A 56775-nucleotide genomic window follows, 5' to 3' on the forward strand; every position below is an offset into this window, starting at 1 on the left:
GACCATCAGTGAAGAAGTTGTCGTCGACAGACTCCACCGGCAGATTGAAATGCTGCATCACACCGGGCAGGTCACAGAAACGTACGTCGACGAACTTCACGTCCTCGTTCTTGAGGTAACGCAGGAGTTCCTCGGGATTGGCGAACACTCGTCCTCCTGGCACGTCCACGGGGTAGCTAGGCTCCTGGCGACGCTATGGCCGTGCGGTTGCCCGGCCATGTCTCCAGTGTTTCTGCCGTGTTACGTCCCTCGCGTTGTGTCATGTTCCCTGGTGGGACGGACCCGATACGCGACGGACTGGTCCGGCTGTGCCAGTGTAGTGAAAATTGCTGCTATTGACCCTTTTCGGTATCACGTGCCGGACCTGCGCCGGGCCCGCACCAGCGTGCTGGCTACTCTTGTCCGCTGTGACGACCGAGCCACACCACGCGCCGCCGCCCGCCACCGACCCCACCTTCGTCCCGGCCGACCTGGGCCGCCGGTTCGGGGCACTGGTCATCGACTGGGTGCTCTGCCTGCTCGCGTCGGGCCTGTTCGCCAGCCCCACCGGCGACCCGTGGGCACCTGTCGTCGTGCTGATCGTGATGTACGGCTTCTTCCTCGGCCTGTTCGCGCAGACCCCCGGCATGTACATCACCAGGATCCGCTGCGTCGCCTGGACCGACGGCGGACGGATCGGCCTGGTCCGGGCGCTGCTGCGCGGCGTACTGCTGGCGCTTGTCGTCCCGGCGCTGCTGATGGACCAGCACCGTCGGGGCCTGCACGACCGCCTGAGCGGTGCCGTCGTCGTCCCTGCCGTACGCGCCGGGCGCTGACCGCCCGACCCGACCTCAGCGGCCCCGGCTCTGCCGGAAGGCACCGCGCGGCGGGCGCAGGTTCTTCGGGATCGCGCCCTTGGGCATCTGCGGCCGGGCGGTGAGCGCCTTGAGTCGCTTGTCCAGCGAGTTGACGTCCTTGCCGCTGAGGTTGCGCGGCAGCCGCATCAGCGTCATCCGCAGCTTGCGGATCGGCAGCTCGCCCTCGTCCTGGCCGATGACGTAGTCGTAGAGCGGTGCGTTGCCGATCACCTTGGCCAGCCGGCGCTTCTCCTGGCCGAGCAGCCCGCGTACCCGCTGCGGGTTGCCCTCGGCCAGCAGGATCACGCCCGGCTTGCCGATCACCAGGTGGACCATGTCCATCTGGGTGGTCGAGCTGACCGCGGGGGAGACCCGCCAGTCGCCCCGCATGCTCTCCATGATCTGCGCGGCGGCGCCCGGCTGCCCCTCGGCGGCGTTCATCATCGCCCGGTTCGACCGCAGGTTGAGCACGATCAGCAGGGCGAGCAGGGCGAAGAGGATGCCCAGCGGCAACCAGAGCCAGCCCCAGATCATGACCGCGACCACGGTCAGCGCGAGCGGGATCAGCACCGCGCCGGCCGCCAGTGGCGCGAACCACTTGTCCTGCTTGGCGGTGAACCGGAACACCAACCCGATCTGCTTCAGCCGCTGGCCGAACGAGACCTTCTCCTGGGGCTTTGCCATGCGGGCAAGTCTAGTGGTCGCCCGCCGTGCGGTTGATCCCCGTCCGGTCCTGCCCGTCGAGCGCTGCTCGCCGACCCGTCCTGACCTCGGTCCGTGCGGTCGGCCGCCGGCAAGCCGGCGACTTCCTGGGACCGGCCGCAGGCTCAGCCGGCGACTTCCTGGGTTCGGCCGGAGGCTCAGCCGGCGACTCGGCTGAGGCCGGCCGCCGGCTCAGCTCGCGACGGCGACGCTTTCCCGGGCGGCCAGGGCCTGCTGGTAGAGGCGGCCGGCGCGGTAGGACGAGCGCACCAGCGGCCCGCTCATCACCCCGGCGAAGCCGATCTCCTCGGCCTCCTCGCGCAGCTCGACGAACTCCTCCGGCTTGACCCAGCGCTCCACCGGGTGGTGCCGGGGGGAGGGGCGAAGGTACTGCGTGATGGTGATCAGCTCGCAGCCGGCGGAGTGCAGGTCGCGCAGCGCCTGGGAGACCTCGGCGCGTTCCTCGCCCATCCCCAGGATCAGGTTGCTCTTGGTGACCAGCCCGGCGGCGCGGGCCTGGGTGATGACGTCCAGCGAGCGCTCGTAGCGGAACGCCGGCCGGATCCGCTTGAAGATCCGTGGCACCGTCTCGACGTTGTGCGCCAGCACCTCGGGCCGGGCACCGAACACCTCGGCGAGCTGCTCGGGGACCGCGTTGAAGTCGGGGATCAACAGCTCGACGCCGCAGCCCGGTTGCAGGGCGTGGATCTGCCGGACGGTCTCCGCGTACAGCCAGGCACCGCCGTCGGGCAGGTCGTCACGGGCGACGCCGGTGATGGTCGCGTACCGCAGACCCATCGAGACCACCGACTCGGCGACCCGGCGCGGCTCGTCGGCGTCGAACTCGGCCGGCTTGCCGGTGTCGATCTGGCAGAAGTCACAGCGGCGGGTGCACTGGTCACCGCCGATGAGGAAGGTGGCCTCCCGGTCCTCCCAGCATTCGTAGATGTTGGGGCACCCGGCCTCCTGGCACACGGTGTGCAGCCCCTCGCGCGAGACCAGCCCGCGCAACTGGGTGTACTCCGGGCCCATCTTGGCCTTGACCTTGATCCACGGGGGTTTGCGCTCGATCGGCGTCTCGGCGTTGCGGGCCTCGATCCGCAGCAGTCGCCGCCCCTCGGGGGCGGGCGTCGCGGTACGCGCGGCCTGGCCGGTCGTCGGCGCGGAGTGCTCGATCGTCACAAAACGAGCCTACGCCGGATGGTGGCCGTCGATGAACTGCGGGCGACCGCCGTCACCTGGGAAATCCTGTGACGCCGGACACCGAGGGCGGAAATCACGCGTCACAGGACGGCCTCGTCGAGTGCTAGCGTTGCCGTTCGAGAGCGACGACGGAGCCGAGTAGCGCTCCGATCCGCCAGTTGAAGAGAGCCGCCGGTTGCTGCGAGGCGGTCTGGCGTCGGGCCGTGAAGACCCTCCCGAGCTGCGGGAAGAACAGCGTGCGATGTGTAAGGAAGGGCCCCCTGCTAACGCCTGCGGTAGAGCAGGGGACCCCGCCTAACATCCGCGTTCAGTAGAGCCCGCCCGGCTGGCCCCGGTGAAAAGGCGACGAATGAGGCTCCCGTCTCGACGGGGGCGAAGGTGTGGTGGCACCGCGAGGTTCCCGCTCGCCCACACCTCCCGGGGATCGCGTTGCGATTGACGAGGAGGTAACCGTGCAACGCATCCTGTCCGACCGACTCACCCCGCACACCGGCCGTACCGTCCGGATCGCCGGCTGGGTCCACCGCCGCCGACTGCTCAAGTCGGTGGCCTTCCTGATCGTCCGGGACGCCGCCGGTCTCACCCAGGTGGTGGTCACCGACCCGGCGGTCCGCGCCGAGATCGAGGCGCTGCCCGAAGAGAGCGTCGTCTCCGTCGACGGCACGGTGGTCGCCAACGCCACCGCGCCCGCCGGGGTCGAGCTGACCGACCCGGTGGTACGCCCGCTCGGGCCGCCCGCCGTGCCGCCGCCCTTCGACCTGTACCGGCCGACGCTCACCGCCAGCCTGCCCACCCAGCTCGACCACGCACCCGTCGCGCTGCGCCACCCGAGCCGCTCGGCCGCGCTGCGCGTCTCGGCGGCGGCGGTGGCCGGTTTCCGGGCCACGCTGGACGCCCAGCGGTTCGTCGAGATCCACACCCCGAAGGTCGTCGGCTCGTCCACCGAGAGTGGGGCGAACGTCTTCACCCTCGACTGGTTCGGCCGCCCGGCGTACCTGGCCCAGTCACCGCAGTTCTACAAGCAGCTCATGGTCGGTGTCTTCGAGCGGGTCTACGAGGTCGGGCCGGTGTTCCGCGCCGAGCCGCACGACACCGTACGGCACCTGGCGCAGTACACCTCCCTCGACGCCGAACTGGGCTTCGTCACCGACCACCGGGACGTGATGGCGGTGCTGCGGGACACCCTGGCCGGGATGATGGCGACGGTCGACGACCGGGCCGGGGCGGCGCTGGCCACCCTCGGCGTGCAGGTGCCCGCCGTGCCGACGCAGATCCCGGACGTGCACTTCACCGAGGCGCTGCGGATCGCCGGGGCACCCGCCGACGAACCGGACCTGGCGCCCGCGCACGAACGGGCGCTGGGCGAGTGGGCACGGCGGGAGCACGGGTCGGACTTCGTCTTCGTCACCGGGTACCCGATGGCGAAGCGGCCCTTCTACACCCACCCTGACCCGGACCGGCCGGACTACTCGAACGGCTTCGACCTGCTCTTCCGTGGCCTGGAACTGGTGACCGGCGGGCAGCGGCTGCACCGGCACGCCGACTATCTGGCCGCACTCGCCGACCGGGGCGAGCCGGTCGAGCCGTACGCCGGATACGTCGACGCCTTCCGGCACGGCATGCCGCCGCACGGTGGCTTCGCCATCGGTCTGGAACGCTTCGTCGCCCGGCTGACCGGAGCGGCCAACGTCCGCGAGGTCACCGCCTTCCCCCGCGACCTCCACCGCCTAACCCCCTGACCCCCCGCCGCCCGCCGCCCGCCGCCCGCCGCCCGCCGCCCGCCGCCCGCCGCCCGCCGCCCGCCGCCCCGATCGCGTCGATCATGGAGTTGTGGCAGTGGAATCGCGGACGAATATCCGTTTCGTCACAGCCACAACTCCATGATCACCGCACGGGCAGTGGGCGGGTGGATGGACGGCGGACGGGCGGGCGGCGGGTGGGACGCTCAGGTGAGGTGGCGGAGTTTGGCGCGGGCGGCGCGGCGGGCGAGGGGGCCGAGGTCGTCGATCACCTCGACCAGTACGGCGAGCCGTTCCAGGGCGTCGAAGGCGGCGCTGGCGCCCTCCGGGTCGACGCCGTCATAGAGTTCCAGGCCGATGAAGGCGGCGCTGACGGCCCGGGCCAGCCCGGCGGGGTCGACGACCGGGGCGATCGGCGAGCCGTCGAGCAGCCGGTGCAGCACCGACTCGATCTCCACCGTCCAGATCCGCAGGGCCGCTGCGGTGGACTCGGCGAGCGTGGGGTCGTTCTGTGCGCCGGCCAGCAGTTGGGCCAGCACCGCCAGGTTGCCCTCGGCCTGTTCCTGGCGGTGCAGGGTACGTCCGATGTCGAGCAGTTCGCGCAGGGACGACACGTCGGCGAGGCGGGCCCGGTACACGGCCACCCGGGCGGCGGTGACGCTCCGGCACGCCTCGGCCAGCAGGTCGTCCACGCTGCCGAAGTGATAGAAGACCAGGGCCTGGTTGACCCCGGCCGTGGCCGCGATCGTACGCGCCGACACGCCGGCGATGCCGTGCTCACGGATCGCGGCGATGGCACCGTCGATCAGTTTGTCCCGGGTGGCCATGATGTCCTCTCGTCTACTCCCGGGGATTCTCGCGCAGCGGTCGTACGGCGGCGGGCACCGGTGCCCGGTGCGACGGGACGTGGTCGACGGTGAAGCTGCCCTCGTAACCGAAGAGCGGGCCGAACCGGCGGTTGGTGACCCTGACCTCGATGCGGAACCGGTCCGCTCGGTCGTCGTACCACTCGCGTACGCGTGCCTCGCCGGTCAGCGCGGCGGGGCAGGTCAGCCCGTTCGGGAACCGCTGGACTCCGCTGCGGATGGTCAGCCCACCGGCGGCGTCGACGGAGAGGTGCAGGTCGACCGCGAGGTGCTGGTGCGTACCCAGATAGTCGACCAGGACCCCGCGACGGGCGCTCCACACCATGGTGGCGTCGAAGCGTCGCCGCCGGTGCGGGGTGACCTGGAAGGTGCGGACGAAGGTCAGCGTGGGGCGGCCGTACGTGTCGGTGTAGGCGTAGTTCTCGATGGTGAAGGGGATCTGCCGGCCGGTCTCCGGGAACAGGATGTGCCGCACAGCACCGAGGCGCAGGAACGGCCACGTGAAGGCGCCGCCGCGCCAGACCCGGTCCATCGTCCCGGTGCCGACGCAGCCGAGGTCGGTTTCGCCGTCGACCGCGAAGCGGCGGCGCAGGCGCGGGTGCAGGCGGTCGAAGTCGGCACCGAGGGCGTGCTGGAAGACGGAGGTCACAGGCGCTCCAGGAGACGGGGTGGCCGGGCGGCGAGGCGGTCCGGCGGGCGGCGCCAGCAGCGTCGGGCCGCCGGGGTGTGCGGATGTGGGGGCACCAGGCAGGCGACCGCTGCGGCGACGACCAACGCCAGCGCGGCCGGTGTTCGGCCTGCGGCCCCGGCCGCCACGGTGACCGCGACCACCGCGAGCAGCCGGAGGGCGACGTCGCGCATCGCGTTGGCCCGGGCGCGTTCCGGTGGTACGCCCGCCGTCAGCCAGAGCCGCAGCCGGTCGAACGACCACGCGGTGGCCCAGCCGAACAGCGGCCGGAAGGCGAGGTCGGCGAGCCGACCCGGGAGACCCCAGCGAGGGGTGTACGAGTAGCCGGTCAGGAACCGGACGCCGTGCGGCCCGGGCAGGTATCGCCAGTGGCCGGAGCCGGAGGCGACGAGTGACCGCGGATCGTCGGAGCCGAACCGCAGCGCCGAGGTGCGGGTGCCGTCGGGCCGCTGGCGCTCACCGACGTGGACGCCCCAGCCGCGCACGGTGAGCCCGGGGAGCACGGTGGTGGCGTACCGGAATCGGGCGGGCCGGCTGCCCGGCACCGGGTCGATCCGGCTGAACCGCAGATCCCACCGACGGTGCTCCCCGGGCTCCTGGGTCGCCCACCAGACCTGCTCCATCGGTGCGTCGATGAGCGTCTCGACATAGATGGATCGCATGCCCACCCCCGTTTTGAGCGACTGCTTAAAGGTAGCCGAATTTAAGCACTCGCTCAAGAGGGGGTACGGGGAGGCCGCCGGTATGCGACGGTCCCGGCGGTCAGGTGGTGACGATGGTCGGCAGGTGGCGCTCGACGACGGGAAGCACCTCGGCCACGGTGACCGGGCGGCCCAACTCGGCCGAGAGCGAGGTGACTCCGGCATCCCGGATGCCGCACGGCACGATCCGGTCGAAGTAGGTCAGGTCACAGTCGCAGTTGATCGAGAATCCGTGCAGGGTGACGCCCCGGGCGACCCGGATGCCGATGGCGGCCACCTTGCGGTCCGGCCCCCGCTCGTCGGCCGGCACCCAGACGCCGCTGCGTCCGTCGACCCGGGTGGCGGTCAGGCCGAGCTCGGCGCACACGTCGATCAGCAACTGCTCGACCCGCCGGACGTACGCGACCACGTCGACCGGGTCGGGCAGGCGCAGGATCGGGTAGCCGACCAGTTGCCCCGGACCGTGCCAGGTGATCTTGCCGCCGCGATCCACGTCCACCACGGGGGTGCCGTCCATCGGCCGGTCCCACGGCTCCGTGCGCTTGCCGGCGGTATAGACGCTGGGGTGCTCCAGCAGCAGCACCGTGTCGCCCTGCTCTCCGGAGACCACGGCCTCGTGCAGGCGGCGCTGCTCGTCCCAGGCGGCGGTGTAGTCGAGGACGCCGGCACGTACGGCCGTCAGGCCGGAGGTCGTCGCGGTCACGCTCACCAGCCTAGACCCGTACTCGCTGGTCACCTCCGGTGAGCCGGCTCACGGGCCGGGCGGCTCAGCGCTGCCCGACCCGCCAGAGCCAGACGTCCTCGACCCGTTCCGGCTCGCCGAAGAGCAGGGTCAACGTCCGGCGTAGCGCCTCCTCGTCGACCGGCCACTTGGCGCCGTGCACCTCGTCGGGGAGCACCACCGTCTCGATCCGCCAGTGCTCCAGGTCGGCGCGTACCTCCTCGCGGGTGCCCTCGGTGACGATCGGCGGCAGGCCGCTGCGCGCGGCCTGGTCGAGCAGCGCGCCGAACGGACGCGGCACCGGCCCGATCCGGCCGCGGCCGTCGGGCCCGCCGGGGCCGAGGAAGAAGCCGGACGGGATGGCGAACTCGCCCTGTCGGTTCGCCAGCGCGTACGCCTGCCAGCGCTGGCCGTCCGGATAGACGTCGAGGGCCAGCGGCGCCGGGGTCAGCACCCCGCCCGGGGAGACGTAGTCGCGCCACGCGCCGGAGGTGATGAAGCGGGGGATCGGTTCCCGTTCGATGGTGAGCAGCGGCGTCGGGACCAGCGGCACCAGCGCGACCGCGAAGGCGGCCGTCCAGGCCACCGCCGCCGCCCGACCCGGCCGATGGTGGCGGAGCCGGTCCACCGCGAACGCCAGCAGCAGCCCGATCACCGGCGTCACCACCAGCGCGAGCCGCGCGGGCAGCGCCGCGTTCACCACCGGTAGGTGCCCGAGCAGGTCGAACGGCATGGGCAGGTCGGTGCGGTGGCCGTTGACCTTCGCCACCGGACCGAAGGAGAGGGCGGTGAAGACCACCGCGAGTACGCCCAGCCCCCACAGCGTGGCCCGGCGTCGTGGCGTGGCCGACCGCCACAGCAGGACGAAGCAGGCGACGGTGAGCAGCAGCAGGGGCAGCCCGAAGAAGGAGTTCTCCTCGGTCGGGTTCGGCGCCAGTGAGGTGCCCAGTCCGGCCTCGCCGGCCAGCGAGCGGCGCGGGTAGGCGGCGTACGCGGCGATGTCCTCGGAGTGGATCACCGAGTCGAATCCGGTGCCGTGGAAGCGTTGCGGTCCGGCGAAGTGCAGCCAGAGCGGGTACGCCAGCAGCACCCCGGCGACCACGGCGGTCACCGCGAGACCACGGAGGAACGACGGCAGGACGGATCGGGCCTCGACCCGGTTGGCCGGGTGCAGCGCCCAGACGGCGACGAAGAGGCCGAGCGCCAGCGCGGTGAAGAACAGCCCCTCGGCGGCGATGGAGAAGGCGATCGCGACGAGTACGCCGAGGATCGCGCCGTCACGCAGCGGGTGCGCCGACCGACGCAGCACGAACAGCCGCCACACCAGCAGCGGCACCAGCCAGCCGGCGGTCCAGTTCAGGTGGGCGTTGGCGTGCGAGACCATGCCGGGGGAGAAGCCGATGAACAGTCCGCCGACGGCAGCGGCGAGTCGGCTGCCGACGAGGTGCCGGGAGAGCAGCCAGTACCAGGCGACGGCGGTGGCGGCGAGGTTCAGCGTGAGGATCACCAGGAAGGTGGCCGGCGGCCCGATCAGGTACGTCAGCGGGGCGAAGACCACCGCGTACACGGTGATCGAGGTGTTGACCGCGAGGTTGACGCCGTCCGGGACGTTGATCAGGTACGTGAAGAACGGGTTCTCCCCGTGGCTGACCGTGTGCCCGCCGAAGGCCAGCAGCCACTCGAACAGCGCCTGGTCGCTGGAGTTGACCGTGATCGCGCGACCGTTCGGGTCCCGCCACAGCCCGCTGGTCACCCAGACGGCGAGCGCCAGCGCGATCAACGCCACGATCAGGTCGGCGCGGCGGTCACGGGTGACGCGCGGCGGCGAGGTGGTCAGGGACGCCGAGGACGGGGAGCTGGGCACCTAGCGGACGTTACCAACCTCACCGGACACCTCAGGTCAGACCCGTCGTTTGCAAGGAAGGGTCCCCTGCTAACGCCTGGTGCATATAAAGGGACCCTTCCTAACATCTGCGCGCCGCGGACCGCACGGGTCAGTCGTGCAGGGCGGCGTGCAGGGCGGTGGGCAGGTCGGGGTGACGGAAGGTGAAGGCGGCCCGGTTGAGTACGCCGGGCAGGACCCGCGTACTGGTCAGCGCCTCCTGGGCGAAGCCGCCGAGGACCGCCTTCAGAGCCAACGCCGGGATCGGGATGATCGCCGGACGGCGCAACTGGCGCGCCAGTTCCCGGGTGAACTCGGCGTTGGTGACCGGTGCCGGGCCGACCACGTTCACCGGGCCGCTCAGGTCGGCGCGGGCCAGCAGGAACGTGACCGCGTGCAGCCAGTCGGTCATCGAGATCCACGGGATCCACTGGCGTCCGCTGCCGAGTCGACCGGCGATGCCCAGCTTGAACGGCAGCAGTTGCGGCTTGAGTAGTCCACCGTCGCGGTGCAGCGGCAGCCCGGTACGCAGCCGCACCACCCGTACCCCGGCGTCCTCGGCCGGGCGCGTGGCCGCCTCCCAGACCCGGGCCACGTCGGCCAGGAAGCCCTCACCGGCCGGCGCGTCCTCCTCGACCACGCGGTCCCCGGTGTTGCCGTACCAGCCGATCGCCGAGCCGTTCAGCAGCACCTCGGGCCGGTCGGCCTCCGGCAGGCCGGCGATGGTGATGGCCAGGGTGCTGGTGGTGTCCACCCGGCTGGAGCGGATGAGCTGCTTGTACTGGTCGTTCCAGCGGCGGTCGCCCACCCCGGCGCCGGCCAGGTTGACCACCGCGTCCGCCTCCGCGACCAGCGCGGGGTCGAGCTGCGCCGCCGACGGGGTCCACTGCCGCTCGTCCGGCCCGCGCGGTGGTCGCCGGACCAGCCGCGTGACCTGGTGCCCGTCGGCCACGAGCAGGTCGACCAGCCGGGTGCCGAGGAAGCCGGACGCGCCGGCCATCAGGATCCGCATACAGACATCTTCGGGTACGCGCACCCGTCCGGCTGGGTCGAGTCGGTCACGCCGATGTCTCGGCTGACCTGACAGGGGCCTTCGGAGGGCGAAGTCAGGGGCGGCGCACGTGCCGGACGTCGACCAGTTCCGTCAGACCGGCGAAGGCGTTCGGGTTGGTCGTGTAGAGCGGTAGTCGGTTGGCATGGGCCACCGAGGCGATCATGAGATCCGCGAACCGACGGCGGGTGGTGCGGCCGGTGGCGAGGACGGCGCTGGAGATCATCCCGAACGCTCGGGCCGCCTCGGCGTCGAACGGTAGCGGGTCGAAGGTGGCCTCGGTGTGTTGGAGCACGCTGGTCCGGCGGGCTCGTTCAGCGTGATCGTCGGCACTGTGCGGGCCGGCGGACAGTTCCGCGAGCGTCACGGCGCTGATGACCATCTCCTCCGGCAGCTCGTCGGGGTCCAGCGTGCCGAGGAGGATCACGATGTTCGTGTCGATCAGGCCCCGGGCCGCGGTCTCACCACTCACGATCGAATGGGTCCTGATCGACGGCGGAGTCGAGGTCGCAGCGGAATCGCTCCGCGTCGAGCGGGGGCGCGGTGGCGAATGCGGCCATCACTTCGGCGCGCGGAACGAAGGTGCGCCGCCGAAGCGGGATCAGCTTACCGATGGGGGTGCCGTTGCGGGTGATGACGTAGGAGTCTCCGCGCTCCACCCCGCGCATGATCGCGCCGGAGTCGTTGCGCAGCTCTCGCTGTGTGATCTCCCGATGGGCGTCAGCCACCCGCCCATTCTGGCCATGGGTGCTACAGAGTGCTACGCATGTCACGGGTGCGGGTCGGGTGGGTTGTCGTGCCAGCGGGCACGGTAGGCGGCCTCGGCCGCCTCGTGGGCGGTGCGTTCCTCGAAGACCGCCGCGCGCAACGCGTGCCGGCCCTCGGACATCACCACCACCTCGATGACGATCATGCCGACCAGGATCACGGCGAGCACGCCGAGCGCGAGCAGTCCGGGCAGCGGCATGGCGATCGGGATGCCGAGCGCGAGCAGGACCACGGTGCCCAGCCGCAGCCAGGACAGCGTGCGCAGGGTGCGCCACTGGAACAGCATGTTCCCGGCCAGGTAGCAGAGCACCCCGGAGAAGAGCAGCGGTATGTCCGGCCAGTGCGCCGGCTGACCGATCGGGACGCCGGGCTCGGCGATGTCGTGCACGATGCCCTCCGCGCCGAGCGCGAACAGCAGGATGCCGACGATCATCGGCAGGTAGAGGTAGGCGTACGCGTCCCGGGCCATCAGCACCCGGGGGCGGCCCTCGCTGGCGTGCAGCGCGATCCGCGCGGCCGGGCCGATCACGTCGTAGTGGATCCACCACATGGCGGCGCTGAAGACGATCCCGAGGACGGCGGCGGTCACCCCCGGCAGGGTGGGCGGCTGGCCGATCAGGTTGCTGCCCAGGCCGATGGAGATCACCGACTCGCCGAGCGCGATGATCAGGATCAGGTCGTACCGTTCGGTCCAGTGTTCGGCGGAGGTCACCTCCCAGCCCCAGGTGCGGGCCAGCAGCCCGGTGCCGTACTGGAGCAGGACCACGCTGATCCACAACCCGTCCCGGACCAGCGCCGCCGCGTCCGCGTCGGGCACGTGGTCGGGCAGCAGGGCGGCGACGAGCAGTAGGGCGGTGCTCAGGGTCAGTTCGGGGGCGTACCGGAGCAACTGGCGGCGTTCCACCGGGTCGTCGCGGACGGCGTGCAGGAACAGCGCCAGGTGTACGGCCCGGATGACCACGTAGCTGACCGCCACCACGATCGGCCCGGCCTCGGTGCCGCCGGAGTCCATGAACGCCTGGGGCAGCGCGAGCGCGAAGCAGAACAGCGCGGCCATCCCGGCGATCATCAGGACGGGTACGAAGCCCTCGCCGATGCGTACCCGGGTGGCCACCACCGTGTGCACCACCCAGCACCACCACAGCACGGCGAGGACCAGCAGGGCGTGCAGCAGTTGCCGGTCGCTGATGTTGGCGGCGGTGGCCCGGGCGATGTTGAAGAAGGAGAAGACGAAGACCAGGTCGAAGAAGATCTCGAACTTGTCGACCCGGGCGCCCGGTGCGATCCCGACCGCCGGTCCCAGTCGTTGCCGCCGGCGCCTGTCGTCCACGGCCTGAGTTTCGCAGTGGCGCAGGTGGCGAGGGGTGCGTTTCGGATCAGCCCGCCGGGCGGTGACGCAATCCGTCCATCAGCAGGTCCAGCAGCCGTCGTGCCTGGTCACGCTGGTCTCGGCCGCCGGAGGCGAGACTGACGCTACTTCGAGGACTGCCGGCAGGCCGGGCCGCACGAGCCGGCGCCCGCACCGGCGTCGCCGCGTACGCGTCGACCCGGAGGCCGCTCGTCGGCCTACGGGTCAGCGAGCAGACCTTGGCGGGCTCAGACCCGTAGGCCGACGAGCGAGGGCGCCCCGGTCGACGACCGGGGCGCCCTCTCGTGCTGCTGACGGCGGTTACAGGCCCAGCTCGGCCTCGAAGTTGCCGCCCTCCAGCCGCTCCTTGACCGCGACCAGGAAGCGGGCCGCGTCGGCACCGTCGATCAGCCGGTGGTCGTAGGAGAGGGCCAGGTAGATCATCGACCGGACCGCGACGACCTCGCCCAGCTCCGCGTCGTTGACCACGACCGGACGCTTGACCACGGCACCCGTGCCGAGCATCGCCGACTGCGGCGACGGCACGATCGGGGTGTCGAACAGCGCGCCCCGGCTGCCGGTGTTGGTCAGCGTGAACGTCGCACCGGCGATCTCGTCCGGGCTGATCTTGTTGGTCCGGGTGCGCTCGGCCAGGTCGGCCACCCGCTTGGCGATGCCGCCCAGGTTGAGGTCACCGGCGTTGTGGATGACCGGCACCAGCAGGCCGCGCTCGGTGTCCACGGCGATGCCGAGGTTCTCGGCGTCCGGGTACGTGATCGTCCCGCCGTCGAGGTCCATCCGGGCGTTGACGATCGGGTACGTCTGGAGCGCCTCGATCGCGGCGAGGGCGAAGAACGGCAGGAACGACAGCTTGACGCCGTGCCGGGCCAGGAACGAGTCCTTGGCCTGCGCCCTCAGCTTGGCGATCTTGGTGACGTCCACCTCGATCACGGTGGTGAGCTGCGCCATCTCGTGCAGCGACTGCTGCATCCGCTTGGCGATCGCCGAACGGATCCGGGGCAGCTTCTCGGTCGTGCCGCGCTTGGCGCTCGGCTGCGGCTTGGCGGCCGGCTTGGCCGGGGCCGTGGCGGCGGCCGGCTGCGCCGGGGCGGGCGCGGCCTGGGCGGCCTTGGCCTTCTCGGCCGCGTCCAGCACATCCTGCTTGCGGATCCGCCCGCCGACACCGGTGCCGTTCACCGAGGCGAGGTCGACGCCGTGCTCACCGGCCAGCTTGCGGACCAGCGGCGTCACGTACCCGGCCGCCTGCTCGCCGCCGTTCGACGGAGCCGCCGCGCGCTGCGGGGCGGGAGCGGCCGGCTGGGCGGCCTGCTCGGCCTTTGCCGGCTCCTTGGCCTGCTCGGCCTCGGGCGCGGGCTCGTTGTACGAGGCACCCGGCGTCGGCTCGGAGACCTCCGGCTTCGGCTCGGGCTTGGCCTCGGCCTTCGGCTCCGCCTTGGGCTCGGGCTTCGGCTCCGGCTTGGCCTCGGCCGGGGCGGCACCGGCCGCACCGACGACGGCCAGCGTGGCGCCGACCTCGGCGGTCTCGTCCTCGGGGACCTTGATCTCCAGGACGGTGCCGGCGACCGGAGAGGGGATCTCGGTGTCGACCTTGTCGGTGGAGACCTCCAGCAGCGGCTCGTCCACCTCGACGCTGTCGCCGACCTGCTTGAGCCAGCGGGTGACCGTACCCTCGGTGACGCTCTCGCCCAGGGCCGGCATCTGCACCGGGGTGCCCTCGCCCGACGGCGCCGCGGCCTGGGCCGGCTGCTCGGCCGGCTCCTCGACGGCCGGCTGCTCCGCCTCGGCCTGCGGCTCCTCGGCCGCCTCGGCGGCCTGCTCGGCGGGGGCCTCCTGCTGCTGCGGGGCGGCCTCGCCGCCGGCCGACTCGCCCTCGCCGGAGATCACCGCCAGCTCGCTGCCGACCTCGGCCGTCTCGTCCTCGCCCACCACGATCCGGGTCAGCACGCCGGCCGCGGGCGACGGGATCTCGGTGTCGACCTTGTCGGTGGAAACCTCGAGCAGGGGCTCGTCGACCTCGACGGTCTCACCCTCCTGCTTGAGCCAGCGCGTGACGGTGCCCTCGGTGACGCTCTCGCCGAGCCGGGGCATGGTGACCGATACCGGCATGTTCTCCAGACTCCTTCATTTCCCTGGTGGGGGGATCATCGCCCGTCGCCGGACGCCGCGGGTTGTCGTGGTCAGGCGTGCGCGTGCAGCGGCTTGCCGGCGAGGGCCAGGTGCGCCTCGCCCAGGGCTTCGTTCTGCGTCGGGTGGGCGTGCACGAGCTGCGCCACCTCGCCCGGGTACGCCTCCCAGTTGTAGATCAGCTGCGCCTCGCCGACCAGCTCACCGACCCGAGCACCGACCATGTGCACGCCGACCACCGGGCCGTCGTCGACCCGGACGAGCTTCACGAAGCCGGCCGTCTTGAGGATCTGGCTCTTGCCGTTGCCGCCGAGGTTGTAGTTGTAGGTCTTGATCTTGTCGGCGCCGTACTGCTCCTTGGCCTTGGCCTCGGTGAGGCCGACCGAGGCCAGCTCCGGCTCGGAGTAGGTGACCCGGGGGATGCCCGCCTCGTCGATCACGGCCGGGTTCTGGCCGGCGATCTCCTCGGCGACGAAGATGCCCTGCTGGAAGCCACGGTGGGCGAGCTGGAGGCCGGGCACGATGTCGCCGACCGCGTACACGTTCGGCACGCTGGTGCGCAGCCGCTCGTCGGTCAGCACGTACCCACGGTCGGTCTTGACGCCCTGCTCCTCGTAGCCGAGGTCGGCGGTGTTCGGGCCCCGGCCGACGGCGACCAGCAGCAGCTCGGCCTCGACCGTGTCGCCGCCGGCGATGGTCACCTTGACGCCGTTGTCGGTCTTCTCGACCTTCTCGAACGGCTTGCCGACCTTGAAGTTGATCTTCCGCTTGCGGAACGCCCGCTCCAGCGCCTTCGACGACTCCTCGTCCTCGGCGGCGACCAGGCGGGGCAGCGCCTCGATGATGGTCACGTCCACCCCGAAGGACTTCCACACGCTGGCGAACTCGACGCCGATCACACCGCCGCCGAGCACGATCGCCGAGCTCGGGACCCGGTCCAGGGTCAGGGCGTGGTCGCTGGTGATGACCCGCTCGCCGTCGACCTCCAGGCCCGGCAGGCTCTTGGCGTACGAGCCGGAGGCCAGCACCACGTTGCGGCCGGTGTACCGCTTGCCGTCCACCTCGACCGCGTTCGGGGCGACCAGCTTGCCGGCCCCGGCCACGAAGGTGATGTTCTTGGAGCCGCCGACCAGGCCCTGCAGGCCCTTGTAGAGGCGGGAGATCACGCCGTCCTTGTACGCGTTCACCCCGGCCATGTCGACGCCGACCAGCTCGGCCTTGATGCCGAACTGCTCCGACTCGCGGGTCTGGTCGGCGATCTCGGCCGCGTGCAGCAGCGCCTTGGTCGGGATGCAGCCGTTGTGCAGGCAGGTGCCGCCCAGCTTGCCCTTCTCGACCAGCGCGACGTTCAGGCCCAGCTGGGCGGCGCGCAGGGCGGTCGCGTAGCCGCCACTGCCACCTCCGAGGATGACGATGTCGAAGGTTGCGTCGTTCGGCTCGCTCACGTCCAACTCCCAGGTCGCGTCGCTGCATCGGGGGTCACGGCGGGGTAACAGGGACACACCCCACCTCGGCCATCTTGTCACCACCGTGCGGAAGCCGCGTACCGAGGTGCCCAACGACACGTTGCCGCCACGTACCCTTGGCACTGCCTTCGACGACGGACGCGTGGGGAGACGGCTCGGTGGGACTGTTCCGGCGACGCAAGCAGGCACGCGCGGTTGACTCCGACCGTACGGCCAATCGCGCCGATCTGGAGCACTTGGAGAACTTTGTCCGGACCCGCAAGGGTGTCGAGGCGTTCATCGAACCCCGCACCACGGTGACCGAGACCACCGTCATCCTGATCGCCGACGACGGCGAGTGGACCCGGCGCCGCATCGACGGGCCGGACGGGGCGCGCCGCTTCGCGTACCGGGTCAGCATCCCCGTCTACGACATCGCCCTGATGGGCTACCCGCAGCGGATGCGCGACTACAACGAGCGCCGCAAGCGCCGCCCCGAGCAGTACTGACCCGTCCCACCGCGCGCGGACGCCGGCCGCACCCCCGGCGTGCCCGTGCGGCTCAGCTCGGATGTTAGGAAGGGTCCCCTGCTATGCACCAGGCGTTAGCAGGGGACCCTTCCTTGCACGAGGCCTTACAAGCAGATCAGCCGTTCGCGGTGACGTCGTCGATCAGGTGCAGCAGGGTGCGGACCGGGACCCCGGTGCCGCCCTTGGTCCAGTAACCGGTCGCCTCGCCCGCGTGGTACGACGGACCGGCGATGTCGATGTGCGCCCAGGCGACGTCGTCGGTGACGAACTCGCGCAGGAACACACCGCCCTGGAGCATGTGACCGGCCCGGTCCATGCCGGCGTTGACCTGTGAGATGTCGGCGACGTCCGAGTCCATGCCCTTGCGCACGTCGTCCGGCAGCGGCATCGGCCAGGCCGGCTCGCCGACCGCGTCACCGGCGTCGCGGACCCGCTCGCACAGCTCGGCGGTGCCCATCAGACCGGAGATCCGCTTGCCCAACGCGACCACCTGCCCGCCGGTGAGGGTGGAGGTCTCGAAGAGGTAGTCGCAGCCGTCCGTGCAGGCCCGGGCCATCGCGTCACCGAGGATCATCCGGCCCTCGGCGTCGGTGTTGAGCACCTCGACCCGCTTGCCGTTGAACATGGTGATCACGTCACCCGGCCGGTAGGACGTCCCGGACGGCATGTTCTCCGCCATCGGCACGTACGCGGTCACCGTCACCGCCGGCTTCAGCTCCGCGACGGCCAGCATGGTGGCGGCCACCGCCGCCGCCCCGGCCATGTCGGACTTCATCTCCCACATGCCCTGCGCTGGCTTGATCGAGATGCCGCCGGTGTCGAAGGTGATGCCCTTGCCGACCAGCGCCACCCGCTTACCGGTGCCGCCGCCCTCGGGGGTCCAGGTCAGCTTGACCAGGCGCGGCGGAGCCTCCGAGCCCTGACCGACCGCGATGATGCCGCCGTAGCCGCCCTCACGCAGGGCGACCTCGTCGAGCACCTCGACCTCCAGGCCCGCCGCCCGGCCGGCCTCGGCGACCGCTTCGGCGAAGACCGGCGGGCGCAACTCGTTCGGCGCGACGTTGACCCAGTCGCGGGTCTGCCGGACCGCGGCGGCCACCGTCCGGGCCCGGGTCACCTCGGCCTGCGCTCCGGCGTCCGCGGCGTCCGGCACCGCGACCAGCACCTCGGCCACCGGCTCGCGCCGGGTCGGCTGCGGGCGGGTCTTGTAGCCGGCGAAGCGGTAGCCGCCGAGCAGTGCTCCCTCGCCGACCGCGCGCAGCGCGGCGGGGCCGTCGGCGTCGTCCGGCAGCGGCAGGGCGAGCGCCACCCGGGACGCACCGGCCAGCGCCCGTACGGCGGCCCCCGCCGCCCGCCGCAGGGTCTCCGGGGCGGGTGCCGCGCCGGTGGGCTCCGGGCCGAGGCCGACGGCGGCGACCAGCGGGGCGGTGACGGTGCCCAGGGTGGCCAGTTTGATCACCTCGCCCGGTCCGCCGGTCGCGCCGAGCAGTGCCAGTGTCTCGGTCAGCTTGCCGTCGAAGGCGGCGGCGATGCTCTCGGCGCCGCTGGCGAGCAGCAGGGTGCCGGCGAGGCCGCTGGTGGCGTCCTGCTCACCGGTCGTGCTGTGCACGCCGATCACGATGGCGTCGACGGCGAGTTCGGCGGGGTCGGTGTCGACCAGGCTCAGGGTGGTGCTGGGCGATGTCACGGAAGCTGCTCCCGGGCGGGCCGGGCCGGCCGCGTGTGGCGTACCGGCGGTTCGGTTGGTGCCGGCGGATGAGGTACCCGTCGGACGTCGGTGCTGCCCCGCCGGTTCCTCCGGTGGGTCCCGCCGATGCTAACCAGACCGGTCCGCCCCGGTAAGTTCCCACCCATGACCGACGTGACCACCGACGCCGCCGAGACCCGGCTGCGTCGTTCTCCGCTGGCCGAGCGACACTCCGCACTCGGTGCCAAGTTCGCCCCGTTCGGCGGCTGGGAGATGCCGCTGGAGTACGCCGGTGGCGGGGTGCTGCGGGAACACACCGCGGTGCGGACCGACGTCGGCGTGTTCGACGTCTCGCACCTGGGCAAGGTGCGGGTGACCGGGCCTGGTGCGGCGGAGTTCGTGAACTCCTGCCTCAGCAACGACCTGGGGCGGATCGGGCCCGGCCGGGCGCAGTACACCCTCTGCTGCGACGAGGTCACCGGCGGCGTGGTGGACGACATCATCGCCTACCTGTACGCCGACGACCACGTCTTCCTGATCCCGAACGCCGCGAACACCGCCGAGGTGGTACGCCGGCTGCGCGCCGCCGCGCCGGAGCAGGTCACGGTCACCGACGAGCACGAGGCGTACGCGGTGCTGGCGGTCCAGGGACCGCGTTCGGCGGCGCTGCTGGCCGGGCTGGGCCTGCCCACCGACCACGGCTACATGAGCTTCTCGCCGGCCACCCTCGACGGCGTCGCGCTGACCGTGTGCCGCACCGGCTACACCGGTGAGCTGGGCTTCGAGCTGGTGGTCCCGGCGGCCGACGCGGTGACCGTCTGGGACGCGCTGTTCGCCGCCGAGCCCGCGCCGCGCGCCTGCGGGCTGGCCGCCCGGGACACCCTGCGCACCGAGATGGGGTACCCGCTGCACGGGCAGGACCTGTCGCTTCAGATCAGCCCGGTGCAGGCCCGTTCGGGCTGGGCGGTGGGCTGGGACAAGCCGGCCTTCTGGGGCCGGGACGCGCTGCTCGCGGAGAAGGCCGCCGGTCCGGCGCGTACGCTGCGCGGCCTGGAGGCCGTCGACCGGGCCATCCCGCGCCCCGGCATGGCGGTGTACGACGGTGACACCCGGGTCGGCACCGTCACCAGCGGCACGTTCAGCCCGACCCGGAAGCAGGGCATCGCCCTCGCGTTGGTCGACACCGCCCCGGCCCTGACCGACGGCACCGAACTCCAGGTGGACGTGCGCGGTCGTCGCCTGCCGGTCCGGCTGACCCGGCCGCCCTTCGTCGACCCCTCGGTGAAGTGACGCGGATCGGTGGCGTGACGCAGGCCTGACTCAGGCGCGGGGCGGCTCCCCGGCGTCCAGCACGGCCTGGGTCCAGCCGCCCTCGACGACGCCGGAGGTGTCCAGGACGGCCCAGTCGACGACGTCGGCGGTCTCGACCTGCACCGGCGAGCCGATCCGGACCGAGGGGTCGGTGTTGGCGTCGCTGGCGCTGGCACCGGCGATCCGTTCCGGCGTGTCCCAGGCGGTCACCCCGGCCCAGACGTACTCCGGGCCGTCGTCGCCGGGCAGCCCGTACTTCACCACGAGCTGGGTCTGCGGCGGGAGCTGGCCGGCGCGGAAACGGGCCCGGATGTCGCCCAGCCCGGCGCGGGCGGTGGCCACCGCCCGGCTCATCGCGTCGCCGGAGCGCGCGTACCGCACGTCGGGCTGGATACCGGCGAACAGGGTGCCGCAGGCGGCGGCGAAGTAGCGCCCGTCCGGGCCGGGGTGCCCAGCCGGTGGGCGCAGGCTCAGGAACGAGTCGGCGTCCGGGTCGGTGGCCGGGTCCAGCTCCAGCCGGAGCAGCACCGGCGCGGTCGCGCCGTGCTGCTCCGGATTGCCGTACGCGACCGCGATGTCGTGCCCGGTGACCGTGGCCAGCACCGGCAGCGGCACGAACGCCGGCACCTCCTCGCCGGCCAGCCCGTCGGTCCAGTCCCGCAGCAGTCGACGGGCGGCGCCGGTCATCACCGCCCCCCAGGCCCGGGTGAGGTGGTCCGGCACGCCCTGGGTCTGCAACTCCAGCAGACCGAAGCGGCGCAGTCCCTTGGTGGTGAACCAGAGCCCCTCGGCGTCCGAGGAGTACGGCACCAGCACCCAGTCGACCAGCCGGACCCGGCCCTCGGCGTCGGGCAGCGAGCGCAGGGCCGCCGCCGGGTCCAGGAACTGCAACCCGAACACGTCGACCACGTCACCGCCGACCTCCTCGGCCACGGCGGCGGCCACCGCCCGGGCCGCCCACTCGTGGGCCGGCGGCCAGCCCGGCCGGTACTCGGCCTGCACCACCACCAGGTGGCTCGCGGCGGCCAGCCGGCCGAGCTGTTCCTCGGTGGCCCCGAACGCGGTGAGCAGGTCCGGCGGCAGCTCGGGGAACTCGCCGATCGGGCGGATGTCGACGCTCATCAGCGGGCTGTCCAGCATCTGCACGGCCAGCCCGTGCACCGGCTCGGCCAGTCGACCGGCCAGCCCACGGACCGCCGTGCGGGCGGTCACCGACGGCAGCCCCACCGTCGGCACCAGATAGGTCGCGGTGAGCGACTCCGGGACCGGTACGGGCAGGAAGTCGTCGGTGATGAGCATGTCGTCCCCAGGGTGGCCGCGCCGGTGCTGTCGACAAGGAACGCTACCCGCCGGCGACCGCACTGCTCAGCCGGACAGCACCAGACCCAGGTAGACCAGCGTGGTGACCAGCTCCACGGTGGCGCCGAGCACGTCGCCGGTGATGCCGCCGAGACGGCGTACCACGTGTCGCAGCAGCCCGGCCGCGACGGCCAGCGCGGCGAGCACGACCAGCGGCCCCTGCCAGGGGCGATCCGGCACGGCCGGGACCGCCGCCAGCGCCACGGCGACCGTCGCCACGGCCAGCGTGACCGGCCCGACGGTGCCGGCGACCAGCGCGCCGAGCCCGTCCGGTCGGGCCGCCGGGACACCCCGTCGGCAGGCCAGCGAGACCCCGAGCCGACCGGCCGCCACGGCCGCCAGCACCGCCGCGAACGCCGCCGGCCAGGACCGGCCGGCCAGCTCCGCCAGCGCCGCGGCCTGCACCAACAGGACGAGCACCAGGGCGACCACGCCGAACGGCCCGACGTCCGGCTTCTTCATGATCTCCAGCGCGGCCGGCCCCCGCCGGTACGACCCGAGCGCGTCCACCGTGTCGGCCAGCCCGTCCAGGTGCAGACCCCGGGTGAGCAGGGCGCCCGCCGCGACGGTCACCCCGGCGGCGACCAGCGGCGCGGTGACCGCGTCGAGCAGCAGCAGGAGAGCGCCGAGCGGCACGGCCAGCAGGGCGCCGACCAGCGGGGCGAGCGCCATCGCCGTACCGGCCGTGGCCCGGTCGATCCGGCCGGCGCGTACCGGCAGGATCGTGAACGTGGTCAGGGCCAGCCGCGCCCCGTCGCCGAGCCGGGGCTCAGCCGGCACGCGTGCCCTGCTCCGCCGGTTCGGTGCCGGCCGGTCCTGTCGGTTCGGTGCTGGTCGGTCCCGGGCCCGCCGGCTCGGGCTCGCGGAAGTCCGGCTCGTCCGGCTCCGGCTCCTCGGCCTCGTCCACACCGTCGGCCGCGTCGGGCGACGGGCGGGGCGGCAGCGCGGCGGCCAGCGCCAGCACCGAGCGCAGCAGCGGCAGCACGGTCAACGCGTTGGCGCCCTCGCCGAGGTCCAGCCGTAGCTGCGCGAGCGGGCTCAGGCCGAGCACGTCGGAGGCCAGCTTGACGGCCGGGTGCCCGCCGTGGTCGGCCAGCATGCACCAGTGCCGCGCCTGCCCGGCCAGGTCCCGGCTGACCAGGCCGGCGGCCACGCCGACCGGTCCGTCCAGCAGCACCGGCGTGCGTCGCGCGGTCGCACCCAGCAGGAGACCGGTGGCCACGGCGATGTCCCCACCACCGAGCTGGGCCAGCACGTCCTTGGCGTCCCGGGAGGCCCGCCGGGTGCGGTGCAGGGCGTCCCGGACGGCCGCGCAGCGGGCCATCCAGGCCACGTCGTCGATCTCGCCGTTGGAGGTGACCACCCGGCCGAGCACGGCGGGCGCCTCGGCACCGGCCGTCGCGGCCAGCACCGCCGCCGCCGCGGCCTCGGTGCCGGCGCCGCACGCCGCCACCACCAGCAGTTGTACGCCGGAGTCCACGGCCTCCTCGGCCAGCCGCCAGCCGTACCGCAGCGCGGCGTCGACCTGCTCGGCGGTGAGCGCCGGGCCGTGCTCGATGGCGGCGGCGGTGGGCGCCTGCACCACCTGCAGGCTCGCCCCGCTCTCGGCGGCCAGCCGGGCGAGCACACCCTGACCGGCGCGGGCCGCCTCGGCACGTCGGGCCGACTCCCCGGTCCGGGTGCCGGCGGAGCTCCCGCCGTCGTGGTCGCCGTGCAGCAGCAGCACCCGGACCGACTGCCAGGGTGCCGGGGTCGGGGTGCCCTGGGTGGCGGCGGCGAACGAGACCACCTGTTCCAGGACGCCGAGCCCGGTGCCGGGCACGTCGAGCGTGGCCAGCCGGTCCACCGCCTGCGGACCGGCGTAGTCGTCGGGCATCGGAAGGTCCATGCCCGGCTGGATGACCAGGCCGGTGTCGGCCACCGGCAGCGTCATGGTGGGCGCGGTCCACCCGGTGTCGTCGGCGGCCGGGACCGGCGCCGGTGCGGCCGGTACCTCCGGGGTGGTCACCGGAGGCGACGCGGGCAGCGCCACGGCACCGTCGGCCGGCCGCGGGTCGCTCGGGCCGGCCTGTGCGGGCACCGCCGTGCCGTTGACGGCGGCGGACGGGCCCGGCGAGGTCTCGACGGCCGGCACCGGTTCGGGCGTGGCCGGCTTCAGCCGGACCGGCTGGCCGGCGACCACCAGCACCACGGTGTCGCAGGCGTCGGCGACGGCCCGGTTGACCGCGCCCAGCGCGTCGGTGAAGGCGCGACCCAGCGGCGTGGTCGGCACCAGGGAGAGCCCGACCTCGGGGCTGACCAGCACCAGCCGTGCCGGGCAGTCCCGGACGGCGGCGGCCAGCTCGGCGACGGTCGCGGTGTCGTCGGCCGGCTGGTGGGCCGGGTCGAGCAGCACCGTGACCCAGCCGCCGAGGTCGTCGACGAGCAACGTCTCGTCCGGCCGGGCGGCGGCGATCACGTCGGCCAGCCGGCGCGGGTCGTCCGCCGTCTCCTCGGTGCTCCAGGTCGCCGGCCGGCGCTCCCGGTGCGCGGCGATCCGGGCCGCCCACTCCGCGTCGTCGTCGCCTCCGCCGGCGGCGGTGGCCACGTACCGGACCGTGACCGCGTCGGCCACCAGGGACTCGGCGAACTCCGACTTGCCGGAGCGGATGCCGCCGAGCACCAGGAGCGTGTTCCACCCGTCTAGGGACATGGCTCGTACCTTAACGGCCGGCCGGGCGGGAGCGGCATCGCAGGGCCACGCTCCCGCACCAGCTCACCGAGGCTCGGGGGACTGGTACATGTAGTCGTTGGGGTTGACGTCCGCCGGCTTCGGGTCCTCCTGCCAGGCACCTTCGCCGGGACGGGCGACCAGGGCGTCGACCAGTTCCTCCCGGTCCATCTCCCGTGCGCCCTGGATACCGCCGCGTACCGCGATGTCGCGAAGCTGTGCCGTGTCCATCTCCGGGATGGGTGTCGTCATCGTCGCCTCCGTGAAGATCCGGTTCCCCCGGAGATACCCGGCCCGGCGACGGTCAACCACCGACCGCGCACCGGTACGCCCTCGATCGACGCCCGTGGCCGGGCGGTCGGCGGTGCGGTGCGACTACGCTGGCGGGGGTCCGTCCCAGCGGGACATCAGCGGCGAGGGGAGACGCGCACATGGCGTGGAGCTGGCGGTACGAGGGCGCGAACGGCGAGTCGGTCGACGGGCCGGGGGAGTCGTTCGGCAGCCAGGCCGACGCCGAGTCCTGGATCGGTCAGACCTGGCGGGAGCTCGCGGCGTCCGGCGTCACCTCGGTCACGCTGCTGGAGGACGACCGGGTGGACTACCGGATGAGCCTCCAACCTCCGGCCCAGTGATGCCACCCCGGGACTCCGAGCCGCTGGTGCTGGGGGTACCCCGGGCCGCGTTCCGGCCCAGCCCGGTGTTCCTCGCCCTGGTCGCGTTGCTGGTCACCAGCGCGCTGCTGACCTGGCACGGGGTGGGCAACGTCCGACTCGCCGTGTTCGGCTTCGTGGTCACCGGCTGGCTGGTCTCGCTCTGCCTGCACGAGTACGCCCACGCCGTGGTCGCGTACCGATTCGGTGACCGGGGGGTGGCCCACCGCGGCTACCTGACGCTCAACCCGCTCAAGTACAGCCACCCGCTGCTGTCCATCGCGTTGCCGGTGGCGGTGGTGCTGCTCGGCGGCATCGGACTGCCCGGCGGCGCGGTCTGGGTGGACCGGCACGTGATCGCCGGACGACTGCGACACACCCTGGTCAGCCTCGCCGGCCCGGCCACCAACGTGGCGTTCGCGCTGGTGCTGGTGGCGGTGCTGCGCCTCGGCGCGTCCGGCGGCGGGCCGGTGGAGTTCTGGGCCGCCGTCGCCCTGCTCGCCTTCCTCCAGATCACCGCCAGCCTGCTCAACCTGCTCCCGGTGCCGGGACTCGACGGCGGCAACATGATCCAGCCGTGGCTGAGCCCGCCGTACCGGCGGATGTACGACCTCTTCGCGCCGTACGGCTTCATCCTGCTGTTCGCGCTGCTGTGGAACCCGACGATCGGCGGCTGGTTCTTCGGCGCGGTCTTCGCCATCGGTGACGTCCTGGGCCTGCCGCCCTGGCTCTACGCCACCGGCCTGGACCTGGTCCGCTTCTGGCAGAGCTGAACCGCCGTCCCCGGCCGGGGCACGTGCCTGCCTTGGCCGGGGACGGACCGGATCAGGGCCGCTCAGCCGGCGACTCGGTACGCGCCGGGTCCCGCTCGGTGACCGGCTCGACGATCTCGTCGATCGCCTTGAGCAGACCGGCGTCGAGCTTGACCCCGGCCGCCTTGACGTTGTCGTGCACCTGCTCGGGGCGGGACGCGCCGATGATCGCCGAGGAGACGTTCGGGTTCTGCAGCACCCAGGCGACGGCGAGCTGGGCCATGGTCAGCCCAGCCTGGTCGGCCAGCGGCCGTAGCTGCTGCACCCGGGTCAGCACGTCGTCGGTGAGCCACTTGGCGATGAAGCCGGCGCCGGACTTCTCGTCGGTGGCCCGGGAACCGGCGGGCGGCGGCTGGCCGGGAAGGTACTTGCCGGTGAGGACGCCCTGCGCCATCGGGGACCAGACGATCTGACCGATGCCCAGTTCCTCACTGGTCGGTACGACCTCGCTCTCGATGACCCGCCAGAGCATCGAGTACTGCGGCTGGCTGGAGACCAGCGGGATGCGCAGCTCCCGGGCGAGGGCGTGGGCCTCGCGGATCTGCGACGCCTTCCACTCGGAGACCCCGATGTAGTGCGCCTTGCCGGAGTGCACGACGTCGGCGAACGCCTCCATCGTCTCTTCCAGCGGCGTGCTGTAGTCGTACCGGTGGGCCTGGTACAGGTCGACGTAGTCGGTCCGCAGCCGGCGCAGCGACCCGTTGATCGACTCCATGATGTGCTTGCGGGACAGGCCCCGGTCGTTGCGGCCCGGACCGGTGGGCCAGTACACCTTGGTGAAGATCTCCAGGCCCTCGCGGCGCTCCTGCTCCAGCGCCCGGCCGAGGACGTCCTCGGCGCGGGTGCCGGCGTACACGTCGGCGGTGTCGAAGGTGGTGATGCCGGCGTCCAGTGCGGCTCGGACGCAGGCGAACGCCGCATCCTCCTCGACCTGCGAGCCATGGGTGATCCAGTTTCCGTACGAGATCTCGCTGACCATCAGGCCGGAGCGGCCCAGGTGTCGGAATTCCATGCCACGACCCTAGCCCCACCGGGGGTACGAACGGCCAGGGCGATTTCCGACGCACCGGCCCACGTGGCCACCGTCGTCGGTGGCGTGCCGGTTGCGGACGACCGCCGCACCCTCGGTGGCGACGAGCCGTCCGTCCAGGTCAGAGCATCGGGCTGGCGTCGCTGAGCAGTCCCTCGATCTCGGCGACGACCTCGTCCGGGTTGCGGAACACCGGGGCGATCAGCGACCCGCCGCGCCGGTCCAGCGCGCCCCACTGCCCGACGCCGTTGGTGGCCAGGAACGCCACCGGATGGATCAGCAGCACCGGGTGGGCCGGGGCGACCAGCACCTGACCGGTCCGGTCCACCACACCCTTGCGTCCGGCCAGGTCGACCACGGCCAGCCCCTCGTCGGTGAAACCGTCGACGTACCGGCCGTCGGCGAGGGTGGTGTGGAAACCGTGGTAGCGGGTCGGCACCACGATCTGCCCGGTGCGGTCGACGGCACCCCACCCGTCCCGCCGGACCGCTGCCACGCCCCGGCGGAACGGCCGTACCTCGGCGAAGCCGGGCGGCACCACCACCGCACCGGCGGTGTCCACCGCCAGCCAGCCGCTGTCGTCGCGCACCACCCAGGCCAGCCCGTCGGAGAAGGGCCGGGCCGCGAGGTAGGTGGGCTCGACCACTGTCTCGCCGGTCAGGTCGATCAACGACCACCGGTCGCTCTGCGTGCCGCGTACCCAGGCCAGACCCTCCCGGAACGGCTGGGCCTCGGCGTACCGGGCCGGCACGACCAGGTCACCCTCGCCGTCCGCGTACCCCCACAGGCCCTCGTCGCCGTCGCGGGCCGGCACCGGCGGCCGCTCCCGCTCCAACACCTCGTCCCAACTCCGTGGGTACGGCCCGAAGCCGCCCTCCTCGGCGCGCGCGGCGATCGCGTCCAGCCCGACGCGTACCCGGGCCAGCAACTCGGCGTCCCCCTCGCCGCGCAGGTCGAGGGCGCGCTCGAAGTGGTGGCACGCCTCCATCAGGCGGCCCTGGTCGTAGCAGGAGCGCGCGGCGTGTTCGTGCAACGCGGCGCGCAACCGGTCCGGCAGCTCTACCGAGTTGGCCTCCGCGAACAACCGGTCGGCCTCGGCGAACTCGCCCCGCCAGCGCAGCACGTGCGCCAACCGGGCCTGCGCCAGCGCGGACCGCCGCAGCTCGCCGGTCGCCTCCGCGTAGGTCAGCGCCATCCGGCCGTCGTCCACCGCGTCGTCGAGATCTCCGAGTACGCGCGACGCCACCGCCCGCAGGCTCAGCAACCGGGCCCGGGAACGGTTGTCCAGGGCGGAGGCGAGCTTGTCGGTGAGCCCCTGCCGAAGCTCCCGCAGTTCCTCGGGATCGTCGACCAGTTCACGCAGCGTCGTCGGGTCGAGCCGCCAGGGGTAGTGCGCCAGCACCTGCTCCGGGTCGGCCGGTGCCTCGGGCTCGTCCTCCGGCTCCTCCGGCTCCGGCTCGTCCTCTGGCGCTGCCGAGTCGGCGTCCGCTGCCGGGCGGTCGGTCCCGGAGAGCATGTCGTCGGTGTCCGACGGCGTGGTCGGATCGTGCGGCGGTGCGGACACCGGCGCGGCGGGCGTCGACGAGTCGTCGAGGTCCGGGAACCTCTCCGTCTCCGGCGAGATGCCCGTGACGCTCGTCCGATCCGACGGGGTGGCGGGCACGGCGGAGACCGGGGCGACGGGCGGTGCGGAGACCGTTGCCAGCACGTCCCGCTCCGCCGGGCGCGGTCCGGGTGGTGCGGAGACCGGCGTCGAGGTGTCGAGGACCGGCGGTGCGGAGACCGGGATGGCGAGCTGCGGTATCGGGTCCGTCGAGTGAGGATCGGAGGGCCCGGCGGCGGACGCCACGGACGTCTCCGGGAACACGGGCGCGGACACCGGCCGGGCCGGCGGCCCCGAGATCGGCCGGTCCGGGATTCCGGAGACGGGTCGGTCCGGCGGTGCGGAGATCGGCCGTGCGGGTGGTCCGGAGACCGGTGCCGCTGGTGGCCCGGAGGCCGGGCGTGCCGACATGTCGCCATCGGAGCGGAAGGACGGCGTCGAAAGGGACGGCGTCGGCGGTGCCGAGACCGGCCGGTCCGTCTCGGCCGGCCCGGCGCTGAACCACGACGGCTCAGGTGCCTCGGGGGAACCGTGACGGGCGGGCCGGTCGGGGGTGACCGCCGGACCGGCATCGGCTGCCCCGAACCATCCGGCTCCGCTCTCCGCCGGTGCCGGGGACGGCGAGTGCGCGGCCGGCTCGGCCGGCGGCGGGAGGAACCGGGTCGCCTTCCGGGCGGCGGGCCGTGGCTCCGACGTCTCCGACACGGACCGCTCGACCGGTGGCCGCTCGCCCGACGTGCGGTCGAGCGGCGTGCGGTCGGCTGGCGGCTGCTCGATCGGCCTGCGGTCGAGCGGCGTGCGGTCGATGGGCGGGCGTGTCGGCCCGGCGGCCGCAGGCGCGTGCGTGGGCGGTGCGGAGACCGGGCGGTGACTCGGCGGTGTCGAGGTCGCTGGCGGTGCGGTGACTGGACGCTGACTCGGTGGCGCGGAGAAGGGCGGCGCGGAGACCGGCGGCGGGACCACGGCGGGTCGGTGGCTCGGTGGTCCGCTGACCGGTCGGTGGCTGGGTGGTGCGGAGGTCGGTGGCGGTGTCGCGACCGGTCGGTGGCTCGGCGGGGCGCTGACCGGTCGGTGGCTGGGTGGTGCGGAGACCGGCGGCGTGGCGGGGGCCGGTGGCGGCGGAACGGCGCGCTGCGTGGGCGGCGCGGAGACCGGGCGGACCGGTGACGGACCGGCGGCGGGTGGTGCCGCCGCGACCGACGGTGCCGGGGTCGGCGGCGGGGTGGCGACGACCGGCTGGTCGTGCAGGGGAGCGGGACGAACCTGGTGCTCGTGCAGCGGAGCCGGGCGTACCTCGTGCTGGTGCAGTGGTGCCGGCCGGACGGTGTCCCCGGCCGGCGTGCGGTTCCCGGCGGCTGCGGCGGGCCGGTCCCGATTCGGGTCCGGACGGTCGAGACCTTCCCGATCTGGGCGACCACCGGTGGCCCGGTCGCGATCGGTGTCGTCGGGCCGGTCCGGGACCACGGTGAGCGGCCGGTCCCGGTGCGTGACGTCGGGTCGACCACGCTCCGGTGCGGGCGAGACGGGCCGGGCGCGACCGGCGGCGGGCGACACCGGGCGGTCCGAGTCCGGCGCGGGGGAGACCGGTCGGTCGGGGACCACCGACAGATGGGGGCGGCCAGTCCGCAGGAGGTCGTCGTCGGGAGCCGGGGAGACGGGCCGGTCGAGGTCGGGCCGTCGGGCGGCCGGGCGGTCCGAGTCGAACCGCTCGGGCCCCGCCGGGTCCGGGAAGTCGTCGGCGCGGCGACGCTCGTCCGGTCGGTGCCGGTCGGTACCGGGCTCGGGAACCGCCGGTCGCTGGTACTCGCGGTGGTCCCGTCCGGTGCTTGGGCGCAGCGGCCCGGGGGCGGGCCATGGCAGGTCCCCGCCCGTGGGCGCCGCATCCCGTTCCGATGGTTCGGGACGCTCCCACTCGTCGCGGGTGCGGATCGGCTCCTCGTCGACGTAGCCGTCCGGGTACGGGGCGCTGTCCGGGTCGCCCACGCTGAAGTCGTCGCGGTAGTCGTACCGCTCCACCGACGGCCGGTCGTCGACCGACGGCTCACCGGGGTGGCTGCTCCACTGGTAGCGGGGCCGTGACGAGGGTTCACCGGTCGGCCGCCGGTCGGCGTCCTCGGCCGGTCGACGCGCGGCGGAGGGCCGACGCCGGTCGTCGTCCGGCTCCGAGGCCCAACCGGGCTCCGCACGTCCGGCCGGGGAGATCGGCGCATCCCGGTCCCAGCGGCCGTCGCGCCCGACGGGTTCGGACCGACGTGGGCGCTGGGGGTAGCGGTCGGGGTCGCGCTCGTCCCACCGGTCCGGGCCACGCCGGGCATAGCGGTCGGGATCCCGGTCGTCGCGCCGGTCCGGATCGCGCCGGTCCGGATCGCGCCGGTCCGGATCGCGTCGGGCATAGCGGTCCGGGTCTCGGTCGTCGCGTCGGTCCGGATCGCGTCGGGCGAAGCGGTCCGGGTCGCGTGGGTCGGTCCCACGGCGGGCGTACCGGTCGGGGTCTCGGTCGTCGCGTCGGTCCGGATCGCGTCGGGCGAAGCGGTCCGGGTCACGGCCGTCCGGGTCGCGTCGGTCCGGGGCGCGCCGGTCCGGGGCGCGCCGGTCTGCGTCGCGTCGGTCTGGGTCGCGTCGGTCTGGGTCGCGTCGGTCTGCGTCGCGTCGGTTGGCGTCGCGTCGGTCCGGATCGCGGTCGTACCAGTCGGCGTCACCGCGCTCGGGGGCGTCCCAGCCGAAACGGTCCGGGTCGCGTCGGTCCGGGTCCCGTCGGTCCGGGTCACGGCGGGCGTAGCGGTCGGCGTCGCGGCGGTCGGCGTCGCGTCGGGCGTACCGGTCGGGTTCCCGTGGGTCGCGTCGGTCCGGGTCGCGTCGGGCGTAGCGGTCGGGTTCCCGCTGGTCGCGGCGGTCCTGGTCGGGTGGGGCGTACCGGTCGCGGCGGTCCGGTTCCCTCGGCGGGTACCGGTCGGGGTCGCGCTGGTCGTGGCGAGTCGGTGTACCGGCGGCACCCTGGGCGCCCATCTCGGACCAGGTGATCCCGTCCCGTTCGCGCTCGGACCATCGGCCCTCGGGGCCGGGTCGCTCCGGACGCGCACCGGTGAGCGACCGGTCGTACGGTGGCGCGCTGGTGGGCCCGTCGTGGCGTCGGGGCTCCGGGATATCCTGCCGTCCCGGCCGGCCGTCCGGCTCGTCGTCCCAGGACCGGCCCACGTACGTGCCGTCCGGCCGCGTCGGGGCGAGTGGCGGCACCTCGGCGCGGCCGACGGCGCTGGACCGGCTGCGGCCGGGTGGCGGCTGGTGGTCGAGGCCGATGTCACCCGGGTATCGCTGGCCCGGGAACTGGGGTTGCCACTCGGCCGTCGGTTCGACGACCCAGGACGGATCGGCGGGGCCCGGCCACCGGTCGGCGTAGCCGCGACTCATCCGCGGGGCCTGTCGCTGCGGCCGGGACGTCGCCGGGTGGCGGTGCAGGCTGCGGCATGGTGGTTTCGGGCCGGCCCGGCGGACGGCGCGACACCGGAGGGCAAGGTCACGGCAGACCACGGGACCGACGTCCGCCCGTTCACGGGCGCGCCCCGGTGGTCGGCTCGCGTCCGCTCGCTCACGCCGATGTCACCTCGTCGGAAATGGTCGCGCTGGGCACCCCTGCGGGCCGGTGAAGTCGCTCGTCCCGGCACCGAATGGCTGCGCATGGAGGGTAGCGGCGTGGGCTCGTTCACCGCCACTGCGGCACCCTCGTCGAACTCAAACGTTATCCTATTGATCAGGACATTTAGGGCTTTGATCGGGTCGGACTTCCAGCGATCCGCAACCCTTGGTCAACTCGCCGTCGCGGCACCCGTCGCGAGTCAGGGATGCTCCATCACCAGCACCGCGAACGTACCCGGTGCGAGGGCCTCGTAGCGGTGCGGGGCGTCGCCCGGAAAGGTCGCGTAGTCTCCCGGGCCGAGTTCCACCTGGTCCCGTTCGGGGCCGCAGCGCAGTCGGCCGGCACCCACCACCACGTGCTCCACGCTGCGCGGGGTGTGCGGGTCGGCGGTACGCACCCGGCCCGGCTCCAGCTCGATCAGGTACACGTCCCGGCGAGCGTGCGCGGCTCCGGCGGTCAGCAGTGTGCCGACGAAGTCGGCGTGCTCGGAGCGGATGCGGGGACCGTCCCCGGCCCGGACCACCCGGACCGTGGTGGCCGGTGGCTCGACCAGCCGGCTGAACGGCACGTCGAGCGCCACTCCCAGCGCCCACAGTGTCTCCACACTGGGGTTCCCGACGCCGGACTCCAGTTGCGACAGCGTCGACTTGGCGATGCCGGCCCGCCGGGCGAGCTCGGTGAGGGAGATGCCCACCCGTTGCCGCTCGTAGCGGAGAGCGGCGGCGATGGTGGCCAACGGGGGAGTGGGTTCGGGGGCCATGGTTCGCTCCGTCGGTCATGCTGTTCTATTTGACGAACATCAGCGGCGTGTTCATCATGATGAACCATGCGTACGTCAGAACGAACACCGGGGGCCGGCGTCCTCCGGGACGTCGCCGCCATCGCCGCGGCGATGGTCGCCGTGGGCGCCTCGTTCGGCGCGGTCGCCGTGGCGGCCGGAATTCCCGGCTGGGCCGCCGTGACGATGTCGGTCCTGGTGTACGCCGGAGGCGCGCAGTTCATGGCGGTCGGGTTGCTGGCCGCCGGCAGTCCGGTCGCCGCCGTCCTCGCCGGGCTGCTGCTCAACGCCCGGCATCTGCCGTTCGGGCTGACCCTCGGTGACACGATCGGCCGCCGGCTGCGGCACCGCCTGCTCGGCAGTCACCTGATGACCGACGAGGCGACCGCGTTCACCCTGGCCCGGCCGCCCGGTGCCGACCGCCGCCGGGCGTTCTGGCTCGCCGGGGTGCTGCTCTTCCTGGCCTGGAACGCCGGCACCGTGCTCGGCGTGCTGGCCGGCGGGATAGCCGGTGACCCGGCCGCACTCGGGCTGGACGCGGCCTTCCCGGCGGGCCTGATCGCCCTGCTGCTGCCCAGCCTGCGTGATCCCGAGATCCGGCGGATGGCGCTGGCCGGTGCCGTGGTGGCGGTGCTCACCACGCCGCTGCTCCCCGCCGGCCTGCCGGTGCTGCTCGCCCTGGCCGGCCCGGGGCTGCTGGCCGTCCAGCGGATCCGGACCGGTCGGACGCGGGTCGACGTGGCGCAGACCGCCGCGCCGGGCGGTACGCCGCAGGACTCCATCCCGGTCGACGCGCTGGCGGCTCCCGCGCCGGGCAATCCGCCGCAGATCGCTGCGCAGCCGGTCGACGCACCGACGGTCGACGTGCCGGGGGCCGATCCGGTGCCGGCCGGGCGAGGGGAGAAGGAGCCGTGCTGATCGCGGCGATCGTGGCGCTGGCCGTCGGGACGTACGCCTTCCGGGTCGCCGGGGTGCTGCTGCGGGACCGGCTCGACCTGCCGGCGTGGGCGCGGCAGTTGCTGCCGGTCGGCGCGGCGGCCCTGCTGGCGGCGCTGGCGGCCACCGCGGCGCTGACCGAGGCGGGCGGGTTCGCCGGCTGGGCCCGCCCGACGGGGGTGCTGGTCGGGGTGGCGCTGGCCTGGCGGCGCGCGCCGTTCGTGGTGGTGGTCCTCGCCGCCGCCGGCACCGCTGCGGTGCTGCGCCTGCTCGGCGTGCCGTGACCGGTGCCGGTCGCCGGCAGGAGAGGGTCGCCGGCCGCGCGGCGGCGACCGAAGGGTCAGACCGGGTCGCCGAGGGCGACCCGAGGCTCCGGGGTACGCAGCTTGCGGAAGGTGATCGACCGCATGATCGCGTAGAAGTAGAGCGAGCCCATCCGCTGGTCGGTGCGGGGGAAACGTTCCCGGACCAGCTTCTTGATCTTGCGCGAGATGAGCACCGAGTCGATCACCACACCCAGCGCCAGCGCGCCCCAGAGCAGGTTCGAGGCGAGCCGGATCACCGGGGGCATTGCCTGGTTGGAGCCGATCAGCACGACCAGCGCGCCGCCGAAGAACCAGGTGCCGACGGTACGCCGGGAGTCCACCACGTTGCGGGCGAGCAGCCGCTCCGGCCCCCGGTCGCGGGGACCGCCCTCGCGCCGGAACTCCGCCGACGCCTCGGCCCGCCGCTGACGACGCAGCGCCTTGGCCTCGTCCTTGCTCAGTGGCTTGGTCGCGCCGGCCGGCCGACGGCCGGTGACGGGCCGCTTGGGCGTCTCCCGTCCCTTGCCCGGCGTGTAACCACGCGCACGAGTGGACTCCGACTCCTCCTCGGCCGGGGTCTCCGGCTCGGTGACGGGATCGGCGAGGTCGGCGGACTTACGACGAAACAGCGACGGCACGCGGCAAGGGTAGCCAACGCCGCGAGCCCGGTGCACATCGGTGCACCGGACCCGTCCGGGAGGGGCCGGAGTGCCCGGCCGAGATCAGGGTCGCTCGACGTGCGCGCCGAGGTCGGCGAGCTTCGCCTCGAAGTCCTCGTAGCCCCGGTTGATCAGGTCGACGCCGTACACCCGGGAGGTGCCCTCGGCGGCCAGCGCGGCGATCAGGTGGCTGAAACCGGCCCGCAGGTCGGGGATGACCAGGTCGGCGGCGTGCAGTTTGCTCGGCCCGGCGATCACCGCCGAGTGCTTGAAGTTGCGCCGGCCGAAGCGGCACGGGGTGCCGCCCAGGCAGTCCCGGTAGACCTGGATGTTCGCGCCCATCGTGTTGAGCGCCTCGGTGTAGCCCAGCCGCTGCTCGTAGACCGTCTCGTGGACGATCGACAGGCCCCGCGCCTGAGTCAGCGCCACCACCAGGGGCTGCTGCCAGTCGGTCATGAAGCCCGGGTGCACGTCGGTCTCCAGGGCCACCGCGTTCAGCTCGCCGCCCGGGTGCCAGAACCGGATGCCGCCCTCCTGGCCCGGGTGCCCCAGCTTCGGCGGGCGGGCGTCGGTCACCTCGTACTCGCCGCCGACCGAGCGGAAGACGTTCAGGAAGGTCATCATGTCGGCCTGCTCGGCACCGAGCACCTCGACGTGACCCCGGGTGGCCAGGGCCGCCGCGGCCCAGCTCGCCGCCTCGATCCGGTCCGGGATCGGCCGGTGCGTGTAGCCGTGCAGTCGGGGCACGCCCTGGATCTCGATGACCCGGTCGGTGTGCACCTTGATGATCGCGCCCATCTTCTGCAGGATGCAGATCAGGTCGATGATCTCCGGCTCCACGGCGGCGTTGCGCAGCTCGGTGACGCCCTCGGCCATCACGGCGGTGAGCAGCACCTGCTCGGTCGCTCCCACACTCGGGTACGGCAGCGAGAACTTGGTGCCGTGCAGGCCGTTCGGGGCGGACAGGTGCAGTCCCTCGGGCGTCTTCTCGACCGTGGCGCCGAACTCCCGCAGCGCCTGGAGGTGGAAGTCGATCGGCCGGGGGCCGATGTGGCAGCCGCCCAGGTCCGGGATGAAGGCGTGCCCGAGGCGGTGCAGCAGCGGTCCGCAGAACAGGATCGGGATCCGGCTGGAACCGGCGTGCACGTTGATCTGGTCGGTGCTGGCGCTCTCCACGTTGGCCGGGTCGAAGACCAGCTCGCCGTCCTCGAGGCCGTCGGTCACCTTGACGCCGTGCAGCCCGAGCAGGCCCCGGACCACCTCCACGTCGCGAATCTTGGGTACGTCGAACAACCGGCTCGGGCTGTCGCCCAGCAGAGCGGCGACCATCGCCTTGGAAACCAGGTTCTTCGCACCGCGCACGCGGATCCGCCCTTCGAGCGGGGTGCCTCCGTGTACGACCAGGACGTCGTCGGTCAACGCAACCTCCAGCGCGTGCGTGCTGCCGTGTCGATGTGGGTCACCGCGGGTCGCTACCCACGGTGCGGTCGCGGCCAAACGCACGCGCCCGCGTTCTCGTCCGCCCGGCAGCATAGCCCTCTGTGATGAGAATGGATCCGGTCACACTACCCCTGGGGGCATTTATCGGTGATCCGGCACTTTTGTGTACGGCAATGGTTGCCGAGAGTGATCAGGCGCCCGGTAGCGCGAGCATCTGGTCCAGCGCCACCCGCGCGTGGTGCGCGGTGTCCGCGTCGACGGTGATCCGGTTGACCACCCGGCCGGCGACCAGCTCTTCCAGCGCCCACACCAGGTGCGGCAGATCGATGCGGTTCATCGTCGAGCAGTAGCAGACGGCCTTGTCCAAGAACATGATCTGCTTGTCCGGGTGCGCCAGCGCGAGCCGGCGAACCAGATTCAGCTCGGTGCCGACCGCCCATGCCGAACCGGCCGGAGCCGCCTCGATCGTACGGATGATGTACTCCGTCGAACCGACCAGGTCGGCGGCGTTGACCACCTCGTGCCGGCACTCGGGGTGCACCAGCACGTTCACGCCCGGCACCCGCTCGCGTACGTCGTTGACGCTGTCGAGGGTGAACCGGCCGTGCACCGAACAGTGCCCCCGCCACAGGATCATCCGCGCGTCGCGAAGCTGCTCGGGCGTCAGCCCACCACCCGGCTTGTGCGGGTCGTAGAGCACACAGTCGTCCAGCGAGAAGCCCATCTCCAACACCGCCGTGTTACGGCCCAGGTGCTGGTCGGGCAGGAAGAGCACCTTCTCGCCCTGCTGGTACGCCCACTCCAGGGCCCGCTTGGCGTTCGACGAGGTGCAGACCACCCCGCCGTTGCGACCGACGAAGCCCTTGATGTCGGCCGACGAGTTCATGTAGGTCACCGGGACGGTCTGCGCCGCGATGCCCAGCTCGGTCAGGACGTCCCACGCGCTCTCGACCTGCGGCAGCGCGGCCATGTCCGCCATCGAGCAGCCGGCGGCCAGGTCCGGCAGGATCACCTGCTGGGCGTCCGAGGTGAGGATGTCGGCGCTCTCGGCCATGAAGTGCACACCGCAGAAGACGATGTACTCCGCGTCCGGCCGTGCGGCGGCCTCGCGGGCCAGCTTGAACGAGTCACCGGTCACGTCGGCGAACTGGATCACCTCGTCGCGCTGGTAGTGGTGGCCCAGCACGAAGACCCGGTCGCCGAGCGCGGCCTTGGCCGCCGCCGCCCGGGACACCAGATCGGGGTCGCTCGGTGCCGGCAGGTCACCCGGACACTCCACGCCACGCTCGGTGGCGGGGTCGCTGCCACGGCCGAGAAGCAGCAGCGCAGTCGCGGTGTTGGAGGGCTCAACCCAGGTCGACGTCACGCCCACCATGGTCCCACAGCATGACCAGCGTGCCGCCCGAGCCGGTGTGGGCTGCCACACTGCCAGGCATGCGCGTACTGCTCTGTCCGGACAAGTTCGCCGGCACGCTGCCGGCTCCCGAGGTCGCCGCCGCGGTGGCCGACGGCTGGCGGGAGATCGCGCCCGGCGACGATCTGCTGGTCAGGCCGCTGGCCGACGGCGGGCCGGGCTTCCTCGACGTGCTCGCCGGCGCGCTGTCCGGCCGGCGGGTGCCGGTGCCGACGACCGATCCGCTGGGCCGTGCTGTCACCGGTGAGATCCTGCTCACCGACGACGGCGCGACCGCCTGGCTGGAGAGCGCCCAGGCGTGCGGACTGCACCTGCTCGACCCCGCCGAACGGGACCCCAAGGCCACCACGTCGTACGGGCTGGGCCAGTTGATCGCCGCCGCGGTCGAGGCGGGCGCCCGGACGGTGGTCGTCGGGCTGGGCGGCTCCGGCACCAACGACGGCGGCGCCGGGATGATCACCGCCTTGGGCGCCGTCCCGCTGGACGACACCGGAGCCGCCCTGCCGTACGGCGGTGCCGCGCTGGCCGCCGCCGCCACGCTCGACGGGGCGCCCCGGCTGCGCGACGCCCGCCTGATCGCCGCCACCGACGTCGACAACCCCCTGCTCGGGCTGCACGGCGCGAGCAACGTCTTCGGGCCGCAGAAGGGCGCCGACCGCGCTGACGTGCTGCTGCTCGACGCCGCGCTCGGGCGCTGGGCCGAGGTGCTCGAACGCGACCTGCCGGGCTGCCCCAGCGGGCTCGGCGCGCTGCCCGGCGCAGGCGCGGCCGGCGGCATCGGTGCCGCACTGCTGGCCCTCGGCGGCCGGTGCGAATCCGGCATCGGACTGGTCAGCCGCGCGATCGGGCTGGATACCGTGCTCGACGAGGTCGACCTGGTGGTGACCGGCGAGGGCAAGTTCGACCACCAGTCGCTACGCGGCAAGGTGGTGGCCGGGGTGGCGGGCGCGGCCCGGGACCGGGGCGTACCCTGCGTCGTGCTCGCCGGCCAGGTCAGCACCGGGCGGCGCGAGGCGGCGTCGGTCGGCGTGACCGACGCGTACAGCCTGGTGGAGCACTTCGGCGGCGAGGAGCGCGGCGGGCTGGCGGCGGCGATGGAACGTCCGGCCCAGGGGCTGCGGGAGCTCGGCTCCCGACTGGCCCGGCAGTGGAGCCGCTGACCGCAGCTCGTCCCCGGCGCACCCCGGTGTCCGGCCTGCGCCGGAGGGGCCCGTCACGCTGCCGGGTCACCGGGCGCTCGGCGGCCTACAATCAGAAGCTGGACCGCTGTGGGAATCGCTGACCGGCGAACGACGTTGGCCAGGGGAAGACCACTTCTTCGAACGCGCGCAGGGAGAATTCCACGTGACCACGCCAGCGCAGACCGAGTCGACCGAGGCCAAGGCCCCCACGTCCGTCGTCCTCACCGACGTCGCGGCGCAGAAGGTCAAGGCCCTGATCGAGCAGGAGGGCCGCGACGACCTGCGGCTCCGCGTCGCCGTGCAGCCGGGTGGCTGCTCCGGCCTGCGGTATCAGCTCTTCTTCGACGAGCGTTCGCTCGACGGTGACGTCGTCACCGACTACGACGGTGTCGAGGTGGTCGTCGACCGGATGAGCGCCCCCTACCTGACCGGCGCCACCATCGACTTCGCCGACCGGATCGACGCCCAGGGCTTCACCATCGACAACCCCAACGCAGGCAACTCCTGCGCCTGCGGCGACTCCTTCAGCTGAGTCTCCAACCTCCGACGACGGCGGAACGGCCCCCGGGGGGCCGTTCCGCCGTCGCGCGTCCCCACCCCCACCCACCCCCACCCGCGCTCCGCGCTCCCCCCGCCTGCCGGCGGTGATCAAGAGGTTTTGGTCACGTGAGGGTGGCCGGGAGGGCGAAAACTCCTTGATCAACCTTGCCGGCCGGGCGGTCGGACAGGGTGGTTGGTGGGTTGGTCGGGGGCGGGATGGTTTGGGGTGGTGGGTGGGTAAGTGGTCGGTGGGGGAGGTTGGGCGGGCTGGTCGCTCGGCGGGCGTGGTGCCGGTAGGCTGACCGCGCCCTGATCCCGACCCCGAGGGTTGCCATGAAGATCGCCGTGACCGGCTCGATCGCCACCGACCACCTGATGAGCTTCCCGGGCCGGTTCGCCGACCAGCTCATCGCCGACCAGCTGCACAAGGTCTCGCTCTCCTTCCTGGTGGACGATCTGGTGCTGCGCCGGGGCGGGGTGGCGGCGAACATCGCGTTCGGCATGGGACAGCTCGGCCTGCGTCCGGTGCTGCTCGGGGCCGTCGGCGCCGACTTCGCCGACTACCGCTCCTGGCTGGAGCGGCACGGGGTGGACTGCGACTCGGTGCACATCAGCGAGGTGGCGCACACCGCCCGCTTCGTCTGCACCACCGACACCGACATGTGCCAGATCGCCTCCTTCTATGCCGGCGCGATGAGCGAGGCGCGCAACATCGAGCTGCACCCCGTCGCGCAGCGGCTCGGCGGGCTGGACCTGGTCCTGGTCGGCGCCAACGACCCGGAGGCGATGCTGCGCCACTCCGCCGAGTGCCGCGAGCGCGGTTACCGGTTCGCCGCCGACCCGTCCCAGCAGCTCGCCCGGATGGAGGGCGAGGACGTGGTGTCGCTGATCGACGGCGCCGAGTACCTGATGACCAACGACTACGAGAAGTCGCTGCTGCAGAGCAAGGCCGGGCTGAGCGACGCGCAGTTGCTGGACCGGGTCCGGATCCGGGTCACCACGCTGGGCAAGCACGGCGTGGAGATCGCCGGGCGGGACTTCGCCCCGATCCACGTGCCGATCGCCCGCGAGGCCCAGGCCATCGACCCCACCGGCGTCGGCGACGGCTTCCGCGCCGGTTTCTTCACCGCGCTCTCCTGGGGCGTCGGGCTGGAGCGCGCCGCGCAGGTCGGCTCGCTGCTGGCCGCCCTGGTTCTGGAGACCGTCGGCACCCAGGAGTACCAGGTCCGCCGCGACCTGTTCGTCAAGCGCCTCGCCGAGTCGTACGGCGACGAGGCCGCCGACGAGGTCCGCCCGCACCTGCTGCCCTGACCACTGCACCATCGGTACGGCGTCCCGGCTCTCGATCCTGCGCGGTTCCGCTACGGCGGAGGGGATCGAGAGCCGACCGCTGTCGACACGAGGTCCGGCCTTCCTCCGGCCATCGATGACGCGATCGGGTCAGAGGTGAGAGTCGATGGTCGTCCTGTCGACTACCCGAGATCAGTCGGCCGACGATGCGTGGTGAGGTCGGTGACGAAGACCGACCATTGGCTGTGCGAGAAGACGAGCACCGGGCCGGAGCGATCCTTGCTGTCCCGTACCGCGATCGCATCGGGCAGGATCGCGCACTCGACGCAGTCGCCGTTGTTGGCGCTGCGGCTGCTGGTGAACCACCGGGCGGCGGAGAGGTCGGGGGTGGACACGGTGGCCTCCGGGGCTAGGCCGCGCCGGCCAACTCCCTGATCAATGCGCGCGACTCGGCGGGCGAGAGGGCGACCTGGCGCAGGTTGTCGGCCACCATTTTATAGGTCCGTACGCCGTCCGGGTCCTGCACGTACATCGCCCCGTCGAGGACCTCGGTGTAGGCGATCGGCCGGACGTGGGCGAAGTCCAGCAGGACGAACTTGCCCAACGGAGTTGCGGCATGCGGGCCGTCCTCGGGGCGCAGCACCTGCACCGTCACGTTCGGCAGCTCCGACATGGCCGCCAGGTGGGCGAGCTGGGCCCGCCGCGTCTCGTCCCCGTTGCCCGCAGCCGCAGCGCGGCCTCGCCGACGACCGCGTGCAGGGTCAGCGGATCGTCGTCGGTCAACCGCTGCGCCCGCGTCTGCCGGAACGACACGAAGCGCTCGGCGTGATCGGGACGGACGAAGCCGGTGCCGAGAGTCAGGGCCTGGGCGTAGCTCTCGGTCTGAAGCAGGCCGGGGATCACCATCGACTCGAAGACGAACGCGCCGTCGGCGAGACCTTCCAGGCCGACGTACGTCTTGAACCAGTCCGGCATCACGTTGGCCCACGGTGCCCACCAGGTCTTGGCGTCCGACCGGGTGGCGAGCGCGGTGAGTCGGTCGATCGCGGGCTGGTCCCCGCCGCAGGCGCTCAACACGGCCGCGATGTCGTCGGGGAACTGCTGGTAGCGCCCGGTCTCCATGTGGCCCAGCTTCGGCTTGCCGATGCCGGTGCGGTCGGCCAGCTCGGTGAGCCTCATCGCCGCCTCGCGCCGATATCGGCCCAGCTCCGCGCCGATCAACCACCGCAGCGCGGAGGGGTCATTAGCGAGTCGCCACCGCCACCGCTCGGCTCGCCCGAGGAGTTTCACCTGATGCTGGTCTAACTGGTCGACGAGTTCGCGCCACGACGGTTCGCGATCTGCGAGGAGTACGGCGACCGCACCGACGGCGGCATCTTCGCCTGGGGCCTGGCGTTCCCTGACGGCCGTGCCCTGGTCTGTGGCGAGGACCGTGCCTTCACCGGGCGCTTCCGGAGCCCGGACACCGCCGTACGCATCTTTTCGCGCACCGGTCGTCGGCTGCGACTGCTCTGGGTCGACGCGCCGTCGCGGTGTTAGGTCGCGTTGTTAGTAGGGGACCCCGGCTATGCACGAGGCGTTAATAAGGTGCCCTTCCTTTCACGTCGACCGGCGGACGTCGTAGCCGGAGCCGGGTGCGGCGCCCAGGAACTCCTGCTGGCGCATCCGGCACCAGGCCGGGATGTCCACCGCTGCCGCCGGGTCGTCGGCGAGCACCCGGATCACCGCGCCGACGGGCAGGGACGGCAGCCGGCGGGCCAGCGCGATCACCGGCAGCGGGCACCGCTGACCGAGACAGTCGAGCACCTCGTCGGGGGTCGTCACAGCCCCACCACCCCCGCCTCGGCCCGCAGGTCGGCCACGATCTGCGGCAACTCGGCGAGGAAGCGGTCCACGTCCGCCTCGGTGGTGCCCCGGTGCAGCGAGACCCGCACGTTGCCGTGGGACAGCACCCCCATCGCCTCCAGCACGTGCGACGGGCGCAACGTCGACGAGGTGCAGGAGGAGCCCGACGACACCGCGAAGCCCCGCCGGTCCAACGCGTGCAGCAGCGCCTCGCCGTCGACATAGAGGCAGGAGAAGGTGACCAGGTGCGGCAGCCGTCGCTCGGGGTCGCCGACCACCTCCACGTCCGGCACGTCGGCCGCCACCCGGGCCCGGATCCGGTCCACCAGCGGCGCCAGCCGGGCCGCCTCGGCGTCGGCGTCGGCCGCCACCGCGCGCAGGCTCGCCGCCGCCGCGACCACCGCCGGCAGATTGACCGTGCCGGGCGTACGCCCCGACTCGTGCTCGTCCGACGGCCACGGCGACTCCCAGCGGGTGCCCTTGCGGACCACAAGCAGCCCGACGCCCGGGGGACCGCCCCACTTGCGGGCGCTCGCGGTCAACACCGACCAGCCGGCTGGCACCGGTACCCGCCCCACGACCTGGGCGGCGTCGACGTGCAGCGGCACCCCCGCCTCGGCGCAGGCCGCCGCCGCGTCCTCGACCGGCTGCACGGTGCCCACCTCGTGGCTGGCGGCGATCAGCGCGGCCAGCGCCACCCCGGGCCCCGCCACCGCCGCCGACCAGGCGTCCAGGTCCAGCCGGCCGGACCGGTCGACCGGCACCTCGGTGGTGGTGCCGCCCCGCGCCACGTGCTGCTCGGCGGCGTGCAACACCGCCGAGTGCTCGATCGCCGAGTGCACCAGCCTTGCTCCGACACGCCGACGGCCGACCAGGCCACCCAGCACGGCCGCGTGCGCCGCGCTCGTACCGCTGGGGGTGAAGGAGAGCTCGTCGGGGCGTACGCCGAGGGTGTCCGCCGCCGCCTCGCGGGCGGCGTCGAGCAGCTGGCGGGCGCGGCGGGCCTGGGTGTAGAGCCGATCCGGGTCGGCCCAACCGTCGTCGAGGGCGACCAGCAGCGCCTGCCGGGCGACCGGATGCAGCGGCGCGGCGGTGGCCGCGTCCAGGTAGACCGGGGAAGGAATCACGTCTGCCCACGCTATCGCCTCGGTCCGCGCAAGATCCCCCGTCCAGGGCCGAGACTGACCCCAACCGGGTCGAGCCCGTCATGGTCGAGTAATCTGCGACCGTCGGTGACGCCTTTGCCGCTGGTGTGGTGGCTCCGCTCGGCGGAGCCGGCCGGACCGAGGAAGCACCGCGGCGCGCTAGGGAGGCAGGACCAGGTGGTCGCAAGGAGTTCGGAGGTACGGCCGACGGCCGTGCGGAGCAGCGCATCCCCAGGAGCCGTCGGGCGTCGGGGGCGTCGCGCCGGGCGTCTTGCCGGGCTCGGCTTCGGCGGGGCGGCGCTGCTGGTCCTGCTCACGGGCTGTGACGTCGGCGCGGCGTTCGGCGGCTTCGGCTGGCCCCAGGGCGGCATCACGCCGGAATCCCGGCGGATGTACGACCTGTGGATCGCCTCGTGCATCGCCGCGCTGGTGGTCGGCGTCTTCGTCTGGGGCCTGATCTTCTGGTGCGTGGTGCGTTACCGCAAGCGCGGCAACGAGCTGCCGGTGCAGACCCGATACAACCTGCCGATGGAGTTCCTCTACACCATCGCGCCGGTGCTGGTCGTGGCCGTGCTCTTCTACTACACCGCGGTCGTGCAGACCGACGTGGTGAAGACCACCAACAACCCCGACGTGACCGTCGAGGTGGTCGCCTTCAAGTGGAACTGGCAGTTCAACTACCGCGACGGCCAGGGTGTGGACGCCAACACCACCGCCTCCGTGCTGGGCACCAGCGAGGTCATCCCGATCCTGGTGCTGCCGAGCAACCGGTCCATCCGGTTCGAGGAGACCAGCCGCGACGTCATCCACTCCTTCTGGGTGCCGGAGATGCTGTTCAAGCGGGACGTGATGCCGGGCAGCATCCGCAACGTCTTCGAGGTCTCCTCGCTGGAGTCCGAGGGCGCGTACGTGGGCCGCTGCGCCGAGCTGTGCGGCAGCTACCACGCCTTCATGAACTTCGAGCTGCGGGTCGTCTCGCCGGAGAACTTCGACCGGTTCCTCGCGGCCAAGCAGGACGGGGCGTCGACCCAGGACGCGCTGACCGCGATCGGCGAGGAGCCGTACGCGATCACCACCAAGCCGTTCGAGACGCGCCGTACCCAGGACAACTTCAACCAGGCCAGCACCACGGCCGGCGCGGGAAACTGAGGTAACCCCGGATGAAGACCGAGTGGCGCATCTTCCTCATCATCGCCGCGTTCCTGCTGTTCGCCACCGCCCTCTATGGCGGCTGGACCTACGCCGACTCGGGCGGTCGGGTCGAGTGGATCGGCACCGTGGCCCTGCTGCTGTCGTTCCTGCTCTGCTCCATGTGCGGCGGCTTCTTCTGGTTCGTCTCCCGCCGGATCGACCTGCGTCCCGAGGACCGTCCCGACGGTGAGATCGCCGACGGCGCGGGCGAGATCGGCTTCTTCAGCCCGGGCAGCTACTGGCCGTTCGGGCTGGCCCTGGCCGCCGCCATCGCCGGCCTCGGCCTGGTGTTCTGGCAGCTCTGGCTGCTCGTCGCCGGCATGGTGGCAGTGGTCTTCGCCACCTGCGGCCTGCTGTTCGAGTACTACAGCGGCACCCGGCGCACCGCCGAGCACTGACCGGCGCACCGACCTGGTGAAAGCCCGCCTCCCTCAGGGAGGCGGGCTTTCCCGTGTCCGTGTCTCCGTGTCCGTGTCTCCGTGTCCGTCTCCGTGTCCGTGTGTGCGGTCGCCGCGGCGGATGAGGTGTGTCGCGTGCCTGCGGACGGGCAGATGCGGGCAGGTGTCGCGCTCCTGCGGACCCGGGAATGCGGGCAGGTGTCGCGTGCCTGCGGACCCGGGTGGGTATCGCGTGCTGCGGACCCCGGGTATGCGGGTAGGTGCCGCGTGCTGCGGGACCGGAGCGATGTGTACGTCGCGTGCTGCGGGCCGGGCCGGGGAGACGAGCAGGCGTCCCGTCCGCCGTCGCCGTGGCGGGTGAGGTGTTGTCGCGTACTGCTGGACCGGAGCGGCGAGGGTGAGGAGGACGCCCTTGTCTCCCTCGGGTCGAGCGGGACGTGGTAGTGGCGCGTGGTGCCGCACCCTCGGACGGCTTCGATCGCCGTCACCCTCATGATCCGCGCAACTTCTTGGATATTGCTGTCTCAGGTCGGGTCTGAGGCAGCAACATCCAAGAAGTTGCTGCCTCCCCGCCCGCCACGGCCGGTGAGCAGGGATACCTCGGGCACAGTGGTGCCACGGTGCGGACGGCTCCGGGCACGTGAGGTCGCCTCGCGGACCGCTGCGGCCGTCGACAGGGATTCCGCCGGGTAGGTCGGCGGAGACTCCGAGCCAGAGTGCGTGGCGTGGGCGGTGTGCCGGGCCAGAGTGCGTGGCGGGAATGGTGCGCCGGGCCAGAGTGCGTGCTGTCAACGCCGCCGCGGCCCTGGCTACCCAGGGCCCGCTGGACGGCGACCTGGCGCGTGGGTGGTGCGTCGGGCGAGGTGACGTGGGTGGTGCGTCAGGCGGCGTGGCGTGGGCGGGGGCCGGGCCAGAGAGTGCGGCGTGGATGGAGCGTCAGGCGGCGTGGCGTGGGTGCAGCGCCCGGCGGGCGGGCGGGGTGGCCCGCGAGAGCGAGGCGTAGGGGGCGACGAAGATCGCCGTGCCGCATCCGGTGCAGAGGAGCTCGGGGCAGTCCGGACCGTGGCCGTCGGGGCAGGGCGGCATCTCGAAGGCGCGGATGCCGTCGCAGGTCTCACAGTGCAGCTCACGTACCAACATGGGCCTCTCCTCCCGCGCGTGCCGTCCGGCGGTCGTGTGGGGAACTACTCGCCTGTAGTTTCCCACGGCCGTCCGACACAACCGCGAGCGACAACCGACCTCCGACGGGGGCGGGCCGACATGTCTGAGCGCCACCGCCACGACCTTCGACGGGCCGGGGTCAGGCGGTGGCGACCTCGATCCAGCGGTCGAGCGTACGGGAGGCGGAGCCGGAGTCGATCGACTCGGCAGCCCGGGCCAGGCCGGCGCGCAGGGCGTCGGTCAGGTCACCGTCCAGCGGGCCCTGGGTGGCCAGGGCCGCGGCGGCGTTGACCAGCACGGCGTCGCGTACCGGGCCGGGTTCGCCGGCGAGTAGCCGACGGGCCACGTCGGCGTTGTAGGCGGCGTCACCGCCGCGCAGGTCGCTGAGGGTGGACCGGGGTACCCCCAGGTCCGTGGCGTCCACCACGGTCTCCCTGACGGTGCCGTTCTGCGCGATCCAGAAGCGGGTGGGCGCGGCGGTGGTGAACTCGTCGAGGCCGTCCTCGCCGCGCATCACGATCACCGAGTCATGCCGGGCGGCGAAGACGGCGGCCATCACCGGTGCCATGGCCGAGTCGAAGCAGCCGACCGCGCCGGCGCGGGGACGGGCCGGGTTGGTGAGCGGGCCGAGGAAGTTGAAGGCGGTGGGTACGCCCAGCTCGCGACGGACCGGACCGGCGTGCCGCATGCCGGGGTGGAAGCGGGCGGCGAAGCAGAAGCCGATGCCGGCCTGCTCGACGCAGCGGGCCACCCCCTCGGGACCGAGATCCAGTGGGATGCCGAGGAACTCCAGCAGGTCGGCAGTGCCGCAGGAGGACGAGGCGGCCCGGTTGCCGTGCTTGACGACGCGTACCCCGGCCCCGGCGACCACCAGGGCGGTCATCGTGGAGATGTTCACGGTGTGCGCCAGGTCGCCACCGGTGCCGACCACGTCCAGCGCGGTGGCGCGTACCTCCTCGGGCAGCTCGACCGGGACGGCCTGGCCGAGCATCGCCTCCACCAGCCCGCTCACCTCGGCCGGTGTCTCGCCCTTGGCGCGCAGCGCCACGGCGAAGCCGGCGATCTGGGCCGGTGCCGCCGAGCCGGACATGATCTCGCCCATCGCCCAGGCGGTGTCGGCGGCGGAGAGTTCCTCGCCGCGCAGCAGCGCGGTGAGCAGGTGTGGCCAGGTCCGATCGCCCATGACGGGCCTCCCGAGCAGACGAGTGCGGGTGGGACGGGACCGGCGCCGGCTCGCCCGGCGCCGTGGCGGTGCCGGAGTCGGGCGTGCGTCAGGCGGGGGCGTGCGTCCGCAGGACCTCGGCCACCGTGGCAGCGGTGGTCACCGGGTCGAGCGGGTGGACCAGGGTGGCGTCGACCTCGGCGTACGCGGCCAGCCATCGGTCGGCGGCGCGGGCGATCACCACGCAGGTCGGCGGGGAGTTCTCGTAGTCGTCCTTGATCTGCCGGGCGATGCCGAGACCGCCACCGGGGCTGGCCTCACCGTCGAGCAGCATCAGGTCGATCTCGAAGTCGTCGACCACGCGGACGCACTCGGCGTAGGTGGACGCCTCGACGAACTCGACGCGCAGGTCGGACGCGGGGCGGGTGCCCACGGCGAGCCGCATCCTGTCCCGCACCTGCGGGTCGTCGCTGTAGAGCAGGACGGTGCACAGACGCTCACTCATGCCGACACTCCGCTTCGCTCCGTGCCGTCCGTTGGCACCACCGCACCGAGTCCGATGACTCGCTCGCGCTCGCTCATGGTCAGACTTGCTCCCACCTCGTAGCTGCGCCGCCGATCGTACCGGTCGTGCCGACGCCCGGGACACGCCGCCCCGCGCGCCCCGCCGACCGGCTCAGGTGGCCGAGCCGGTGGCGGTCTCCGCAGCGCGTTGCCGGGCCTCCTGGCGGTCCAGCTCGCGGTCGACCCGGCGGGCCTCCCGCTCGGCCGCGCGCATCCACTGCACCACCAGGACGCCGAGCATCGTCACGCTGACGAACTCGCCGCCGGCCCAGAGGATGCCGCCGGCGAGGACCTGGTCGTCCCACGGGTCGGCCCAGGTCAGCCCGAGCGAGGGGTACCAGTCGCCGCCGAACAGGGTGCTGCTCTGCATGACGGTCAGACCGAGCACGGTGTGGAACGGCACCGACAGCAGCATCAGCAGGGCCCGGCCCGGGTACGGCCAGCGTCCGGGCAGTGGGTCCAGGCCGACCAGCGGCCAGAAGAACAGGCAGCCGGTCATGATGAAGTGCGCGTGCACCACCTCGTGCGCCCAGACGTTCTCCAACGTGTAGCGGTACAGGTCGGTGAAGTACAGCGCGAACGGGTTCACCACGAAGATGGCGAACGCCACCAGCGGGAACGTCCAGATCCGCACGACCCTGCTGTGCAGCACCGCCAGCAGTCGCTTGCGCGGGCGGGTCGGCAGCGTACGCAGGGCCAGCGTCACCGGCGCACCAAGCGCCAGGAAGATCGGCGCGATCATGGAGAGCACCATGTGCTGGACCATGTGCACCGACAGCAGCGTGGTGTCGTACGCGTGCAGCCCGCTGACCGTGACCGAGGCGATGCCGCCCAGGCCGGGCCCGAGGAAGAAGACCGTCCGGGCGATCGGCCAGCGGTCCCCGCGCAGCCGCAGCCGGTGCACTCCGTAGAGGTAGAGGGCGGCGGCGACCACCAGGACGACGGCGAGCCAGTTGTCCAGCTTGGCCTCGGTGACCACGGCGGTGATCTGGAAGGGCGGCGGGCCGGCGTCGGCCGCGAGCCACCCGGCACCGCCGGTCACCGGGGCCGTCGCCGGGCTGATCGCGCCCGCCGTCAGCGACGGCGAGGCCGTCACGGCCAGCGTGATCGGGTCGGTTTCCAGCACGCCAATCAGCCTAGGTCAGGCGAACCGGACGGTACCGATCGGGCCACTCGGACCACGGGTTTCACCCCCCGCTGATCGCCGGCCGTGGTCAACGGCAATAATGACCGCGTGACTGCGGCCCCAGCCATTGACAAGAGCCGGATCCACTCTCTGACGCGGCCCAACATGGTCAGCGTCGGGACGATCGTCTGGCTCTCCAGCGAGCTCATGTTCTTCGCGGCGCTCTTCGCCATGTACTTCTCCATCCGCGCGGCGGCGCCGGAGCAGTGGGCGATGCACACCGAGGTCTTGAACATCCCGTACGCGACGACCTTCACGACGATCCTGGTGTTGTCCTCGGTGACCTGCCAGATCGGCGTGTTCGCCGCCGAGCGGGGTGACGTGCACGCGCTGCGGCGCTGGTTCACGATCACCTTCGTGATGGGCCTGATCTTCCTGCTCGGTCAGCTCAACGAGTACCGCGAGCTGGTCCACCACGGCATCAAGATCAACGCGGACGGTTACGGGTCGATGTTCTACCTGACCACCGGCTTCCACGGCCTGCACGTGGCCGGAGGCCTGGTCGCCTTCGTGATCTTTATGATCCGCACCACCATGGGCCGGTTCACGCCGGCCCAGGCCACCTCGGCGATCGTCGTGTCGTACTACTGGCACTTCGTCGACGTGGTCTGGATCGGGCTCTACGCCATGATCTACTGGCTTCAGTGATCTTGGCGCGTCTCGCGCCGTGCCGCTGCTTCACCCCCGCAGACAAGGTCCAACCGGTTAAGGACACAGGTCATGACTTCTGACAACGACCGCCGACGCGGCCTGCTCGCGCGGCTGCGCGGGCGGCCCGCGGCGCCCAGCAGGGGCCGCCGCCGGCTGGGTGCCGCGGTCCGGCTGGTCGCCGCGCTGATGCTGGCCGGCGGTGCCTACACCGTCCTCGCCCCGAGCGCGTCGGCGCAGGAAAACCCGCCGCTGAGCAGCGCCGCCGCAGACGGCAAGGCGCTGTTCGACGTGAGCTGTGTGACCTGTCACGGTCGCAACGCGCAGGGGGTCGAGGGGCGCGGGCCGAGCCTCATCGGCGTCGGCGCGGCGTCGGTCGAGTTCCAGGTCGGCTCGGGCCGGATGCCGATGGCCCGGCAGGAGGCCCAGGCGGCGCGCAAGCCCGTCGTGTTCAGCCCGGACGAGATCGACCAGCTCGCCGCGTACGTCCAGGAGCTCGGCGGCGGCCCGGTCGTGCCGGCCGGCGACAACCTGCACGAGGACGGGAACGTCGCGATCGGCGGCGAGCTGTACCGGATCAACTGCTCGCAGTGCCACGCCTTCAGCGGCGGTGGCGGCGCACTCTCCTCCGGCAAGTACGCGCCGAGCCTCGCGCCGGCCACCGACCGGCAGATCTACGCCGCGATGCTCAGTGGCCCGCAGAACATGCCGGTCTTCGGTGACAACCAGATCACGCCGGAGCAGAAGGCCGACATCATCGCCTACATCCAGCAGACGCTGAAGTCGGACGGCGACCCGGGCGGGTTCAACCTGGGCCGGTACGGACCCTCCACCGAGGGTGTGGCGATCTTCCTGATCGGCATCGTCGCGCTCGTCTTCGCCAGCCTGTGGATTGCGGGCAAGTCGTGACCGAGCGAATGAGCACCCACACCGAGCAGCCGGCCCACCCGGGCCACGAGACGGTGGACGTGAACGACCCGGCGCTGAGCCGGTTCGACATCGTCCGCGAGGGCGCCCGTCGGGACGACATCGAGATCGTCCACTACGAGGAGCAGGTGGCCCCGGGCAGCAAGGCCGAGCGCCGGCTGGTCCGTACGGTGGCGGCGATGTTCCTGGTCACCGGCCTGGCCGCGACGGCCTTCCTGGCGGTCTACATCTGGTGGCCCTGGGAGTACCAGCCGGGCCGTGGCGGGGACAAGTACTTCACCCCGCTGCTCGGCACGACCCTCGGCATCGCCCTGCTGGGCATCGGCTTCGGCATCCTGACCTGGGGCAAGAAGCTGCTGCCCAAGGAGGTGTCGATCCAGGACCGGCACGAGGGCGTGGTGGCCAGCGAGGACCGGACGATCACCGGGCAGACCATGCTCTACATGGCCGACGAGCTCGGCGTGAAGCGCCGCCCGCTGCTCGGCATGTCCCTGCTGGCCGGTCTGGTGCCGGTCGGTGCGGTCGCCGCGGCGCCGCTGGTCGGTGGCCTGATCTCCGACCCGCACGCGAACGACCAGATGATGACCACCGGCTTCGCCCCGCAGGACGGCCAGAAGATCCGGCTGGTCCGCGAGGACGGTCGGCCGATCCGCCCCGCCGACATCAGCGCCGGTGGCCAGATCACCGTCTTCCCGGGCATCGAGCACGGGGTCAGCAACCGGTACGCCGACTCGCCGACCCTGCTGATCCACCTGCGGGACGCCGACGCCGAGACTTCGCGCCGCAACAACGAGCGCGAGGGTCACGGCGACTACATGTGGGGCAACTACGCCGCCTACTCGAAGATCTGCACGCACGCCGGCTGCCCGGCGAGCCTCTACGAGCAGCAGACCAACCGTTTGCTCTGCCCGTGCCACCAGTCGCAGTTCCTGATCACCGACAACGCCAAGCCCATCTTCGGTCCGGCCAGCCGGCGGCTGCCGCAGCTGCCGATCGAGGTGGACTCCGAGGGCTACTTCGTGGCGACGTCCGACTACACCGAACCCGTCGGGCCCGACTTCTGGGAGCGGCCGTGAAGCGGCGCAAGTTTGACGTAGCAGCGGTTCCGGGCAACACCGCCCGGGCGGTCGACGACCGCTTCCAGGTGGCCACCCCCCTGCGCAAGCTGCTCAACAAGGTCTTCCCCGACCACTGGTCGTTCCTGCTGGGCGAGATCGCGCTGTTCTCGTTCATCGTGCTGCTGCTGACCGGTGTCTTCCTGACCTTCTTCTTCGAGCCGACGATGACCGAGGTCATCTACAACGGCAGCTACGCCCCGCTGCGGGGTACGCCGATGTCGGCCGCGTACGCCTCGACGCTGGACATCTCGTTCGACGTCCGGGGCGGCCTGATCATGCGGCAGATGCACCACTGGGCCGCGCTGCTGTTCATGGCGGCGATCGTGGTGCACATGCTCCGGATCTTCTTCACCGGTGCGTTCCGCAAGCCGCGTGAGACCAACTGGATCATCGGTTCGCTGCTGTTCTGGGTGGGCTTCCTGGCCGGCTTCACCGGTTACTCGCTGCCGGACGACGGCCTCTCCGGCACCGGTCTGCGGATCGCCTCGGCGATCATGCTGTCCATCCCGGTGATCGGCACCTGGGTGACCGCTGCGGTCTTCGACGGCGAGTTCCCCGGCACGATCATCATCAGCCGGTTCTTCATCGCCCACGTGCTGCTCATCCCGGGTCTGCTGGTCGCGCTGATCAGCGTCCACCTGGGCCTGGTCTTCAAGCAGAAGCACACCCAGTGGCCGGGTCCGGGCCGGACGAACAACAACGTCGTGGGCGAGCGGATGTTCCCCCGGTACGCGATCAAGCAGGGCGGCTTCTTCATGGTCGTCTTCGGCGTGATCGCGCTGATGGGCGGTCTGATCCAGATCAACCCGCTCTGGCTGTTCGGCCCGTACGAGGCGTGGGTGGTCTCGGCGGCCAGCCAGCCCGACTGGTACGTGATGTTCCTGGACGGCTCGACGCGGTTGATGCCGGACTGGGAGATCAACATACCCATCGGCGACGGTTACGTGATTCCGCCGCTGTTCTGGCCGACGGTGGTGCTACCGGGCATCCTGGTCGGGCTCTCCACGCTCTATCCGTTCATGGAGGCCCGCTACCTGAAGGACTACCGGAGCCACAACCTGCTCCAGCGTCCCCGCGACGTGCCGTTCCGCACCGGCCTGGGTGCCATGGCCATCACGTTCTACGTGATCCTGACGCTCTCCGGCGCGAACGACGTCATCGCCGACAAGTTCCACATCAGCCTGAACGCGATGACCTGGGGCGGCCGGATCGGTCTGCTGCTCCTGCCGCCGCTGGCGTACTACGTGACCTACCGGATCTGCCTCGGTCTGCAGCAGCACGACCGGGAGGTGCTGGCTCACGGCGTGGAGACCGGCATCATCCGGCGCCTGCCGGACGGTCGGTTCGTCGAGGTGCACCAGCCGCTGACCACGCCGGACGAGCACGGACACACCGAGCTGGAGTACGCGGGCTGGGTGGTGCCGAAGAAGATGAACCGGCTCGGTGCCCTCGGCCCGGCGATCCGGGGCTTCTTCTACCCGATCGAGAAGCCGGCCGAGGCGCCGGTGTCGCCGGGTCACCCGCCCGTCGAGCCGCGCGCCGAGCGCGAGGAGATCGGCAGCGGGGAGTCCCGCCGCTGAGGTCCGTCACCACGTGACGTGGCGCCCGCCGGAGTCCTCCGGCGGGCGCCACGCCCGTTCTGGGCCTTCCGGACCGTCGCCGGGGCTTCCCGCCCGTCGTCGGATCGCAGGAATAACCCCGGCCAGCCGGGTATCCGTGCGGTCCAACGTCTCAACGGGGAGGAAGCATGTTGGGTATCAAACGCCTCGGCCTGCTGGCCGCACTGGTGCTGGTGGGTGTCGCGCCCGCTGCGGCAGCGCAGGCGGCGGCGCAGCCTTCGGAACAGGACACGCAGTACCTGCAGGCGGTGCATCAGGTCAACCTGTACGAGATCGCCGCTGGTGAGCTGGCCCAGCAGAAGGGTCAGAACCAGCAGGTCAAGGACCTGGCGCAGCAGTTCGTCACGGACCACACCGAGCTGGACCAGTCGGTGAAGGACGTGGCCGGGCAGCTCAACGTCCAGTTGCCGAACGAGCCCACCCCTGATCAGCGGACGGCTCTCGACCAGCTGAACAACGCCAGTGGTGAGGAGTTCGACCGGCTCTGGGTGACCCAGGGTCTGGCCGGCCACCTGCAGGCCATCCAGGCGACCCAGACGGAGATCTCGCAGGGCACCGAGCCGCAGGTGGTCCAGCTCGCGCAGACCGCGCTGCCGGTGCTGCAGGCGCACTACGACGCCCTGGTGACGCTGGCCGAGGAACTGGGCATCCCGGTCCCGGAGACCAGCGCCAGCGGTACGCCTGGCCCGGGTGGCACGGTGCCGGCCCCGGGTGGCACCACCCCGGCTCCGGGCGTCACCGAGGAGACCCCGGGTGGCACCACCGAGTCGCCGGTGCCGGGTGGCACCGAGGTCCCGGTGCCGCAGCAGAGCTGATCCGGCGGTGAACGCGGCGAGTCGGTCCGTCCTACGGGATGGACCGGCTCGCCCCGTCGTGGCAGGAAGCGGACCGCGTCCTCGGCACCGGGCGCCGGTGCGCCCTCGCCCCACCGAGCCCTGGTCGAAGTCCCGGGGCGACCGGCCGTCGCCTCGACTTCGCTTCGACTTCGCCTCGACTGAGGACTCCAGCTAGTTCCCTGTGCCGCGAAGGACCTCGGTCTCCCAGCGCGAAGGGGCCGTGAAGCACCTCGGTGCCGGGGCCGGGACCGGCGTGGTGGCGCCTCAGTCGGTGGCGCCCAGGCCGATCGCGAACGCCTCCTCCAGATCGTGCCGGGAGTACGCGCGGAACGCGATGTGCGACTCGGTGTTGAGCACCCCGGGCACCTTGGAGATGCTGCCGGCGATGATCTGCGCGATCTCCTCGAACTCGCGGACCCGGACCATGGCGATCAGGTCGACGTGCCCGGCCACCGAGTAGACCTCGCTGACCCCGGGCAGGTCGGCCAGCGCTTCGGCCACCTCGGGGATCGAGTCGGTGGCGCAGTCGATCAGGACGATCGCGGTGATCACGGCAGGTCTCTCCGTTCGTCGGCGTCGCTGCCCATGCTATGGCCTGCCCACCGGACCCGCGCCCGAGTGCTGGACCCGCCCCCGGAGTGCCGGAGCCTCGCCGGGTGTCGGCGTCTAGGCCCGAGTGCACAGGTAGGTACGCCGGAGCGTACAGAGATCGACGCACCAGAAGGAGTCAACGACGTCTGTCGAGCAGGCCTCCATGTCGCACGGCAGGCCACCTCGCTGACTACACTCCGTTACTGCCAGGATCAGCCGCGCTCGCACCGGATCGCGGCAGAAGCGGACGTTCACCGAAGGCGGTATCGGCGGTGAGCGTTGTGGGAGCGGCGACCCACCTCCAGTCTCGTTCGGTCGTGCCTACGCCTCGATGCTCTTGATGATCAAGTCACGTAGTGTGTTGGCCAGTCGGCGGGCGGCGTTCAGGTCGAAGGCCGGGCCGGTGACCTCGATCGTGCGGCGTACCTGGAAGGCGGACAGTGCGGAGTCGGGCGGTGTGTCGATCCGGTCGGCGATCGGCTCGATCGCCTTGTCGACCGGTGTGGCGAACAGCTTTGCCATGATGCTTATCGCGGTGCGGGTCGGTTGCCTGAATGGTTCGGCGAGTCCGGTGTTCACGAACAAGGGGTTGTGCAGGACGTACCGGATGGGGCTGTCGGGATGCTCGTCGGTGAAGGCGACGCCGAGCAGGTCGTTGGCGCGGGCGCCCTGCATGGTGGCAGCGAAGGCCCGGTAGCGTCTGCGGAGTTGGAGGTCGTCCCAGTGCAACCGGCCGGCTCCGCTGCCGGTGCCGCACAGGTTGACGATGACTGGGTGTGGCGCTCGTTCCAGTGCGGTGCGTAGTTCCTCGGCGAGCAGGTACCGGCTGAGCACGTAAAGCGCGAAGGTGCGCTCGATTCCCTCGGCGGTTTCCTGACGCTTGGTCTGATAGCGGAAGGCACCGAACACGACCGCGTCGATAACCGGGTACTCCTTGCGTAGCCGTTCAGCGAGCCGGAAAGTCATGGTCGGCGAACTGAGGTCGGCGGGCAGGAACGAGCATCGGTCGCCGGCGCTGAGCCGATCGGCTTCGGTGAGTAGCGTCTCACCCTTGATGTGGTTCGTTCCGATGGCGATGACTCGGTCGCCTCGGCCGAGATAGTGCAAACTCAGTGCCTTGCCGATGCCCTGGGTTCCGCCGGTGATGACCAATGTGCGCACAGGTCGTCCCTTTCCACTCGCCAGTACGCTCGATCTTCGGCTGACAGTGCAGACGGCGAAAGAGGGAACATCGATGTCTCCACTCCTCCCGGTGCCGGTTTCGGCGGCGGACCGATCCTCGTGTGCGGCAGCGGACGTGCTGAGGCGCACCGGCGACAAGTGGAGCGTGCTGCTGATGGCGGTGCTCGCGCAACGACCCTACGGGTTCAACGAGCTCGATCGGGCCGTGGACGGGTTGAGTCGGCGGATCCTCATCCGCACGTTGCGGGCGCTGGTGCGCGACGGGCTGGTGGACCGGACTCCGAATTCCGGCCCTGCCGCGCGTGTCGACTACGCTCTCAGCGACCTGGGACGATCGTTGTTGCCACTCATCATCGAGGTCGGCCGCTGGGCGGAAACTCACGAGCAGGACATCCGCAACGCACGCGCCCGTTACGACGCCGACGGCGAAGTCTGCTGATGTTGGCATCCGCATCTCGGCAGATCCGCATGTCGAGGGAACGGCTGGGCTCAGCAACACCCGTCACGCGACGTCACCGACTTGGATCGCCGCCAGGTCGAGGGGCCAAGTCGCCGGACGCAGGCCAAGCTCGGCGCGGTGTGCACTTGCAGCCGTACCTACCTCTGCACTCGGACCTGTACGCCGACACCGGGTGTCAGGCCGCCGGGACGGTGAGGCCGGTGGCGGTGCGGATCACCTCGTGCAGCCGTTCGCCGGTCTCGACGGTGGCACCCGGCCAGACGACGCTGCGGGTCACCTCACCGGCCACGGTGGCGCCCGCGCCGACCACGCTGCGGTGGTAGCCGCCGGTGACGGTGGCGGTCGGGTCGACCAGGCTGCCGTCGCCCGCCGCGTGCAGGTTGGCGGCGAGGTAGTCGGCCGGGGTGCCGGTGTCGACGAAGGTCCCCCGGTAGGGGACCACGGTCAGCCGGCCGTCGGCCTCGGCCGGTCGCCAGAGGGCCCGGACCAGGTCGCCGAAGACCGGCGGCAGGTCGCGGACCAGCCGCCACGGGAGCAGCGAGAAGCCGGTGAAGACGTGACCGTCGAAGGTGCCCGGCGCGGTGGGGTCCGGCGCGGGTTGGCCGAGCAGGCGTACGGAGTCGCCGTCCCAGTCCCGCAGCAGCGCGGCGATGTCCGGCCCGGGTGGTGCGGCCGGGTCGGCCAGGTACGCGTCGGCGTTGCCGACCAGGACGCCCCGGCCGGCGATCCAGTCCCGCAGCGTGCCCACCCCACCGGCGGTGCCGAGCGGACCGTCCGG

53 protein-coding genes and 2 pseudogenes (1 of these 55 only partly in view) are annotated in these 56775 nt (G+C 72.2%); 19 read left to right on the forward strand and 36 right to left on the reverse strand.

Translation table 11 applies throughout. The annotated features are described in order from the left end of the window. Nucleotides 1–148, reverse strand: a pseudogene (locus ABT008_RS13020) (glutamine synthetase); the annotation flags it as partial. Nucleotides 149–407: 259 nt separating this feature from the next. On the opposite strand from ABT008_RS13020, the gene ABT008_RS13025 reads away from it, so the two are divergent. Further along, nucleotides 408–815: an RDD family protein gene (locus tag ABT008_RS13025; RefSeq protein WP_502890421.1), complete on the forward strand. Its 408-nt coding sequence runs from the start codon at nucleotides 408–410 to the stop codon at nucleotides 813–815. 15 nt (nucleotides 816–830) lie between these two features. Here the strand turns inward: ABT008_RS13025 and ABT008_RS13030 are convergent, their stop codons facing one another. After that, nucleotides 831–1520 (reverse strand): DUF4191 domain-containing protein, encoded by a 690-nt coding sequence (locus ABT008_RS13030; protein WP_350696187.1) that lies wholly within the window; start codon nucleotides 1518–1520, stop codon nucleotides 831–833. 210 nt (nucleotides 1521–1730) lie between these two features. Further along, complete coding sequence (lipA, locus tag ABT008_RS13035) at nucleotides 1731–2720, reverse strand: lipoyl synthase (RefSeq protein ID WP_350696189.1); 990 nt, start codon at nucleotides 2718–2720, stop codon at nucleotides 1731–1733. 473 nt (nucleotides 2721–3193) lie between these two features. Between lipA and aspS the strand changes: the two genes are divergently transcribed. Further along, the gene (gene aspS / locus ABT008_RS13040) at nucleotides 3194–4480 is read left to right on the forward strand and encodes an aspartate--tRNA(Asn) ligase (RefSeq protein ID WP_350696191.1); all 1287 of its coding nucleotides are present in this window, start codon (nucleotides 3194–3196) and stop codon (nucleotides 4478–4480) included. Between the two features lie 206 nt (nucleotides 4481–4686). On the opposite strand, the gene ABT008_RS13045 is transcribed toward aspS, so the two are convergent. From ABT008_RS13045 to lpdA, 11 genes are all read right to left on the reverse strand, one after another. Further along, nucleotides 4687–5310 (reverse strand): TetR/AcrR family transcriptional regulator, encoded by a 624-nt coding sequence (locus tag ABT008_RS13045; protein WP_350696769.1) that lies wholly within the window; start codon nucleotides 5308–5310, stop codon nucleotides 4687–4689. A gap of 10 nt (nucleotides 5311–5320) precedes the next feature. Further along, on the reverse strand, nucleotides 5321–5995 hold the full coding sequence (locus ABT008_RS13050) for a DUF4166 domain-containing protein (RefSeq protein ID WP_350696192.1): 675 nt from the start codon (nucleotides 5993–5995) through the stop codon (nucleotides 5321–5323). Further along, on the reverse strand, nucleotides 5992–6696 hold the full coding sequence (locus ABT008_RS13055) for an SRPBCC family protein (RefSeq protein WP_350696194.1): 705 nt from the start codon (nucleotides 6694–6696) through the stop codon (nucleotides 5992–5994). The genes ABT008_RS13050 and ABT008_RS13055 overlap by 4 nt, the downstream gene beginning before the upstream one ends. Before the next feature lie 100 nt (nucleotides 6697–6796). Further along, the gene (lipB, locus tag ABT008_RS13060) at nucleotides 6797–7438 is read right to left on the reverse strand and encodes a lipoyl(octanoyl) transferase LipB (protein WP_350696196.1); all 642 of its coding nucleotides are present in this window, start codon (nucleotides 7436–7438) and stop codon (nucleotides 6797–6799) included. 64 nt (nucleotides 7439–7502) lie between these two features. After that, complete coding sequence (locus ABT008_RS13065; RefSeq protein WP_350696198.1) at nucleotides 7503–9320, reverse strand: DUF6311 domain-containing protein; 1818 nt, start codon at nucleotides 9318–9320, stop codon at nucleotides 7503–7505. Between the two features lie 130 nt (nucleotides 9321–9450). Continuing rightward, nucleotides 9451–10350, reverse strand: coding sequence for a TIGR01777 family oxidoreductase (locus ABT008_RS13070; protein WP_350696200.1), 900 nt, complete (start codon nucleotides 10348–10350; stop codon nucleotides 9451–9453). Between the two features lie 94 nt (nucleotides 10351–10444). Next, nucleotides 10445–10861, reverse strand: a complete 417-nt coding sequence (locus ABT008_RS13075; protein ID WP_350696202.1) for a type II toxin-antitoxin system VapC family toxin — start codon at nucleotides 10859–10861, stop codon at nucleotides 10445–10447. Beyond that, the gene (locus ABT008_RS13080) at nucleotides 10851–11117 is read right to left on the reverse strand and encodes a type II toxin-antitoxin system Phd/YefM family antitoxin (RefSeq protein ID WP_350696204.1); all 267 of its coding nucleotides are present in this window, start codon (nucleotides 11115–11117) and stop codon (nucleotides 10851–10853) included. Before ABT008_RS13080 ends, ABT008_RS13075 begins: the two co-directional genes overlap by 11 nt. Nucleotides 11118–11158: 41 nt before the next feature. Continuing rightward, complete coding sequence (locus ABT008_RS13085; protein ID WP_350696205.1) at nucleotides 11159–12487, reverse strand: low temperature requirement protein A; 1329 nt, start codon at nucleotides 12485–12487, stop codon at nucleotides 11159–11161. A gap of 339 nt (nucleotides 12488–12826) precedes the next feature. After that, a complete protein-coding gene (gene sucB, locus ABT008_RS13090) occupies nucleotides 12827–14632 on the reverse strand; it encodes a 2-oxoglutarate dehydrogenase, E2 component, dihydrolipoamide succinyltransferase (RefSeq protein ID WP_350696207.1) in 1806 nt (601 codons plus the stop codon). Between the two features lie 71 nt (nucleotides 14633–14703). After that, complete coding sequence (lpdA, locus tag ABT008_RS13095) at nucleotides 14704–16095, reverse strand: dihydrolipoyl dehydrogenase (protein WP_350696209.1); 1392 nt, start codon at nucleotides 16093–16095, stop codon at nucleotides 14704–14706. Nucleotides 16096–16274: 179 nt separating this feature from the next. Between lpdA and ABT008_RS13100 the strand changes: the two genes are divergently transcribed. Continuing rightward, the gene (locus ABT008_RS13100) at nucleotides 16275–16604 is read left to right on the forward strand and encodes a hypothetical protein (RefSeq protein WP_117228376.1); all 330 of its coding nucleotides are present in this window, start codon (nucleotides 16275–16277) and stop codon (nucleotides 16602–16604) included. A 136-nt stretch (nucleotides 16605–16740) separates the two neighbouring features. Here the strand turns inward: ABT008_RS13100 and ABT008_RS13105 are convergent, their stop codons facing one another. After that, complete coding sequence (locus ABT008_RS13105; protein ID WP_350696211.1) at nucleotides 16741–18312, reverse strand: leucyl aminopeptidase; 1572 nt, start codon at nucleotides 18310–18312, stop codon at nucleotides 16741–16743. Between the two features lie 165 nt (nucleotides 18313–18477). Between ABT008_RS13105 and gcvT the strand changes: the two genes are divergently transcribed. Further along, on the forward strand, nucleotides 18478–19602 hold the full coding sequence (gene gcvT / locus ABT008_RS13110; protein WP_350696213.1) for a glycine cleavage system aminomethyltransferase GcvT: 1125 nt from the start codon (nucleotides 18478–18480) through the stop codon (nucleotides 19600–19602). 30 nt (nucleotides 19603–19632) lie between these two features. Here gcvT and ABT008_RS13115 read toward each other — a convergent pair whose 3' ends face one another. The 4 genes from ABT008_RS13115 to ABT008_RS13130 all read right to left on the reverse strand — a co-directional run bounded on the left by ABT008_RS13115 (nucleotide 19633) and on the right by ABT008_RS13130 (nucleotide 23944). Next, the gene (locus ABT008_RS13115; protein ID WP_350696214.1) at nucleotides 19633–20922 is read right to left on the reverse strand and encodes a DUF2314 domain-containing protein; all 1290 of its coding nucleotides are present in this window, start codon (nucleotides 20920–20922) and stop codon (nucleotides 19633–19635) included. Between the two features lie 66 nt (nucleotides 20923–20988). Beyond that, nucleotides 20989–21762, reverse strand: a complete 774-nt coding sequence (locus ABT008_RS13120; protein WP_350696216.1) for an adenosylcobinamide-GDP ribazoletransferase — start codon at nucleotides 21760–21762, stop codon at nucleotides 20989–20991. Next, a complete protein-coding gene (cobU, locus tag ABT008_RS13125) occupies nucleotides 21752–23674 on the reverse strand; it encodes a bifunctional adenosylcobinamide kinase/adenosylcobinamide-phosphate guanylyltransferase (protein ID WP_350696217.1) in 1923 nt (640 codons plus the stop codon). The genes ABT008_RS13120 and cobU overlap by 11 nt, the downstream gene beginning before the upstream one ends. A 63-nt stretch (nucleotides 23675–23737) precedes the next feature. Then, nucleotides 23738–23944 (reverse strand): hypothetical protein, encoded by a 207-nt coding sequence (locus tag ABT008_RS13130; protein ID WP_176094926.1) that lies wholly within the window; start codon nucleotides 23942–23944, stop codon nucleotides 23738–23740. 179 nt (nucleotides 23945–24123) lie between these two features. Between ABT008_RS13130 and ABT008_RS13135 the strand changes: the two genes are divergently transcribed. Next, nucleotides 24124–24324, forward strand: a complete 201-nt coding sequence (locus tag ABT008_RS13135) for a hypothetical protein (protein WP_350696218.1) — start codon at nucleotides 24124–24126, stop codon at nucleotides 24322–24324. Continuing rightward, nucleotides 24324–25115, forward strand: a complete 792-nt coding sequence (locus tag ABT008_RS13140) for a site-2 protease family protein (RefSeq protein ID WP_350696770.1) — start codon at nucleotides 24324–24326, stop codon at nucleotides 25113–25115. The genes ABT008_RS13135 and ABT008_RS13140 overlap by 1 nt, the downstream gene beginning before the upstream one ends. 52 nt (nucleotides 25116–25167) lie before the next feature. Here ABT008_RS13140 and ABT008_RS13145 read toward each other — a convergent pair whose 3' ends face one another. From ABT008_RS13145 to ABT008_RS13155, 3 genes are all read right to left on the reverse strand, one after another. Next, entirely contained in the window at nucleotides 25168–26166 is a 999-nt protein-coding gene (locus ABT008_RS13145; protein ID WP_350696219.1) for an aldo/keto reductase family protein, read from the reverse strand. 139 nt (nucleotides 26167–26305) lie between these two features. Further along, the gene (locus ABT008_RS13150) at nucleotides 26306–31195 is read right to left on the reverse strand and encodes a WG repeat-containing protein (protein WP_350696221.1); all 4890 of its coding nucleotides are present in this window, start codon (nucleotides 31193–31195) and stop codon (nucleotides 26306–26308) included. Between the two features lie 425 nt (nucleotides 31196–31620). Then, nucleotides 31621–32181 (reverse strand): helix-turn-helix domain-containing protein, encoded by a 561-nt coding sequence (locus ABT008_RS13155; RefSeq protein WP_350696223.1) that lies wholly within the window; start codon nucleotides 32179–32181, stop codon nucleotides 31621–31623. Nucleotides 32182–32247: 66 nt separating this feature from the next. On the opposite strand from ABT008_RS13155, the gene ABT008_RS13160 reads away from it, so the two are divergent. Both ABT008_RS13160 and ABT008_RS13165 read left to right on the forward strand, forming a co-directional pair. Further along, a complete protein-coding gene (locus ABT008_RS13160; RefSeq protein ID WP_350696224.1) occupies nucleotides 32248–33117 on the forward strand; it encodes an AzlC family ABC transporter permease in 870 nt (289 codons plus the stop codon). Further along, nucleotides 33111–33419, forward strand: a complete 309-nt coding sequence (locus ABT008_RS13165; RefSeq protein WP_350696226.1) for an AzlD domain-containing protein — start codon at nucleotides 33111–33113, stop codon at nucleotides 33417–33419. The genes ABT008_RS13160 and ABT008_RS13165 overlap by 7 nt, the downstream gene beginning before the upstream one ends. 56 nt (nucleotides 33420–33475) lie before the next feature. Here ABT008_RS13165 and ABT008_RS13170 read toward each other — a convergent pair whose 3' ends face one another. The 3 genes from ABT008_RS13170 to nadA all read right to left on the reverse strand — a co-directional run bounded on the left by ABT008_RS13170 (nucleotide 33476) and on the right by nadA (nucleotide 36905). Then, nucleotides 33476–34078 carry a DUF3043 domain-containing protein gene (locus ABT008_RS13170; RefSeq protein WP_350696228.1) on the reverse strand — a complete coding sequence of 201 codons (603 nt, stop codon included), beginning with the start codon at nucleotides 34076–34078 and terminating at the stop codon, nucleotides 33476–33478. Between the two features lie 84 nt (nucleotides 34079–34162). Continuing rightward, nucleotides 34163–35518 carry a UDP-N-acetylglucosamine 1-carboxyvinyltransferase gene (gene murA, locus ABT008_RS13175; RefSeq protein ID WP_350696230.1) on the reverse strand — a complete coding sequence of 452 codons (1356 nt, stop codon included), beginning with the start codon at nucleotides 35516–35518 and terminating at the stop codon, nucleotides 34163–34165. A 211-nt stretch (nucleotides 35519–35729) separates the two neighbouring features. Beyond that, nucleotides 35730–36905, reverse strand: a complete 1176-nt coding sequence (gene nadA / locus ABT008_RS13180; RefSeq protein WP_350696232.1) for a quinolinate synthase NadA — start codon at nucleotides 36903–36905, stop codon at nucleotides 35730–35732. 68 nt (nucleotides 36906–36973) lie between these two features. On the opposite strand from nadA, the gene ABT008_RS13185 reads away from it, so the two are divergent. From ABT008_RS13185 to ABT008_RS13195, 3 genes are all read left to right on the forward strand, one after another. Then, a complete protein-coding gene (locus ABT008_RS13185; RefSeq protein WP_350696234.1) occupies nucleotides 36974–38113 on the forward strand; it encodes a glycerate kinase family protein in 1140 nt (379 codons plus the stop codon). Between the two features lie 184 nt (nucleotides 38114–38297). Then, complete coding sequence (erpA, locus tag ABT008_RS13190) at nucleotides 38298–38666, forward strand: iron-sulfur cluster insertion protein ErpA (RefSeq protein WP_007072244.1); 369 nt, start codon at nucleotides 38298–38300, stop codon at nucleotides 38664–38666. A 341-nt stretch (nucleotides 38667–39007) separates the two neighbouring features. Continuing rightward, a complete protein-coding gene (locus ABT008_RS13195; protein WP_350696235.1) occupies nucleotides 39008–39985 on the forward strand; it encodes a carbohydrate kinase family protein in 978 nt (325 codons plus the stop codon). Between the two features lie 161 nt (nucleotides 39986–40146). On the opposite strand, the gene ABT008_RS13200 is transcribed toward ABT008_RS13195, so the two are convergent. From ABT008_RS13200 to ABT008_RS13215, 4 genes and pseudogenes are all read right to left on the reverse strand, one after another. Beyond that, nucleotides 40147–40359 (reverse strand): DUF397 domain-containing protein, encoded by a 213-nt coding sequence (locus ABT008_RS13200; protein WP_350696236.1) that lies wholly within the window; start codon nucleotides 40357–40359, stop codon nucleotides 40147–40149. Between the two features lie 14 nt (nucleotides 40360–40373). Continuing rightward, nucleotides 40374–41254 (reverse strand): annotated as a pseudogene (locus ABT008_RS13205) (helix-turn-helix domain-containing protein). A 309-nt stretch (nucleotides 41255–41563) separates the two neighbouring features. Then, nucleotides 41564–41788, reverse strand: coding sequence for a sulfurtransferase TusA family protein (locus tag ABT008_RS13210; protein WP_350696237.1), 225 nt, complete (start codon nucleotides 41786–41788; stop codon nucleotides 41564–41566). Beyond that, on the reverse strand, nucleotides 41785–42936 hold the full coding sequence (locus ABT008_RS13215) for a cysteine desulfurase family protein (RefSeq protein ID WP_350696239.1): 1152 nt from the start codon (nucleotides 42934–42936) through the stop codon (nucleotides 41785–41787). Before ABT008_RS13215 ends, ABT008_RS13210 begins: the two co-directional genes overlap by 4 nt. Nucleotides 42937–43131: 195 nt before the next feature. Here ABT008_RS13215 and ctaC point away from each other — a divergent pair, with 195 nt between their 5' ends. Then, nucleotides 43132–44103 (forward strand): aa3-type cytochrome oxidase subunit II, encoded by a 972-nt coding sequence (gene ctaC, locus ABT008_RS13220; protein ID WP_350696240.1) that lies wholly within the window; start codon nucleotides 43132–43134, stop codon nucleotides 44101–44103. Between the two features lie 11 nt (nucleotides 44104–44114). Next, entirely contained in the window at nucleotides 44115–44543 is a 429-nt protein-coding gene (locus tag ABT008_RS13225) for a cytochrome c oxidase subunit 4 (protein WP_350696242.1), read from the forward strand. Nucleotides 44544–45479: 936 nt separating this feature from the next. Here the strand turns inward: ABT008_RS13225 and ABT008_RS13230 are convergent. The 4 genes from ABT008_RS13230 to ABT008_RS13245 form a co-directional block, all read right to left on the reverse strand. Beyond that, nucleotides 45480–45683 (reverse strand): hypothetical protein, encoded by a 204-nt coding sequence (locus ABT008_RS13230; RefSeq protein ID WP_350696244.1) that lies wholly within the window; start codon nucleotides 45681–45683, stop codon nucleotides 45480–45482. Nucleotides 45684–45843: 160 nt separating this feature from the next. After that, nucleotides 45844–46887, reverse strand: coding sequence for an anthranilate phosphoribosyltransferase (gene trpD / locus ABT008_RS13235; protein ID WP_350696246.1), 1044 nt, complete (start codon nucleotides 46885–46887; stop codon nucleotides 45844–45846). An 88-nt stretch (nucleotides 46888–46975) separates the two neighbouring features. Continuing rightward, complete coding sequence (locus tag ABT008_RS13240) at nucleotides 46976–47371, reverse strand: response regulator (RefSeq protein WP_131055539.1); 396 nt, start codon at nucleotides 47369–47371, stop codon at nucleotides 46976–46978. A 171-nt stretch (nucleotides 47372–47542) separates the two neighbouring features. Continuing rightward, entirely contained in the window at nucleotides 47543–48556 is a 1014-nt protein-coding gene (locus tag ABT008_RS13245) for a cytochrome c oxidase assembly protein (RefSeq protein WP_350696248.1), read from the reverse strand. Between the two features lie 108 nt (nucleotides 48557–48664). Here ABT008_RS13245 and ctaE point away from each other — a divergent pair, with 108 nt between their 5' ends. The 5 genes from ctaE to ABT008_RS13270 all read left to right on the forward strand — a co-directional run bounded on the left by ctaE (nucleotide 48665) and on the right by ABT008_RS13270 (nucleotide 53743). Further along, nucleotides 48665–49264, forward strand: a complete 600-nt coding sequence (gene ctaE, locus ABT008_RS13250; RefSeq protein WP_162854382.1) for an aa3-type cytochrome oxidase subunit III — start codon at nucleotides 48665–48667, stop codon at nucleotides 49262–49264. A 72-nt stretch (nucleotides 49265–49336) separates the two neighbouring features. Further along, on the forward strand, nucleotides 49337–50173 hold the full coding sequence (gene qcrC, locus ABT008_RS13255) for a cytochrome bc1 complex diheme cytochrome c subunit (protein WP_350696250.1): 837 nt from the start codon (nucleotides 49337–49339) through the stop codon (nucleotides 50171–50173). An 8-nt stretch (nucleotides 50174–50181) separates the two neighbouring features. Next, the gene (qcrA, locus tag ABT008_RS13260) at nucleotides 50182–51267 is read left to right on the forward strand and encodes a cytochrome bc1 complex Rieske iron-sulfur subunit (protein WP_350696772.1); all 1086 of its coding nucleotides are present in this window, start codon (nucleotides 50182–50184) and stop codon (nucleotides 51265–51267) included. Then, a complete protein-coding gene (gene qcrB / locus ABT008_RS13265; RefSeq protein WP_350696252.1) occupies nucleotides 51264–52889 on the forward strand; it encodes a cytochrome bc1 complex cytochrome b subunit in 1626 nt (541 codons plus the stop codon). The genes qcrA and qcrB overlap by 4 nt, the downstream gene beginning before the upstream one ends. Nucleotides 52890–53056: 167 nt before the next feature. Next, on the forward strand, nucleotides 53057–53743 hold the full coding sequence (locus ABT008_RS13270; protein ID WP_350696254.1) for a DUF4142 domain-containing protein: 687 nt from the start codon (nucleotides 53057–53059) through the stop codon (nucleotides 53741–53743). 285 nt (nucleotides 53744–54028) lie between these two features. Here the strand turns inward: ABT008_RS13270 and ABT008_RS13275 are convergent, their stop codons facing one another. Both ABT008_RS13275 and ABT008_RS13280 read right to left on the reverse strand, forming a co-directional pair. Then, a complete protein-coding gene (locus ABT008_RS13275; protein ID WP_117228404.1) occupies nucleotides 54029–54316 on the reverse strand; it encodes an Lrp/AsnC family transcriptional regulator in 288 nt (95 codons plus the stop codon). Between the two features lie 360 nt (nucleotides 54317–54676). Then, nucleotides 54677–55516 carry an SDR family NAD(P)-dependent oxidoreductase gene (locus ABT008_RS13280; protein ID WP_350696256.1) on the reverse strand — a complete coding sequence of 280 codons (840 nt, stop codon included), beginning with the start codon at nucleotides 55514–55516 and terminating at the stop codon, nucleotides 54677–54679. A 136-nt stretch (nucleotides 55517–55652) separates the two neighbouring features. Between ABT008_RS13280 and ABT008_RS13285 the strand changes: the two genes are divergently transcribed. Further along, the gene (locus ABT008_RS13285; RefSeq protein ID WP_350696258.1) at nucleotides 55653–55976 is read left to right on the forward strand and encodes a winged helix-turn-helix transcriptional regulator; all 324 of its coding nucleotides are present in this window, start codon (nucleotides 55653–55655) and stop codon (nucleotides 55974–55976) included. A gap of 196 nt (nucleotides 55977–56172) precedes the next feature. Here ABT008_RS13285 and ABT008_RS13290 read toward each other — a convergent pair whose 3' ends face one another. Beyond that, on the reverse strand, nucleotides 56173–56775 hold the 3' portion of the coding sequence (locus ABT008_RS13290) for a nucleotidyltransferase family protein (RefSeq protein ID WP_350696774.1). Its footprint extends 228 nt past the window's final position; only the last 603 of its 831 coding nucleotides appear in the window; its start codon lies beyond the right edge, outside the window; its stop codon occupies nucleotides 56173–56175.

The organism is Micromonospora sp. NPDC002389 (assembly GCF_040296095.1).
Taxonomy (GTDB): Bacteria; Actinomycetota; Actinomycetes; order Mycobacteriales; family Micromonosporaceae; genus Micromonospora.

Coding starts and splice junctions, on each gene's coding strand:
- ABT008_RS13270 (WP_350696254.1), top strand. CDS start 53,057: ATGTTGGGTATCAAACGCCTCGGCCTGCTGGCCGCACTGGTGCTGGTG.
- ABT008_RS13230 (WP_350696244.1), bottom strand. CDS start 45,683: ATGTTGGTACGTGAGCTGCACTGTGAGACCTGCGACGGCATCCGCGCC.
- qcrA (WP_350696772.1), top strand. CDS start 50,182: ATGAGCACCCACACCGAGCAGCCGGCCCACCCGGGCCACGAGACGGTG.
- ABT008_RS13160 (WP_350696224.1), top strand. CDS start 32,248: ATGCGTACGTCAGAACGAACACCGGGGGCCGGCGTCCTCCGGGACGTC.
- gcvT (WP_350696213.1), top strand. CDS start 18,478: ATGACCGACGTGACCACCGACGCCGCCGAGACCCGGCTGCGTCGTTCT.
- trpD (WP_350696246.1), bottom strand. CDS start 46,887: ATGGGCGATCGGACCTGGCCACACCTGCTCACCGCGCTGCTGCGCGGC.
- sucB (WP_350696207.1), bottom strand. CDS start 14,632: ATGCCGGTATCGGTCACCATGCCCCGGCTCGGCGAGAGCGTCACCGAG.
- ABT008_RS13030 (WP_350696187.1), bottom strand. CDS start 1,520: ATGGCAAAGCCCCAGGAGAAGGTCTCGTTCGGCCAGCGGCTGAAGCAG.
- cobU (WP_350696217.1), bottom strand. CDS start 23,674: ATGTCCCTAGACGGGTGGAACACGCTCCTGGTGCTCGGCGGCATCCGC.
- ABT008_RS13225 (WP_350696242.1), top strand. CDS start 44,115: ATGAAGACCGAGTGGCGCATCTTCCTCATCATCGCCGCGTTCCTGCTG.
- qcrC (WP_350696250.1), top strand. CDS start 49,337: ATGACTTCTGACAACGACCGCCGACGCGGCCTGCTCGCGCGGCTGCGC.
- ABT008_RS13145 (WP_350696219.1), bottom strand. CDS start 26,166: ATGGAATTCCGACACCTGGGCCGCTCCGGCCTGATGGTCAGCGAGATC.
- ABT008_RS13055 (WP_350696194.1), bottom strand. CDS start 6,696: ATGCGATCCATCTATGTCGAGACGCTCATCGACGCACCGATGGAGCAG.
- ABT008_RS13240 (WP_131055539.1), bottom strand. CDS start 47,371: ATGAGTGAGCGTCTGTGCACCGTCCTGCTCTACAGCGACGACCCGCAG.
- ABT008_RS13185 (WP_350696234.1), top strand. CDS start 36,974: ATGCGCGTACTGCTCTGTCCGGACAAGTTCGCCGGCACGCTGCCGGCT.
- ABT008_RS13070 (WP_350696200.1), bottom strand. CDS start 10,350: ATGCGGATCCTGATGGCCGGCGCGTCCGGCTTCCTCGGCACCCGGCTG.
- ABT008_RS13155 (WP_350696223.1), bottom strand. CDS start 32,181: ATGGCCCCCGAACCCACTCCCCCGTTGGCCACCATCGCCGCCGCTCTC.
- ABT008_RS13150 (WP_350696221.1), bottom strand. CDS start 31,195: ATGAGTCGCGGCTACGCCGACCGGTGGCCGGGCCCCGCCGATCCGTCC.
- ABT008_RS13140 (WP_350696770.1), top strand. CDS start 24,324: ATGCCACCCCGGGACTCCGAGCCGCTGGTGCTGGGGGTACCCCGGGCC.
- ABT008_RS13195 (WP_350696235.1), top strand. CDS start 39,008: ATGAAGATCGCCGTGACCGGCTCGATCGCCACCGACCACCTGATGAGC.
- ABT008_RS13115 (WP_350696214.1), bottom strand. CDS start 20,922: ATGCTCATCACCGACGACTTCCTGCCCGTACCGGTCCCGGAGTCGCTC.
- ABT008_RS13135 (WP_350696218.1), top strand. CDS start 24,124: ATGGCGTGGAGCTGGCGGTACGAGGGCGCGAACGGCGAGTCGGTCGAC.
- ABT008_RS13130 (WP_176094926.1), bottom strand. CDS start 23,944: ATGACGACACCCATCCCGGAGATGGACACGGCACAGCTTCGCGACATC.